Here is a 57671-nt window from a genome sequence, read left to right as displayed (position 1 = left end):
TTCGATCCATTGCAATTGATGCATCGTATCTCTAGCCAGCAAGAAGCCAAGCATGTCACGAACACCTGGATCATCTGTCATATGGTACAGACGTGACACCTGCAGACGACCTTGTGATTCAGCGTTGATATTTGCACGCAAATCTGCTAATAGGTTACCGCTGGAAATAATATAGTTACCGTTCCAAGGGACACCTACAGAGTCTTTAGGTGCTGCACCTAGACCATTAACAATAGCATGTTGCGGATTCATTCCGCCCATAATAGCTGCTACCGCCGGGTCACTCTTATACGCATTCTCTTGAGCATCTACTGGAGCATCGTCTAGTAATTGAGCAATCATAGTAGCGATCATTTCAATATGTCCAATTTCTTCAGTACCCGTGTCTAACAACATATCTTTGAATTTTTCATTTCCGCGTGTGTTCCAGCCTTGGAACAAGTATTGATTCATTACAGACATTTCACCGTATTGTCCGCCCAGAATCTCTTGCAGTTTTTTTGCCATCAATGGATCTGGTTTACTCGGTTTTGCATGGTATTGCAGCTTTTTAGTGTGTGTAAACATAAAAGCTATCTTCCTTTCTTTATTCTTTAGTATTGGGGTGTTTTAAAGTCAAAAAAGTTTATTTTTTTCACCATTCTTGTTGTTGTATGCTGCCTAAACTGTTTATTTCATTTTTCTTTCATCAGGAACTACATTATTTCTCAACAACCATTTATGGAAGAACCATTCTCCTACACCAATCAATAGAGCAGGAATCAGAACTTTCATCCAAAGGTCATTTGTGTAATCCATAGTTGTCAGGTAAATACATAAGACAAGAGCGGCTGCTCCAGAGTCAGCGATTGTAGCCGCTACGTTGCCGATTTTTCTTAAAATCACTAAATCACCTAGTACGTAGATTAATGCTACTATGATTACACCAACGATTGTGGAGTCTAAAAAGGAAACATCATATAGACCAGTTAATACTATCCATACAATTGCCCAAATCATCAGGGCTTTTATAACTAGAGCTTTTACATGTTTGATAGTGAATCACTCCTTATATGGTATTAAAAAAGTTGCCAATGTCCATAGGAGAACTAACGCAATTGAGCAACTAAGTGAAATGTGAACAAAATAAAACTTTTCTCCAACAACGCAAGAATAGCACCATTTATTTTATACTTCAAAAATTTTGTCTTGAAAAAAGAAAAGAGTTGGATGAAATGATAAAAATTCTTTCAATAGCCAATTTTTTTGTGAACAAAGCTGTCAATTAAATAAGGAAAAATGTATTTTAAGCATGAAAAGCAGTAGCTTTTAAAGGTTGCATGTGTTAAAAAATAGAAGGACAAAAAATAGTAACCGAAAAATAAATGGAATAAAATCGTCTGCGAGAACAAAGTGCATCAAAAAAGGTTTCAGCTGCTTTTATGCTATAATTTTTTTTAACGGCACTATTTCTAAGAAGAAAATGGATTAAATTGATCTCTTTTTTATAGATTAATCAGGACTTTAGTCGATTGTAGTTTTAGTTTTTGTATTCACGTAAGAAAGGACAAAGAAAATAAAACATCAAATAAGATTATTTTTATTGAATAAGTACCGACTAAAGGAGTAAGAAAGGAGATGAAATATGTCATCAGTATGTTTGCAACTTTATTATCAGCCTAAAATCGATGTCTTTGCAAATGAAATCGTTGGTTACGAAATTTTATTGCGCAATAAAGATCATCTACCTTACTATCCTGCAGCAAAAATGGAAAAAATTTACCACAACAGAGAAAAACATTCTCATTTTTTAGTGTGGTTAAAAAAAGAATTAACGAGAGTGCTTCAGGAGTATCCTTCAAATTCTTTGTCGGTTAATTTTTCGCCAAGACAGCTGCTATATCCTGAAACGAAACAATTTTTTAGTGAAATGAGAAAGTTTTGCGACCAATTGATCGTGGAGATAACAGAAGATCCCATTCTTTTAGATATAACCGAAGAAATTAGCGGAAAAACTATTGAAGAAAGCGTTATTTCTGCCTTAGCGTTTATCAAGAATCAAGGTTATGAAATCGCGTTAGATGATGTCGGTACAGGCCAAAACTCTTTTGAACGTGCTTTAGAATATGTACCTTATTTGAGCCAAATAAAATTTTCGATCGTTAAATGCTTGAAATACAATGCTTCGTTGGAGATGATTGCTTACTTTCTAAAAGCTTGGCATCAGTTTGCCAGAGAAAATCATTTAGATATTGTTATAGAAGGTATTGAGGATCAAGAGATGAGTATGAAATTAGCCGACAATGGCATGCTGTTACAGCAAGGCTATTATTTTGGGAAGCCCGCTAGTGAAAAAAATTTGCAAAGTAGCTAAAAGTCAATTGTAGTTGTAAAGGATTAAGAGAAAGGGCCAAAAGAGAAAGTTATGCTATCAAGAATTTTATTGAGTGCAGTTGCAAATGTTGCGATATTAACGTTAGTTTCATATATATTTATCAAAATAATTCCTAAAAAGAGAACCTATGCTTTAACGGGGTGGCAAAAAATATTACTTATTTTCATTGCGAGCATAACATCTTTTATCTTAATGTCTTTTTCAGTTGATCTGCCACAACAAGTAAAGATAGATATGCGCTATAATGCAATGATTTTGTTGTTGTATTATATTGGACCTGCTACTTTTATACCTGCTGCTCTTATAACAGCATTTTTAAGACTTAGTTGGGGGATTTCGGATGCAGCTGTTTATACGTTCATTCTTTATATTATATTAAGTGTTTTAATGCCTTTACTCAACAAATGGATTTCTAAACGTTTTAATAGTTACACCGTTGGTTTAACATTAAATTTCTGTTATGTGCTTGGACATGGTGTGGTCTTATATTTTGTTTATCACGACTGGAATTATGTTATTGCTACATCATTTTTTAATTTTTTGTTTTCTAGTTGTTGTTTGTTGTTGAATATAATGTTTATAGAAGATATGCGAATAAATGTCCGCCTCTATTTAGACGAGATAGAACGAGCTAAAAGTGATTATTTAACTGGATTATACAACAAAAGAGAATTCAGTTACTATTGGACGGAAATTGAAAATGATTCAACTATTACCCATACAGCTTTATTAATGTTGGATATTGATCATTTCAAATGTATCAACGATCAATATGGTCATTTGAATGGAGATATAATCTTACGTCAAGTCGCATCACTATTACATGTGGAAGATATTGAACACGAACAGATCTACCGAGTTGGAGGAGAAGAGTTTTGCATTGTATTGAAAAATAAAAGTTTTTCCCAGCAAATGGCCATAGCTGAGAAAATACGTCAAACGGTAGAAAATAATCCTTTTAAACTTGAAAATCATCAAACTATTCATTTAACAGTTTCTGTAGGAATGGCCACTTCTTATAAAGTCAAAGATATGAAAAATCTGTATCGATTAGCTGATCGTGCTTTGTACCAAGCAAAAGAACGAGGCAGAAATCAACTCGTTGTGTTAGATTTGGCAGAACGGGAATTAAAAAGAATCCTATAACCCTCTTTCTAAGAGTTAGTTATAGGATTCTTTTTTACTATGAAAGAGAGTAAGCTTTCATAGTAGAAGGGATGTGCTCGATAATTTGTGTCGGCAAAACAACATACTGTTTTGCGGCTAGTTCGTCACCGATTTTACTGTGCAGAAAGACGGCTGATAGAACAGCTCTTTCTTTATCTTCAAATTGAGCTGTAAATCCGGCTATCATACCTGCTAAAGTATCTCCCATTCCTCCAGTGGCCATCGCCGGATTTCCCACAGTGTTTTTCCATACTGCATCTTCTACATAAACTTCTGTACGATTTGATTTTAATACGATCGTGCCGCCAATTTTCTGCTGTATTTTTGTATTGGCATTAGGTTCTTGCTGCGACACAGCTAGACCGGAAAGTTTTTCCCATTCTCCTAAATGAGGAGTATAAACAGCTTGAGTTTTGGGATAAGGTAAATCATATTCTGCCATCAAGCTGATTGCACTGCCGTCAATAATAGTCTGCTGCTGCTCTGTTACAGTAGAAAATACAGCAGTTAAAAGGATGAATGCTTCTTCTGATAAGCCTAAACCTGGCCCAATAGCAATGACATCCATTTTTTTCACTTGTTCGGTGACTTTTTCTACATCAGCGCTATCTATCGCCATTGCTTCTGGGAGCCTAGAATGTAGAGCAGCATGATTAGTTTTATGAGTAGCTACTGTGACTAGACCTGCGCCGCTGTAAACAGCTGCACTGGCTGTTAAAATTGCAGCGCCTCCCATGTCTGCATCTCCACCGATGACGAGAACTTTGCCATAAGTTCCTTTATAACTATCGTCACTTCTTTTTGCAATAGTGTCTTTTACTAATTCTTCTGTGATAGGTTGCATTTTTTTATCCCCCTTCTATTAGTCTTTTTCATTATAAAAGTTTTCATCTGATTAATCTAAAAGGATACACTAAATAAAAAAACTTCTTTTCCTACAGAATCGTTTGCAGGATAGAAAACAAGCAAGTAAGTGTTGATAGACTTCTATGTATTTCACACGAAAATTTTATCTCTAGATTGGTAAGTCACGCCAAAAGTGATAGAATAGAATTGTTATTGATGAGAGGAGAATGTGATATGGCAATTGATTGGAAAAAAGAAGCAGCAGCTCGCAAAGATGACTTCTTAAATGACTTAGTGGATTTACTAAAAATCGACAGTGTGCGTGATGACAGCAAAGCTACGGAAGATGCACCTGTTGGTCCAGGACCCAAAAAAGCGTTGGAAGCTTTTCTAGCATTAGGAGAAAAGGATGGTTTCGTCACTAAAAATACGGGGAATATAGCTGGACATATAGAGTATGGAGAAGGCGACGAAACTATGGGAGTGCTGGTCCATGTAGATGTAGTGCCTCCTGGCAATGGCTGGGAAACAGATCCTTTTGATCCAGTGATCAAAGATGGCCGTATTTATGCTCGTGGTTCAAGTGACGATAAAGGTCCTGGAATGGCAGCTTACTATGCTATTAAAATGATCAAAGAAATGAACTTGCCGATTTCGAAAAGAATTCGTTTCATTATTGGAACGGATGAAGAAAGCGGTTGGCAATGTATGGATCATTATCTGGCTGTGGAAGAAACACCAGATTTTGGTTTCTCACCAGATGCGAATTTCCCAATCATCAACGGAGAAAAAGGAAACGTATCTTTATACGTGAATACAAAAGGAACAACTACAGGCGGGAAAAATGAGTTGATCAGTTTTGATGCAGGTTTGCGTGAAAATATGGTTCCTCGTGATGCAGTAGCTGTCTTTAATAGTGAAGAAGCAGAAGTCATCGAAAAAGCTTTTTACGACTATGTAGAAGCTGCGCCGATTACTGGAACAGTCAATGTAGAAGGCGAAAAAGTAACGATTGAAGTTGTTGGGAAATCAGCTCACGGGATGGAGCCTCGTGGTGGAGTGAATGGGGGGACTTACTTAGCAACCTTTTTAAGTAATTTCAGCTTTGGCGGAGACGCACAACAGTACCTTCAATTGATCTCAGAATATATCCATGAAGACTCAAGAGCGGAAAGCTTAGGCTTGAATTTCACTGATGAGATCATGGGAGACTTGACTATGAACGCTGGAGTATTCACTTTTACACCAGAAACTGGAGGAGTCATTGCATTAAACTTCCGTTATCCACGTGGAATGAATGTGGAATCTATGGAGATCCAATTAGAAAACAAATTATCTGAGTTTGGCGTAACGATCAGCCGCGGCGGAGTAAAAGAGCCTCACTATGTGCCGGCAGACGATCCATTGGTAAAAACGTTATTGGATGTCTACTCTAAACATACTGGTTTAGAAGCGCACGAGCAATCTATCGGCGGCGGAACTTATGGACGTCTAATGAAACGCGGCGTAGCTTATGGAGCAATGTTCCCGGACAGTATCGATACGATGCACCAAGTGAATGAGTTTATGTCTATCCAAAACTTGATGGACGCTATGGCCATTTACGCTGAAGCAATTTATGAATTAGTAAAATAATCGCATTGAAAAAAAATTTTCGGCAAAAGAACCGCTCATCCAAATTTGGATGAGCGGTTCTTTTGGTGATGAGCTTAGAAAGAAACGGCCTTTTTTTCATCATGTTGCTTTTTATAAATAGTATATAATTGCGCTAATACTAAAGGGTCTTTAATGGTCGTATCTAAAAAATACAGAATAGCATCTATGACTTTAGTGTCTTTGTTCTGTTCGATCATATCTTTCAATACAAAATTATAGACGTATAAATTATCTAACATCCGATGGTAATCTTCAATAAACAGTCTTAAATTAGAGCTGTCTTGCAGCGCTTCTTTTGTAAGAACGTTTTTCTTGTGAAGAGTTAAAAAGTACTCTTCTTTAGTTATTGTTAGTTTTTTCACAATAGTTTCTATCTCACGAGTTTCTTCTGCAGTCAGATTTAAGTTCATTTGAAAGACTCCTATTAATTTTATTTTTTTTGCAGTTAGAAAATGCAACAAAATGAAGGATAGGTAAAGGTGTACGCCACTATCTTAAAAAAATGTTAACAAATTCCAGGTAGGAGATGCAGGTGCAAATTTATTTCTTTTAGCCAATTAATGTTATAATTTACGCAAATGCTTGTTGAAAATAAAATTTGAGGAGGAGAACAATGGATTTAGGGTTAACCAATAAAGTTGTATTAGTAGTAGCTTCTAGTAAAGGATTAGGAAAAGCGGTAGCGAAAGAATTGGCAAAAGAAGGTGCCAACGTCATGCTGACAAGCCGTTCAGCAGAAAGTTTAAAAAAAGCAGCAGAAGAGATCCAAGAGGAAGCTAAAGGGAAAATCGCCTATTTTCCAGCGGATATCACAAAACCTGAAGATATCAAATCATTGGTCAAGGAGACCAGAGAAAAATTAGGCAAAATTGATGTTTTAGTCAATAATGCCGGCGGGCCTCCTTCTGGAAACTTTCTGGATTTTAATGATGAAGATTGGGAAAAAGCTTTTCAATTGAACTTATTTAGTTACATCCGTTTGATCCGAGAAGTACTACCTGATCTGAAACAAGAGGGCGGGAAAATCTTGAATATTGCTTCTTCTTCGGTAAAAGCGGTCTTGCCGAATCTGATTTTGTCTAATACATTTCGTAACGGCATCAATGGCTTAAGCAAGTCGCTAGCTATTGAATTAGCACCGGATAAGATATTAGTGAATACAATCGGACCAGGAAGAATTGCCACAGATAGAATCCAAGAGTTAGACCAAGCAAAAGCAGAAGCTCAAAATCGCTCGTTAGAGGAAGTCACAGAAGAATCAGAAAAGTCGATTCCGGCAGGTCGCTATGGGGAACCGGAAGAATTTGCTAAAGCAGCTGTATTCTTAGTTTCCGGAGCTAATACTTATGTTACAGGCCAGTCTCTTTTAGTGGATGGCGGAATGGTTACAGCTATTTGATGATGTAAAGCCAGCTAAGGGAAATTCTCTTAGCTGGCTTTTTTATAGATGAAAGACTGGTGTAGAGAGTCCACTTCAACTAAGCGGTGAACGAACATTTCTCCTAAAGATAAATTTCATCTTCTTTCTGATTTATTTTTCAATAAAGAAGGACTTTAGCAAATGATTATTTTATAATGAGGATAAGGAAAGAAAAATGTGAATAAGACTAGGGGGAGCATGATGTCTGTAATAGCTGATCTAAAGAAAACGCCATTGTATGAATACTACAGAGAAAATCAAGTGAAATTAGTGGATTTTGGAGGATGGGCGCTTCCAATTCAGTTTACCGGAATTATAGAAGAGCATGCGGCTGTTCGAAACGATGCAGGATTATTTGATGTCTCACATATGGGGGAAATTTGGGTTGAAGGCTCAGAAGCAACAAGCTACTTAAATCGTTTGATGACGAATAATATAGCTGCTATAAAAGAAAATCAAGCTCAGTACAATGCTATATGTAAAGAAAACGGCGGTACCTTGGATGATTTAATCGTATTCAAGTTGTCTCAAGAGAGCTACTTAGTCACTCCAAATGCTGCCAATACGGATAAAGTGTTCGATTGGATGAATCAACATTTAGGAGAAGAGGAAGTTACGATCAAGAATGATTCTGCTGAAATGGGACTGCTGGCATTACAAGGTCCGAAAGCAGCTGTTATTTTAAACAAATTGACTTCTGAAGATTTAGACGATATCAAGCCTTATCATTTTAAAGCGCATGCAACTGTAGCGGATATCGAAAATGTGCTGATTTCCCGAACAGGTTACACAGGAGAAGACGGATTCGAATTGTATCTAGATGTGGATAAAGTGGAAGAATTATGGGAAAAAATATTATCTGTTGGAACAGAGGAAGGCTTGAAACCATGCGGATTAGGGTCGCGTGATACACTGCGTTTAGAAGCAGGGCTCTCCTTATATGGGCACGAGTTGTCTGAAGATATCTCTCCAATAGAAGGCGGAATTGGATTTGCAGTGAAAATTAAAAAATCCGATGCATTTATTGGACAACAGGAACTGAAAAGACAGCGTAGCGAAGGCATTGAAAGATGTATACGTGGTTTTGAATTAGTGGACAAAGGAATAGCTCGGGAGGACTATCCCATCTATTCAGAGGATGGAAAAGAAATCGGGTACGTCACTTCAGGGACCAAATCTCCTACATTGAATAAAAGCATAGGGCTGGCAATGGTCGATTATCCCTACAGTCAATTAGGAACAACGATTTATGTAGGCGTACGAAAGAAAAAAGTTGCAGCCAACATTATAGCCACACCTTTTTACAAACGTTGATAAAATAAAAACAACTTAGAAAGGAAGTTATCAAATGACAACAACTAAAAATATTTATTTTACAAAGAATCACGAGTGGGTTTTACTTTTAGAAGACAATACAGCTCGTATGGGGATTACTCAATACGCAACGGAACAACTAGGAGACATTGTTTTTGTAGAGGTACCTGAGTTAAGTTCAGAAACTGCGATGGAGGAAGAAATCGCTACAGTAGAGTCTGTAAAATCTGCTTCTGAAATTTATGCGCCGCTTTCTGGTACGGTTACAAGTGTTAATGAAGAATTAGAAGACAGCCCCGAATTAGTTAATGAAGCACCATATGAAGCTGGATGGTTAGCTGAAATCCACTATACGGATACAGATGAAATTTCTCAATTGATGAATCAGTCTGCTTATGATGCTTACGTGAAAGAACTAAAAGAGGAAGAAGGTCAATAATGTGATAAATGAATTTCGTTATCTCCCAGATACTGAACAAGATCAAGCAGAAATGATGGAAGCTTTGGAAATTCATTCTATCGATGAGTTGTTCAAAGATATTCCAGAAGAAATCCGGCTTAAAGAAGAATTGGTTTTACCTGATGCTGTTTCTGAATCAGCCTTAACAAAACACTTAAGAAAGTTAGCAGCATTAAATGTCCATTCTCATGAGGTCGCTGTTTTCCTTGGAGCGGGGACCTATGATCATTACATTCCCAGTGTGGTGGATCATGTGATTTCTCGTTCTGAGTTTTATACCGCTTATACACCTTATCAACCTGAAGCCAGCCAAGGAGAATTGCAAGCGATATTCGAGTTCCAAACTATGATCACGGAACTGACCGGAATGGAAGCAGCCAATTCATCTTTATATGATGGATTTACGTCACTTGGAGAAGCAGCCAATTTAGCGGTCGTAACAACTAAACGACCAAAAGTTGTAGTCTCTAAAGGAGTCCACCCTCAAGGCAGAGAAGTTTTGCGATCGGTGTCAAAAGGAAGAGAATTTCAATTAGAAGAGATTCCTTTAGCTGTTGACACAACAGACCTTTCTCAATTGGAATCTGCTGTAGACGAACAGACTGCTGCAGTTATTGTGCAATACCCGAATTTTTTAGGTTCAATAGAAGATTTGCAAAAGGTAAAAGAAATGGCAGTAAATCAAAAAGCATTATTTATTGTGATGGCTAATCCGCTGGCGCTTGGAGTACTAGAATCACCAGGAAAATTCGGAGCAGATATTGTTGTAGGAGATATGCAGCCTCTAGGATTAACTATGTCAGCTGGAGGACCTCATTGCGGTTACTTCACTGTGAACAAAAAACACTTGCGTAAAATACCCGGACGTATCGTCGGTCAAACGACTGATAAAGAAGGCAAGCGCGGCTTTGTTATGACCTTGCAGACTAGAGAACAACATATCAGAAGAGAAAAAGCTACATCGAATATGAGCTCAAATCAAGCTTTGAACGCTCTGGCTTCAGCAGTTTGTATGGCTGCATTGGGAAAAAATGGAATACAAGAAATGGCTCAATTGAATGTAGAAAAAGCAGATTACTTAGCTAATCAGTTGAGAAGTAAAGGCTTTAAAATTGTCAATCAGGCTCCCTTCTTCAATGAATTCGCAGTAGAGTTGAAACATTCAGTAAAAGAAGTGTCTGCTGTTCTTTTAGAGAAAGGAATCATTGGCGGGTACGATCTAGAACCAGAGTATGGGATGAAAAATACGATGCTTTTGTGTGCGACAGATCAACGAACAAAAGAAGAAATGGATACTTTGGTTTCTGTATTGGAGGAAATCGCTTATGAATGAGTATAAAGAATTACTATTTGAAATCAGTCGTTCAAACAGAAGAGCTTGCAGTCTGCCGCAAAGTGATGTGCCGACTGTTTCATTAAAAGAGAAGTTTACAGAAAAATTTGTGCGTGAAGAACCTGCTAATTTACCTGAAGTATCTGAACCTCAGTTGATGAGACATTATACCGCCTTATCCAACAAAAATTTTGGTGTAGACAATGGATTTTATCCACTAGGGTCTTGTACGATGAAATACAATCCAAAAATCAATGAGGATGTTGCCCGCTATGATGGATTCGCACACATCCATCCACTGCAGCCGACGCAAACACTGCAAGGGTCTTTCCAATTGATGTACGAACTGCAAGAAGATTTGAAAGTGGTTTCCGGTATGGACGAAGTTTCCTTGCAGCCAGCTGCTGGTGCGCACGGTGAATGGGCTGGATTAATGATCATCAAAGCTTATCACGAAACCAACAATGAATTAGACGTCCGTCGAAAAATTTTAGTTCCTGATTCTGCTCATGGAACAAATCCAGCAAGTGCAGTCATTGCAGGATTTGATGTAATAGAGATTCCTTCAAATGAAGATGGAACAGTTGATTTAGAGGCTTTGAAAGAACAAGTAGGACCGGATACAGCAGGGTTGATGCTGACGAACCCAAACACGTTAGGTATTTTTGAGAAAGATATTCTAGAAATGGCGGAGATCGTGCACGAAGTCGGCGGGTTATTGTATTATGACGGAGCTAACTTGAATGCGATTATGGGAATCACTACTCCTGGAGCTATGGGGTTTGATATTGTTCATTTAAATTTACACAAATCATTCAGTACACCTCATGGCGGCGGAGGTCCAGGGTCTGGTCCAATAGGGGTTAAAGCTTTCCTAACGCCGTATTTGCCAGTACCTAAAATAGAGAAAAGCGGCGAAGAATTTGTGTTGAATTCTGACTATCCGCTTTCTATCGGAAGAATAAAAGGTTATTTTGGAAACTTCGGAGTAAATGTGCGCGCGTATACTTATATACGTACAATGGGGGGAAGTGGACTGAGAAAAGTATCCGAAAGTGCTGTTCTACATGCCAATTACTTACGTCATAGACTAGAGCCTTACTATGATTCTCCTTATCCTCAAATTTGTAAACACGAATTTGTCTTATCTGGTAACAGACAGAAAAAACTAGGGGTCCGCACAACGGATATTGCTAAACGGTTATTGGACTTTGGATACTATGCTCCGACAATCTATTTCCCATTGATCGTTGAAGAGTGTTTAATGATCGAACCTACCGAAACTGAGTCGAAAGAAACTTTAGATGAGTTTGCAAATGTGATGATTCGAATTGCACAAGAAGTCGAACAGAATCCTGAAATAGTGACACAAGCGCCTCATTACACAAGTGTTAAGAGATTGGATGAAGTGACTGCGGCAAGAAAACCAGTCGTTCGATTTGAATAAAAGTTTTTCTGTAAACTAAGTTTTCTATTTATACAGTTGATTTTTTATTATTTACAGAACAAAAAATGACTACTTATTTGATGAGTAGTCATTTTTTTTGCGTAACTTTATGATGAACCACACTTTAATGAGAATCTGATTAAAATAAACGTTGTAACTTTTGAACACTTTTTGACTAACTTTTAGTTAAACATTTTATAAAATAACCCTTAATATCATAAGCTTTTCTTAATAAATAACTTCTTTAAGGCTGTTAAATCAGGGAAACAAATGTATTTGAAAGCGGTTTTAATGACAAGAACGAAAATGAACAAATTTTGAACTTTCCGCGCCAAATCAGCGTTATTTAAAGCGAAAAATTATGGAAACGCTTTCGGTAATCGTTTCGTAATAATTCGCGAGTTTTGTTACACAACTAAAATCTTTCAACCTTTTTTATGTGCTATATTTTCATTAGCGAAAAAAACACCTAATGATTTACTAAACTTTAAACTATGAGATTTACTAAAAACGAAAAGATTGATGGAGGAAACAAATTGAAAAAGAAATTTATTACCGGTTTACTTGCAGCATCGTTATTTGTTAGCCCTGTAGTGATGTCAACTTCAGTATCTGCAGATTCATTAGAAGAAATGCGTCAAGAAAAACAAAGATTAGAAAACGAAAATCAAAACATTCAAAACAATATTAATGTTCAAGAAGAAACGTTGAAAACTTTGGAAGAAGAAAGAGCTTCATTAGAAGCAGACGTTGTCGGCTTGCAAAAAGAAATCGATAAAGTCGTTCGTGAGCTTGCTGAACAAGAAAAAAAATTAAAAGCGGCTGAAGAAAAAGTTGTTCAATTGCAAAAAGAAATTGAAGAATTAAAAGTGCTTATTGCTCAACGACAAGAAAAAATCGACAACCAAGCTCGAGCAGTTCAAACAGACGGAAACTCAGCTAATTTACTCGATATTGTCATTTCTGCTGAAAGTCTTTCAGATTTATTAGGACGTATTGGTGTAGTGAATGAACTTGTAGATGCTAACCAAGAAATCGTTCTAGCTCAAATCGAAGACCAAAAAACTTTAGAATCTAAAGAAGCAGAAGCAGAAGCAGAACGCGTAGCTATCGAAACATTAAAAGGCGAAATCGAAATGAATCGCGATACTCTTGTAGCTCAAAAAGATGAATTAGACAAAAAAATCATTGAAGTTGCTACTCATTATGAAATGACAGAAGAACAAAAAAATGCGTTTATCAAAGAGCAAGAAGTGATTGCTGCTAAAACAAGTACATTAAGTGCTGAAATGAAAGCTGAGCAAGATCGCATTATTGCTGAACGAAAAGCTCAAGAAGAAAAAGAACGTAAAGAACTTGAAGCATTGGCACGTAAAGCAATGGAAGAAGAAAAAGCAGCTGCAGAAGCGGCTAAAAAAGCTGAAGCAGAAAAAGTTGCAACTAAATCAACTAGTTCATCAAAAGCTTCAAGCTCTTCTAACAATACAAGTAGCTCTAGTAGCTCTAGCAGCTCTAGCAGCTCTAGCAGCTCTAGCAGCTCTAGCAACTCTAATAGCTCTAGTGCTCCTAAGAGTTCGCCGTCAAAAAGCTCAAGTCCTGCTAAATCTAGTTCAGGGTTCATTCGCCCATCTGGCGGATACACAACTTCTCAATTCGGATATCGTTTCCACCCAATCAAACATGCAAACATCTTGCATGCGGGTATGGACTTTGGCGGTGGCGGCCCAATCGTTGCAGCCCAAAGCGGTACAGTAGTTAAGGCTCAATACAACAGCGGCTGGGGATGGTATGTGAAAATCGACCACGGAAATGGCTTAGCAACTCTATATGCACACATGGTACCAGGAAGTTTACGTGTAAGTGTAGGACAAAAAGTTTCTCAAGGTCAACAAATCGGAACTATGGGAACAAGTGGTTCTTCAACAGGAGTTCATTTGCATTTTGAAGTTTACAAAAATGGAGTTCAAACAAATCCAGCACCATATTTAGGCATGTAATTCTTTTCCTAAAAAATAAAATAAAGAAGGAGGGGGACTGTTGTTCCTCTCCTTTTTTTAGTACACTAACGTAGAAGCCAAGCAAGCACCTTGAAGATCAGCAATAAACAGGTAAGCTTTAAAATAAAAGTGAGTAAAAGCATTAAAGAGGAGAAAGCAGTATGGAAAAAATAGTATCTAAAAAAAACGAACGCGTTAAAAAATGGAAGAAGTTGCACACAAAAAAGGAAAGAGATACCTCAGCCAGTTACTTGATTGAAGGTTTTCATCTAGTCTCAGAAGCCCTGCAATATGGAGCCCCTGTCCAAGAAATGATGATCTCTCAAGAAGTAAAAGAGGAATTGTATCCTGATTATCCTCAAGAAAATATGGTACTGATCTCTAAAGAAATTGCGGCTTATCTTAGCGATACAGAATCTCCGCAAGGAATATTCGCAGTAATCAAAAAAGAGGATCAGCTCATACCGGAAGATTTTACGAGGCCGTATTTATTTTTAGATAATGTCCAAGATCCAGGGAATGTTGGAACGATGATTCGAACAGCAGATGCAGCAGGTTATGGTGGAGTAGTCTTAGGCAAAGGAACAGTAGACTTATATAATAGTAAAGTTTTGCGATCTACCCAAGGAGGCCATTTCCATTTCCCCGTCTATCAAGGAGAATTAACGGAATGGTTTGAAAAGTTCAAAGCTGCAGATTTTCCTATTTATGGAACAGAGCTGAACGTAAATGCTGTTTCCTATAGAGAGATTGCTGCACCTGGTGTATATGGTTTGGTAATGGGGAATGAAGGCAAGGGAATGAATCCAGAATTATTGAAGCAAACGACTAAAAATCTCTACATTCCTATTGAAGGTCAGGCAGAATCATTGAATGTGGCAGTGGCAGCAGGTATTTTAATGTTTTCTTTGCGTTGAATGTTTATGTATTCAAATGATGACAGAATATGACAAAATTGAGAATTCTTTGATAAAAATTAGTGAAACTAAAGGAATTCGCTTTAATTTATCTCTTAAAGCATGTATGATAAGAAACAACTAAAATAGTACTACAATAACAGATAAAGGAAGTTCTTGAATGACATATGCTAGTTGGAAATTAGACTCTGAATATATGGCTTTGATTGAAGATTTGCTTCAATGTGAAGAAGTACAAAATTTACAGTCTATTACTCATCATCATTTCTCTACGAGATTAGAACATTCACTTAGCGTCTCTTACACGAGTTATAAAATCGCTAAAAAATTAAATCTGAATGACCGATCAATTGCACGTGCAGGTTTGTTGCATGATTTCTTCCATGAAGACAGAGAATCTTTTGCTGCTGCTTACGAAGGATACTCTCATGCTTCTCATCACCCTCATGTTGCTTTGCAGAACGCAAAATTATTGACTGAATTAACTGAATTGGAATGCGATATCATTGTCAAACATATGTGGTTGGCTTCTCCAGCATGTATTCGTACATTGCCTAAATTTAAGGAGAGTTATATAGTGACAATGGTAGATAAATATTGTGCTACGAAAGAAGTATTGACGCCACTTCCTAAATTAATCAAAACAAATGTCCAATATAAAGCTAAAAATGTATGGAATCGATTAAAATTGGCAAATGCGTCTTCGTAAGAAAGGATACTCCCATTTGCTTGCTGTTAAATGGGGGTATTTAAGATGAAGTACACAGAATTTTTAAGGTGTTTACTTACTATTAATAACTATATGTGATATACTATATGAAAAAGAGGTGAGAAGTATGATTACCGTTAATGAAAAAAATCAACAACAAATCGACTGCGAATCAAGACAAAAAATGATCTGCCCTAAATTTGAACGCACATTTGCATTATTGGGGAAAAAATGGATTGGTCTTATCATCGATGTATTATTAGATGGTCCTCGTCGTTTCAAAGATATTGCTTCTGCTATTCCAGAAGTGAGTGACCGAGTATTAGTGGAGCGTTTGAAAGAATTGGAAAAAGAAGGTATCGTTATGCGTACAGTTGATCCAGATGCAACCATGCGTGTAGCTTATGCATTAACTGACAAAGGGAATGCTTTTAAAGGCGTTATGAACGAAGTCCAATTATGGGCCGACAAATGAGTCTCAGCTGAAGACTGCAATTAATCCTCTAAATACGCTTGACGTAAGTATCAGAGTTCAGTTAAACTAAATAAGAATTGAATATAGATCAGAAACGATGAAGGAAAAGAGTAATTTGAGGAATTTTTTAAGAGAGCAAATGTCCCTGGCTGAAAGCATTTGTATGAATACTCAAATGAAGTTCACTTCCTGAGTTGACTTTGGGATTTACTAAACTTGTAATGAAAAAAGTTCCGGTATGCGCCGTTATGCAGTTGAGTGTAAGTCTTAAAGACTTAAACTAGGGTGGTACCGCGAATATGAGCCTCGTCCCTTTTATAGGGATGGGGCTTTTTGTGTGTTCAAAAAAGAGAAATAGATAGGAGCAGAAAAATGGAAATAAAAACGAAACTTGAATCGTTGCAAACAGAAGCGTTGAATGAAATTCAAGCAGCGAATGATTTAAAAACGTTGGACCATGTTCGTGTGTTATACCTTGGGAAAAAAGGTTCGATCACTGAAGTATTAAGAGGAATGAAAGATCTAGATCCTACTGAGCGTCCCGTAATCGGAGCTTTAGCAAATGTGGTTCGCGATGCTATCCAAGCTGCATTGGATGAACAAAAAGAGACTTTGGAAGCTGAAGCGATACGCCAAGCATTACTAGAAGAAACGATTGATGTTACATTGCCTGGCAAAAAGGTCGCTAAAGGTCAAAGCCATGTGTTGACACAAATTATGGAAGAGATTGAAGATTTATTTATGACGATGGGTTACCAAGTCATCGAAGGACCTGAAGTAGAAGAAGACAATTACAACTTCGAACGCATGAACTTGCCGAAAGATCATCCGGCACGAGACATGCAAGATACGTTCTACATTACAGACGAAGTTTTACTAAGAACTCATACTTCTCCTGTACAAGCTCGTACAATGGATAAGCATGATTTTTCAAAAGGGCCGTTAAAAATGGTGAGTCCTGGTAAAGTTTACCGAAGAGACAGCGATGACGCGACTCATTCTCATCAATTCAACCAAATTGAAGGACTTGTCATTGCTGAAGAAGTGAGCATGGCTGATTTAAAAGGAACGTTGAATGTTTTTGCGAAAAAATTGTTTGGTGCAGACAGAGAAATCCGCTTGCGTCCAAGCTACTTCCCATTTACAGAACCTTCTGTTGAGATCGATGTGAGCTGTTTCAAATGCGGCGGACAAGGCTGTAACGTGTGTAAGCATACTGGCTGGATCGAAATCTTAGGTGGCGGAATGGTTCATCCAAATGTACTGGAAATGTCGGGTATCGACTCTTCACGCTATAGCGGATTTGCTTTTGGTTTAGGACCAGAGAGAGTAGCGATGTTAAAATATGGAATTGATGATATTCGCCATTTCTATCAAAATGATTTGCGATTCTTAAATCAATTCAAGGTAAAGGAGTAGAAACATGAACGTATCCTATAAATGGTTATCAGAATATTTAAACTTAGATTCAATCACTCCGGAAGAATTGGCAGAAAAACTAAGCCGTACCGGTATTGAAGTAGAAGATGTTACGATTCCTCAAGAAGGATTGAAAAAAATCGTGGTAGGTCATGCTTTATCTGTAGTAGACCACCCAGATTCAGACCATTTGCATATTTGCCAAGTAGATATTGGAGAAGAAGAACCTTCTCAAATCGTCTGTGGAGCGCCTAATATTGCGGCTGGGCAAAAAATCATTGTCGCTTTACCGGGTTCACGTATAACAGGAAATAAAAAAATCAAAAAAAGCAAAATGCGTGGAGAAGTATCAAATGGAATGGTCTGTTCATTAGAAGAATTAGGGTACTCAGATAAAGTGATTCCTAAAAAATACGCTGACGGAATCTATGTTCTTCCAGAAGATGCAGTTCCAGGCGAAGAAGTATTCTCTTATTTAGCGATGGATGATGCGATTTTAGATTTATCGGTTACTGCAAATAGAGCAGATGCGTTAAGTATGCGTGGAGTAGCTCATGAAGTAGCTGCTGTATATGATCTTGAACCAAGCTTTAAAGAAGTGGTCCTTACAGAGGACTCAACGGATAAAGTTGAAGACTACATGTCTGTATCCGTTGAAGATACCACAGATGCGCCGATCTATACGATACGTGTAATCAAAGATATCAAAGTAAAAGAAAGCCCAATGTGGCTGCAAACTAAATTAATGAATGCAGGCATTCGTCCTTTAAATAATATTGTAGATATCACAAACTATATTTTATTAGAATACGGTCAACCATTACATGCGTTTGACTATGACCAATTAAATTCAAAAGAAATTTTAGTTCGTCGTGCAAAAGAAAATGAAGAATTGGTTACTTTAGATGAAGAAGAGCGTACATTGACTTCAAACAATATTGTTATCACTGACGGTCAAAAGCCTGTAGCGTTAGCAGGAGTCATGGGCGGATTGGATTCACACATCACAGATGATACGGTAACAGTTGCTCTAGAAGCGGCTTTATTTGAACCGATCTCGGTTCGTAAAACAGCTAAAGAGTTAAACTTGCGCAGTGAGTCTAGTTCTCGTTTTGAAAAAGGGATCAATCTTGCAACATTGCAACAAGCTAGTGAGCATGCTGCAGCATTGATGGCAGAGCTCGGAGAAGGGACGGTTGTTTCCGGCGTTGCTTCTGTAGATACAGCAGAAGTAAAAGATAGTGTAGTCAAGACTACCCTTGGAAAAATAAATCGATCACTAGGAACAGCTATTTCTGCAGAAGAAATCGAAAAGATTTTCCATCAATTAGGTTTCGGCGTGACCATTTCAAATGAAGAGGTAACAGTAGTAGTACCTCCTAGACGTTGGGATATTCATATTGAGGCAGATTTAATTGAGGAAGTTGCTCGTATTTACGGGTACGACCGATTACCTTCAACGCTTCCTACAACAGAATCGCTTCCTGGCGGATTGACAACAAAACAACGTTTGGTACGTCACACAAGACGTTTCTTAGAAGATGCAGGCTTAGCTCAGGCAATCAGCTATGTGTTGACTACACCTGAAAAAGCCAGCCGCTTTATGATGAGAGAAAGTGACATGACTCAATTGGAAATGCCGATGAGTGAAGAACGAAGTACTTTGCGAATGAATCTGATCAGCGGTTTATTGGATGATGTACAATACAATTTGTCACACAATAATCAACATGCAGCTCTTTACGAAACTGGACGAGTATTCTACAAAGACCCAACTCAAACTTTGCCAATCGAAGAAGAACATTTGGCGGGTGTCATAACTGGTTCACTAGGTGAGAAAGACTGGCAAGGTGAAGGAGAAGAAGTTGATTTCTACGTTTTAAAAGGTATTTTAGGAGAATTAATGACCACTTATGGATTGGTTGGAGAAGTTGAGTACCAACAAGATACCAATCGATCAGATATGCACCCTGGACGTACAGCAACTATCTTGTTGAACGGGGAAGAAATTGGATTTATAGGACAAATTCATCCTGTAACCGCAAAAGAGTTGGACATTAATGAAACGTACGCTTTTGAACTGAATTTAGATGCGATTGTCCAAGCAGAAAAAGAAGCTACGGTGTATCGTGGAATTCCTAAGTATCCTGGCATGACACGAGATGTCGCTTTATTGGTAGACGATACAGTGACAAACCAGCAAATCGTAGATGTTATTCTTGAAAAAGGTGGAAAATACTTGAAACATGTCAGATTATTCGACCTTTATCAAGGAGAGCATATTGCTCCTGGCAAAAAATCAATGGCATATACTTTAGCTTATTTAAACCCAGAAGCAACATTGCAAGAGGAAGAAGTTACAAAAGCTTTTGAAGAAGTGAAGGAAGCGATTGTCACTCAACTGAATGCAGAAATTCGTTAAGAGAATCGTAAAAGGTCAAACAGGAATAATTTCCTGTTTGACCTTTTTTAGTTGTACCCTGCTATTTTTTTAGCTTTATCTGTATTTGCAAAATGTAATTTAGCATATTTATTTAATAAGGAGACCCCACCGCGTTTTAATAATTTTGCAGCGACTAGATCTGCAGCAGAACCTGCGCCTGAAGGGATTTTCATCCCAGCTTCTTTTGTCAATTCTTCTAAGCCGGTTAAAAAAGCGTAACGTGCGATAATCGAGGCTGCGGCTACTGCTAGATGATGGCTTTCACCTTTGGTTTGGAAATAAACCTTGTCTTTTACTTGAATGGCTTGATCTTGGATATGTTTATAATAAGTAGACGGTAATTCAAATTGATCAATCAAAATTGCTTCAGGTACTGTTGGACTGATTTTCATCAGTACATGATGTAAAGCTTGGTTATGCAATACGGCTTTCATTTTACCTTGTGACATTTTAGGTTGGATCTGATTGTATTTTTCTGGCATAACATTCAATAAACTGTACGGTAAAAAGGTAATCAAATCTTTTGCTACTCGACAAATTTCTTTATCCGTCATTTCCTTAGAGTCGCGTACTCCCAACTCTTTCAACAGCTCAAATTGAGACCGATCTACATAAGCCGCTACAACAGTTAAAGGACCAAAATAACTGCCTGTTCCCACTTCATCACTTCCCAAAACAGACCATTGACTGAAGCCAGAAGGTAATGTAGTATCCACTTTTTTTGCTGAACTTTTTTTAGGTGCTGTTGTACCTTTAGAAGCCCATAAAGAAAATTCTTCTTGAGATTGATTTCCCTGAAACAACACTTTTCCTGATTTGTAAGCTGTAATGTTGACAGAGCCTTTCTTAGCAGCGAATACACTTCCAGGAGGATTGGTTGGTTTCAAATAGTTTTTATACTGTTCTTTCATTTCGTCCAGTGTCTGACTTGAAACCATCAGGACTTCATTAGACATTAAATCACTCGTTTCATCATTATTTTTATCAGTAGTTACACATGCAGTAGATTCTTTTATATAGTATAACAGTCTGATGGAGAAAGCAAAATGATCCTGGAATGGAGTTGGAACCTTATGCGTGATTTTTCCTAAATGACACAAAAATAAATTTTGAAACAGTATTTTAAAGGATGTCAACTAGTTGCTGTAAAAATAACAGCCAAAATATACTATTCAATATGTACTAAAAGAAAGGAAAGTTGGCTGAGAATTTGCTATTGTTGTTATAAGAAATGAAAAAGGAGTGATGAATTGTACGTTGTTAGGCTGAATTTACTTAATTCATATCACTTGCCTTGTCACTAAGTCATGAGCGTATCCTTTTACGGTTTGTTTACATGGACGTACTTCTCCTTTTTTATTTTAGTTGTCCTATATGACATATTTTATGCATTCTAAATTATCGAATTTTTTCTTTTACTTTTGAGCCGGTCAGGGCCTTTCCATTATCAAAAGACTCTTTATTGATAAAACATGAAGAAATGATCTTGTAAATTAGAATCTACAATCAAAAAGGACAACTAAATCAAAAGAAAAACATTTGCCTGCTTTATTTTCTATATAAAACAGCGCCCAATCCCCGATATGCCGCACTCAAAAAAAGCTATGACGCCTGTCTAGCTTTTTTTTATGTAAGAAAGTAGCGCTTTAAAACTTCTTTCTAACAATTGTTATTATATTCAAAGAAATTCGATTGAATGATTAATTAAGTATGGTAAAATGATTAAAAGATTGCCATTGAAAAGTGCGAGAGTAGGGGTGAGGTAATGCGAGATTTATTAGATTCCAGCAGTTCAAGAAGACTAATGTTTATCGAATGCATGTTGAAGGAAAATCAATGGTGGAAGACAGAAAAGATTGCTGCACAATTGAATTGTTCTGAAAGTACAGTGAAATCAGATATGAATTATTTTCGCCTTTATTTTTCATCTACCTTCAAATTTGAAACATCCAAACAAAAAGGGGTTCGCTTAAATATTTTACATGAATTTCAAATGGATAACTTTTATCAGCAGATTTTGCGTGAATGCTTAAATGTCCAATTTGTTAATTTATTATTTTACGATTCATTGCAGACACTAGAAGAATATGCGGAAGAACTTTATACAAGTGTATCTTCTGTAAAAAGGTGTATTGAATTAGTTAAACCAGTGCTTAAAAAATATGGTTTAACGATTCAACAAAAGCCGATACGGATTCAAGGACAAGAAAAACAAATTATTTTCTTTTACGGAGTCTTGTTCTGGGAAGAGTATGGTACGTCCTGTTTGAAACGTCATTCTCGATACAGCAAAGAAGCTTACACACTAGTTAAAGCCTTTAAAACCGAAAACAAATTAGCGTTTTCTGCTACCTTAATGAACAAAATGACTTTATGGTTAGTACTTATTTTTGAACGCCTTTCTAAAGCGAATCATATAGAATCAAATTACACTCCACTATTGCCTGTTTCGAAAGAGACTGAACAGCTTGTCTCCAGAGAATTAGAAAAACTGCCTTTTAAGATTCACGAAGAAGATAGCCAATTCATCAGTTATTTCTTAGAGAGCAGGTATATTTTTTTTACGAGAGATACTATAGAGCAAAATCAAAGATTTTTACAAGTGTATGATGATATAGAAGTTTTTTTGACGATTTTAACTGAGCGAATGTCAATCTTTTTAGGCAATAAAGAAATGGTGCATAAAAGACTATTCAGTCACTATCTCTATAAAATAGAGTTTCAAGGATTAAGTTATTCACTAGTTGAACGAAACAAAATCACCGTTTATAATCAAGGCGGATTATACGACGATTTTCTGGAAACGGCAGTAGATGTATTAGAGAACTTTTATAGAGGAGAATGGCTGGAAAACGTGCTCGATGATCCAATGGATTTTTTATACATCCTTATCTCAACGTGGGAAAATTTGACCACTGAAATTTTGAAGCATCGAAACAAAATCAATGTGCTGATTGTCTCACAATTCGGATTGTACCATGAAAAGTTTTTAGAAGAACTGATGCAACTTTATTACCCTTATAAGTTAAAAAGCTTTTTGTTGGCGAATGAAGATTATCCAGATTCTATTCAACTCATTGTGACAGATCATGAAGTAACAGAGTATAAATTTCGTTTGGACAACAGCATACCAGTAGTAGGTATCAATTATTCTGCTAACGAGCATAGTTGGGACCAAATAAAAATGATGATCGATCAAATTTACTCTCACCAAAAAGATTTTCGTCCTGAAAAAGAAATCCCTACAGAAAACAGAGAGATGAAAAATGAACCAGGAAGAAGCTGATGCTTCGTTTCCTGGTTTTTTTTTAAAACTCTACAAATTCCAGCAGATTCATGTTAAAATAAAATGAAATGTGTTTAACTAGGAGGGTGTTCAGTGTCTAAGGATAAAATACGGTATAAAGCAACGATAGCAGGAAAAGAGTATACCATTATCGGGGCACGCTCAGTGCAACATCTGCAAGTTGTTGAAAAAACGATTGATGAACAATTAAAACAAATTGAAAAATTGACAAAAGGGCTGGATCCGGAAAGAAGAGCGGTTTTAGCAGCCGTGAACGCCGTATCCGATCAGATTGAAATGCAAATCAAAATGCAGCAAATGGAAAAAGAGTTGGAGCAATTGAGAGAAGAAGTAAAAAACTTGCAACATACAAACCTGAATGAAGAATAAAAGGTGGACTTAACATATGTGGATGACGTTCGGAATCATTGTATTTTTATTGATTGGGATTTATAGTGGGGCTAAAAGAGGATTGGTTTTGCAATTGATTCTTTCCATTGGTTTTTTAGTCTCTTACTACTTTGCAAGCCGGTATTACTTAGAAGTGAGTGAGTATTTACAATTAGTGGTTCCTTACCCTTCCGCTTCTATAGATGATTCATTTGTATTTTACAGCGGGGCTTTGAGTTTCCAATTGGATGAAGCTTTCTACCATGGAATCTCCTTTTTATTGATCATCTTTTTGGGTTGGCTAGTGACTCGTTTTATAGGCGGATTATCACGGGGTGTTAAATTTTTGCCCGTAGTCAAACAAGCCAATTCTATTGGCGGAGCTGTTATTGGCGGAGTCATCTCTTATGTAGAGGTGTTCTTGTTATTGTTCGTTCTCACAATGCTTCCGATAGATTTTGTTCAAGAACAATTTGCCAGCAGTGGATTGGCAAAAATGATTGTCACCAACACTCCGATCTTGTCAGAGCAAATTTATTCCTGGTGGGTAAGCACCATCAGTTAAAGAATCAAACTAGATAAACAAAAGAAATCGTTTCTTCTAATACAGCAGAAACGATTTCTTGTTGTATTGATGAATAGAATATATTTAATATAAGGACCGAGTATAGACGAGGTGAAGATATGAATCAAAAAATATTAAAAACGTTAGAGTTTCAAAAAATCATTCAAGAACTGACATCATTTGCTTCTTCTACTTTAGGAAAAGAAATGATTTCTGACTTGCATCCATCTCAATCAAAAGAGGAAGTGATGCAATGGCAAGAAGAAACAGCTGATGGAGTCCAGATCGAACGATTGCGCGGAGGGATGCCCATTCCAAAATTGGAAAACGTAAGACCGCATTTGAAACGGTTGGATATAGGTGCATCATTGAATGCTACTGAAATCGCACAGATTGGAAAAATATTAACGACCACTACAGAAACACGCCGCTTTTTTGAAGAATTGAAAGAAACTGGAATCGAATTTTACCGCTTATACACGATTACAGATCAATTTGTGACCACGCCGCAGTTGAACCAACGCATTCGTGAAACGGTCAATGAGGATGGTCATATTTTAGACGATGCCAGTCCTGCACTAAGAGGTATTCGAGTGGGAATCAAAAAAGGTGAAAATGCGGTTCGAGAAAAATTGGAATCGGTTATTCGTGGGAAAAGTGCCAAGTATCTAAGCGATGCTTTGATCACGATCAGAAATGACCGCTATGTTGTACCCGTAAAACAAGAATACCGGAATCATTTCGGCGGTGTCGTACATGACCAGAGTTCTACAGGTCAAACGCTGTTTATTGAACCAAAAGCTGTGGTAGACTTGAATAATCGGTTGCGCCAACTGCAAATCGAAGAACGCCACGAAGAAGACCGTATATTGGCTGAGCTTTCAGAAGAAATCGCTCCATACAGTAAAGAAATCCACAACAATATGCTGTTGTTAGCTCAATTAGACTTCATTGGCGCTAAAGCTGCTTATGCGAAAAGTATTCAAGCAGTACGTCCAGAAATAAATGACGACAATGAAGTGAAGTTGTACAGTGCTCGTCATCCTTTATTGGATCAACAAACAGTTGTGCCCAATGACATTTTTATTGGCGGAGAGTATCAAGCTGTTGTGATTACGGGACCCAATACAGGTGGGAAAACGGTCATCTTGAAAACGCTAGGCTTATTGCAGTTGATGGGTCAATCAGGATTGCAGATTCCAGCTGCAGAAGAAAGTCAAATCGGGATTTTTAACGAAGTATTCGCAGATATTGGAGACGAACAGTCGATTGAACAAAGTTTAAGTACTTTTTCATCTCACATGACCAATATCGTTTCGATACTACGAAAAATGGATGAAAAAAGCTTGATTATATTTGATGAGCTAGGTGCAGGAACGGATCCTCAAGAAGGAGCTGCTCTGGCGATTGCTATACTGGATCAAATTGGTTCTGTTGGCAGCTCAGTTATGGTAACCTCACATTATCCTGAATTAAAAGTTTATGGCTATAATCATGCTAAAACGATCAATGCCAGTATGGAGTTTGATGTAGATACGTTAAGTCCAACTTATCGGTTGTTGTTCGGGGTACCGGGTAGAAGTAATGCTTTTGAGATTTCTAAACGCTTGGGTCTAAGTCCAGATATTATCCAAAATGCTCGTCATTTGATTGATGGGGAAACACAAAATCTGAATGAGATGATCGCGGATTTGGAGAATACTCGAAAAATGACCGAAATGGAATACCAAGAAATTCGCGAGCATGTCAATGAAGCGGATCAATTATTGAAAGACTTGAAGACAGCTGTACAAGAGTTCTGGCAAGAACGAGATGACTTGATGAAAAAAGCAAAAGAGAAAGCCAATCAAACAGTCGAACAAGCACAAGAAGATGCAGAAAAAGTGATTGCAGACTTGAGAAACAAACAGTTGGAAAGCGGTATTGACGGAGCAATAAAAGAGCATGAGTTTATAGATGCCAGAACACGGTTAGCAAATCTGCGTCATGAAGAAGCTTTGTCAAAAAACAAAGTCTTGAAAAAAGAAAAAGCCAAACAAAGCTTGAAGCCCGGTGATGATGTGAAAGTTCAATCCTTTGGCCAAAAAGGGATCATTGTGGAAAAAGCAGGAGATAAACAATGGGTAGTTCAAATGGGAATGTTGAAAATGAAGTTGGATGAGAGCGACTTGATATTGACTGCACCAGAAAAAGAACCTGCACGCAGAACGGCCACATTGAAGTCTGCTAGTCAAAGTCATGTTTCTCCGCAATTGGATCTTCGTGGAGAAAGGTATGAAAATGCCTTGGCCAGAATGGATCAATATTTGGATGCCGCATTGCTGGCTAATTACCCTCAAGTAACAATCGTGCATGGTAAAGGAACAGGAGCTTTACGCAAAGGAGTAACTGAAGCCTTGAAGCGTCATCCTTCTGTTAAATCATTTGGATATGCCCCAGCAAACCAAGGTGGTAATGGAGCAACGATAGTCGAATTTAAAAATTAAGCGCAAAGAGTAGAAATCTTATACAGAGTTTGTTATAATAAAAATAATAAAGGCTTACTAATTATAAGTTAAGCACCTAAAGTAAGCAATTCTATAGGAGGAATAACATTATGGTACAAGCAGTAACAGATGCTACATTTGAAACAGAAACAAAAGACGGCTTAACAGTAACGGATTTTTGGGCAACTTGGTGCGGACCATGTCGTATGCAATCACCAGTTTTGGATGAATTGGATGAAGAAATCGGCGACGAAGTAAAATTTGTTAAAATGGACGTAGATGCAAACCCTCAAGTACCAGCTTCATTTGGTATTATGAGTATCCCTACACTGTTAGTGAAAAAAGACGGCGAAGTAGTAGAAAAATTAATCGGCTACCACAGCAAAGAACAAATTGAAGATGTATTAAGCAAACACAAATAAAAAATAATCAAAAGGAGCTAAGGTCTATTGATCTTAGCTCCTTTTTTATGGATTTTTTTGCTGTTAGAAGTGTTATACTGATGGAAAATCTGCTTGAAAAGAAAAGGAGTGCAACTAAATGCAACGTAAAAAACGCAGGAATATTTTGGTCATTTTAGGGGTGTTAATTCTAGTCATAGGTATAGCCATTATTGGATATCTATCTGATGCTTATGAACCTCACCAATCGGCAATCGAAGCTTTACAATCGACACATGATGTCATTGTCACTGAAGGTGAGGAATATATCCGCTTTGAACCGAAAGAAAATAAGCATCAGGCTGGACTGATTTTTTATCAAGGCGGTAAAGTAGAAGAAGAGGCTTATGCTCTTTTAATGAGAAGTCTGGCTGAAAAAGGCATCTCCGTATATCTAGTGAGAATGCCGTTTAATCTGGCAGTTTTTGACAGTGATGCAGCAGAAAAAGTTATCAGTGATCAGGCAGAAATCAATAATTGGTATCTTTCTGGACATTCATTAGGCGGAGTGATGGCTGCTTCGTTTGCAGAAAAAAATCCTGAGCAGTTAGAAGGGGTTATCTTCTTAGCTTCCTATCCTGCAGATGACTTCTCTGATGCTGGTTTAGACACACTTTCGATGTATGGGACGAACGATGAGGTATTGAATACAGAAGCGTATTTTGAAGCGTTCGAGTCTCTACCAAAAGGAAAAGCAGAAGTTATTGAAGGCGGAAATCATACCCAATTTGGTAACTATGGACCCCAAGAAGGTGACGGAACGGCTACAATATCTGTTGAGGAACAACAAAAAAACACAGTAAATGGGATAATAGAATTTATAGAAGAAACAGCAGAAAATTAAAGTTGAGACCTCCATAGTCCCCATATATAAAGTTAGAAAAAATTTGTTCATATGTTTGTGACAAAAAAGATACGGCTATAAAAAAGTATGTACTTTACATATGTTTTTTTCTATAATTGGTTCATAAAAATGAAAAAGAACTGAACAGTTTTCTGCTAAATTGTACATACTCGTATAAAACAAATTCAATCGAAACTTGTTTTATGGCTTCTCAGTACAAAAATAAACGCTTCAATATATCCTAATCGAGTAAGAAGACAACAGTTGGACGGGTACAATTCACATTTCTTATTTGTTAGAAATATAGGAGGTAAAAATATGAGCAATCAATTAATGGATAAAACAGCAGAAAAGTACGAAATGATTTTTGAAGGAACAGAAGATAAGTGGATATTGACAGTTTGTCCGGAAGACTTAATCGAAAATGCTGATGGAGAATTGGATTGTCCATTAGAATATGTTTTGCGCAGAAATGATTATTCACTGAAAGACTTAAATGAATTATCTCCGATACGCGCAATTTTTGTGCAAAAGAAAAATGGAGATTCTATCGTATTGAATGAAATTTCTTTAAACGTTAATTTTTAAAAAAAGCCAACTTGGAGCTGGGAAATAACTCCCAGCTCCTTCTTTTTTTACGAATATTGGTTTCGTAAACGCGCTCAAGTTTTTTTGTATACTAGAGAAAAGTGAAGGAGGAGAAAGATGGAATCTGTTTATATACCCGTCAAAGGTGGATCGCTGCATTGTAGAATAGGCGGAACGGGGGAACCGCTATTGCTGCTGCATGGAAATGGAGAAGACTATACGATTTTCCAACATCAAATCGACTACTTTAAAGCTTTTTATACGGTTATCGCTTTAGACACGAGAGGGCATGGAAAATCGATTAAGAAGCAGGATACATTAATATTTGAAGCATTTGTCAACGATATTGAGACTGTACTAGATTATTTACATATCGAAAAAACAGCCATTATAGGATTTAGTGATGGAGGGAATACGGCATTATTGTTTGCCCAATATTTTCCTGAAAAAGTATCTAAACTCGTTATTGTAGGAGCTAACACTGAGCCTGAAGGAATGAAAAAGGTAGAGTTGTTAAAAGTAGAAGCGACACTCGCAGCCTTAAAAGGAATTGAAATTTTTAATCCAAAGTTTTGGTGGAAAAGAGCTGTTTATGAGTTGATGACTACCCAATTGAGAAGTGCGAGCTTCGAGCTAACGAAAATTCTTTCTCCTACTTTAGTTATGGCCGGGGAAAATGATGTGATCAAACTTTCCCATACTCAATGGATCGCTCAACAAATAAAGAACAGTCAATTAGTGATCATACCAAAAGCAGATCACTTTTTTCTGGTGAAAAATCCAAACGAATTTAATAAGATTATAGAATCTTTTTTAAAAAACCATTGAATACTCAGCAAAAGAATCTATAATAGATATGTGCGATTAAAATAATGGTTTGCGAATAGTATAAAAGAGTGACATGTTAGAGCTGATGAATGAGGCTCTATTTTTATTTTTTTAAGAGTGTAACCAGAACCGTTGATAAAGTTAACAGGAACTGGGTTAATTTTGGTAGAAAGCTTGGAGGGTTTTGATGAAAAAACTAGGATTTGATCCGCAAAAATATATCGAAGAACAAACAAAATACATTTTAGAACGCGTGAATAATTACGATAAGCTTTACTTAGAGTTTGGCGGGAAGTTGATTGGGGACAAACATGCTAAGCGTGTTTTACCAGGATTTGATGAAGATGCCAAAATCAAATTATTGCAAAAATTAAAAGATAAATCTGAGATTATCATTTGCGTTTATGCAGGAGATATTGAACGCAATAAAATTCGTGGAGATTATGGAATTACCTATGATATGGATGTCTTTCGTCTAATCGATGAATTGAGAGAGTACGAATTGGAAGTCAATAGTGTCGTGATCACTCGTTATCATGGACAGCCTTCTACTAAATTATTCATTAATAAATTAGAAAAAAGAGATATCAAAGTTTACACTCACGGTTCAATCGAGGGGTATCCTTCTAATTTAGATGTGATCGTTAGTGAAGACGGTTTTGGAAAAAATGAGTTTATCCCTACTACAAAACCGATCGTAGTTGTAACAGCTCCAGGACCAGGCAGCGGAAAATTGGCAACCAGTTTAAATCAATTGTATCATGAGCGTCGTCACGGCAAAGTGGCTGGGTATTCAAAATTTGAAACTTTCCCAGTGTGGAATGTCCCGATAAAACATCCATTGAATATTGCTTATGAAGCAGCAACAGTAGATTTAAAAGACGTCAATATGATCGATAATTTCCATTATGAAAAATACAATGAGATTGCTGTGAATTATAACCGGGATATAGAAACTTTCCCAGTAATCAAACGAATCATTGAAAAAATTACGGGAAAAGAATCTGTCTTCCAATCCCCAACTGATATGGGTGTAAACCGCGTTGGTTTTGGAATCACTGATGATGAAGTGGTACAAGAAGCTTCAAAACAAGAAATCATCCGCAGAAGTTTTGCGATTGAAACTGATTTTAAAAAAGGTCTTGTAGATGAAGAAGTGTTGAACCGCATGAAACTGATCATGGAAGAAGTCGAATTAAGTCAAGTTGATCGGGTACCCGTTCAACCCGCTCGCGACTATGCTGAAAAAGTAAAAAACCTTTCTGAGACAAAAGATATCCAAGCTGTGATCGCTTTTGAGTTGGGGAATGATCAAATCATTACTGGAAGAACTACTCCGTTGATGGATTCTTGTTCTGCTGGAGTATTGAATTCTATTAAGGCCTTGGCAAACATTTCCGATGAGATTCATTTATTATCGCCAATGGTATTGGAAACGATCCAAAATATGAAAAAGAACGACTTGCACAGTAAACTTCCGGCCTTAAATGTGAATGAAATCCTGATTGCTTTAGCCATCAGTGCCGTTACTAATCCTACTGCGCAATTAGCGTATAACAAGCTTTCTGAACTGAATGGAGTACAAGCTCATTCTACTGTCATGCTGAATAGAGACGATGAACAAGTATTGCGCAAACTAGGTATTGATGTAACTTGTGATCCGATCTATCCTTCCGAGAATTTGTATTACTTATAAAAAGATTGATCCGTATGATATCTTTCTATAACAAAAAAAACGAACAGGAATTTCCTGTTCGTTTTTTTGTTTTGTTATCTTCTTTTTCCGAATATGCGTAGTAAACTTAAGAATAGATTGATAAAATCCAGATAAAGTTCTAAAGCACAACCGATAGCTATACTGCTGATAGCTGCCGTACCACCGAATTGTTGGTAAATCGTTTTACACTTTTGCGTATCATAAGCTGTTAAACCAACAAAAATGATCACTGTAATGATAGATAAAACAAAGTCTGCAGTACCGCTTTGCAAGAAGAACACGTTGACTAAAGAAGCTATGATCAATCCTAGTAACATGCTAAGTAAAATCCCGCCTAATGATGACAAGTCTTTTTTAGTGACAAAACCAATCAAGCTCATAACGGCAAACAAAGCAAACGCTGAAATAAATGCATTGAAGATGCTTGCTGTTGTGTAAGCCAGTAAGACTACAGATATCGTGATTCCATTTACAATAGAATAAGTAATAAATTTCAGGGCATAATTGACTGGCGACTTCATCTTTTCAGGATTAAAGCGGAAACTGAAAACCAGCACGAGTTCTAAAATAATAAATCCATAAATAGCCATCCCATCTGTAGAAATAATGAGATTCCAAAAAGCATTTGCAATAGGTGTATATGTGTAAAGCAAAAGATAAACGACGCTGGCGCTTAACAATACTCCAATTGCCATCCAAGCATAAACATTGGCCATGAATTTGGAAAATCCACGTTTCGCATCAATAAAGTGCTCTTGATTATTCATTTTTTTCGTCCTCCAAAGTAGTGATAAAGTGATAGTTGATTTTCTATAGTTTACCCAACTTTAAAGGGGAGGTCAAAACAATTTGCTGAATCTTTGTGAAAAAATAAATGGGCAATGAATAGAAATTGCACAGGAATGATTTCGACTTCTTCTGAAGGTATGCTACTATAAATGGGTACATAATATTATTTAAGTTGCAGGAGGGGTAACATGTTAGAAGCGAAGAATCTAAAGAAAAGCTTTGGTGATTTGACTGCGGTAAATGATGTCAGTTTTACCATTAAACAAGGCGAAATATTAGGGATGATCGGACAAAACGGTGCTGGGAAAACCACGACATTCCGCTTGATTTTGGATTTTTTAACAGCTGATTCAGGAGAAGTTTTATGGAATGGCAAGCCGCTGACTAAAGAAGATTACAACATTATCGGTTACTTGCCGGAAGAAAGAGGATTGTATCCTAAAGTAACGATAGAAGATCAATTGATTTATTTTGCTCGTTTACGAGGGAAAACTAAGAAAGAAGTCAAACCTTTGATCGATATGTGGATGGAAAAGTTTCAAGTCAAAGGTAAAAAGACCGATAAAGTAAAAGCTTTGTCTAAAGGAAATCAACAAAAAGTTCAGCTGATTGCTACATTATTACATGATCCAAAGTTAGTGATTCTTGATGAGCCGTTCAGTGGATTGGATCCTGTAAATGCTGGATTATTAGAAGCAGGGATCAAAGAATTGAAAGACAGAGGTGCGTGTGTGATTTTCTCTAGTCACAACATGAATAATGTGGAAGAAATTTGCGATCATTTATTGATGTTGCGAGACGGTTCTGCAGTTTTAAAAGGAACAGTAAAAGAAATCCGTGAACAATTCGGACGGACGAAACTATTTTTAGAAACAACTATGAGTAAAAAAGAATTAAGCGAGCTGCCTGGGGTAAAAAATATTCAACTGTCTAAAGATGGAGTGTATATGATTGATTTAGAAGACGCCTCTTATGGAGAGAGTATTTTCAATACGGTCACTCAAAATGGATACATTCCTACATTCAGTCAACAACCGCCTACCCTAGAAGAAATATTTAAAAAGAAAGCGGGTGAACCGCATGAATAAATTTTGGGTTGTAGTTGGACAAGTCTACAAAAAGAATGTCCAATCATTAGGTTTTCTGTCCATGGTCTTTGCACCAATTATTATTTTGGTTGTTATCGGGGCTATTATTTATTTTGTATCTGATTCAGAAAGCGGCGTTCCTGAAATTGCTGTCTTAACGGATAACCAACAAGTGGTCTCTATCTTGCAATCTGAAACCGAAGAGTTTGAAGTGAATTCAGACATCACTACAGCTGCCGAAGCAGAATCTGCTATGGAAGCTGAAGAACTAGATGGTTATTTGGTGGTTGAAGAAGAGAATGGACTATACACGGGGAATTATACCTATTCTCCAGACAGCAAGGAATTGGATACTTTGTATTTGAACAGTTTGTTGTCGACGATTCAACAAAGTCAGCAAGCAGCAGAGTTAGACTTGGAACAAGAAGATATTGCCAATCTTTTAACTCCTGCAACATTAGAAGAAACCAGAATTGAATTTGAAGGTGGTGGAATCACGACTACTGAAAGTGCTGAGGATGCGATTCGAATGGCTGGTGCTTATGTAGTTGGGATTGCGGTGTTTATGTTTATCATGACTTATTCAAGTATCATAGGAGAAGAGATTGCTTCTGAAAAAGGTACTCGGATCATGGAAGTTATTTTATCCAGTGTTTCTTCGACAACACATTTCTTTGGGAAATTAGTGGCAATTGTGTTGATCTGTTTCACTCAAATCGCTATTTATGCAGTCTTAGGAGTAATAGCTTTACAAATTGGTTTTGTAAAAGACTTACTTGAAGGATTTGATATTTCTTCCATCCTGCAAGGATTTGTCGGAACATCTTTGATTTATTTTGTATTAGGAATCGTATTGTACGCTGTATTAGCTGCATTCTTAGGATCTCTGGTTTCAAAAGTAGAAGACGTTTCAAAAGCGGTCACGCCTATTGTGTTCTTATCTCTGGCCGGATTTTATGCTGGTTTGTTTGCCTTCTACAATCCAACTCATATGGTCATCAAGATCGGATCTTACATCCCCCTCTTTACGTCTTTTATCATGCCGTTTAGAGTAGCGAGCGATACGGTTACTGCAACGGGTATAACTGTATCAATTGCAGTGTTAATTGTATTTGTTTTACTGACCACTTGGCTGTCGCTCTTGCTATACCGTTCAAGTGTGCTTATTTACTCTGATGCAGGAATGTTTAAAACAATGCAAATATCTTTAAAAGCGATGAAGAAAAAGTAGCTCAAAGAGACAAAGAGTATTACCGATAATGCTAAAAAAAACAACAAAAAACCGTCAGGAAAGGAAATCATCCTTTTCTGACGGTTTTAGTTATTTTGATTCATCTCAACCAAATCTTTATTGTCCCACTTTAAAGTGATTAGAACAGTTTTGTTTTTAATGACTTCAGCATATGCTTCTGCATAAACGCCATTGATCTGCTGCATTTGTTCCGCTAAAAATCCAGCTTCCAAAGAAAAAACAGGCTCTTTTTGAGATAGACGCAAGTCAATCAATTTTCCATAAAGACTGTATGTAGAAGAAGAGCGTTTTTCTTTCGTACGATCGAGAGTTCCAAAAGAAGCTTGTTCGAAAAACTGAACGACTTCTTCGTAACTTGTCAACGGATGATTGCGGGCCAACTCTTTCCCGGCCCAATATAAAATGGCTTCAGCGTCTTTGCCTAATAAGTTTGTTAATAATTCTGTTCGGATCAATTCGTGCCCAAATAAATTTACGGGGGTATCAATTAATGCTGAATTAAATTCTTCAGGTTTTAGTTTCTTTTTCAATGATTTCACCTCAATAGTTTCCTATATTATTATACATTGATTAATAGAAGAAACCTACTATTTTTTATACAATGACTAGTGGAAAAAGGTCTTTGACAAAATAAATTCACTGTTTTATGAGGAAGAAATAAATAAGTCTGCAAACAATGGTATCTAGACTTGAATTTTTAGGTCAAAACAGCGACAATAAATACTAGAGCAGTATAATTTTTATAATAAAGGTTGTTAAAAATATGAAAAAACAAGCAATAGGTTTTATAGATTCAGGAGTCGGCGGATTGACAGTCGTAAAAGAAGCTATGCGTCAATTGCCAAATGAATCCATTTATTATGTTGGCGATACAGCTCGTTGCCCTTATGGACCAAGACCCCAAGAGCAAGTACTGCAATTCACGTGGGAAATGACTCAATTTTTGTTAAGCAAAGACATTAAAATGTTGGTCATTGCTTGTAATACTGCTACAGCCGTAGCATTGGAAGATATTAAAAAGAAATTAGCTATCCCTGTAATAGGCGTTATTATGCCAGGAAGCAGAGCGGCAATTAAATCCACTTCTAATAATCGAGTAGGCATCATTGGAACAGAAGGTACTGTTAAAAGCAAAATGTATGAACAATTGATTCACGACAAAGATAATCAAGTGGAAGTCATTAGTCTAGCATGTCCTAAATTCGTACCTTTAGTAGAAAGCAATGAATATCGAAGTGCAATAGCAAAAAAAGTAGTCGCTGAGACAATGAAACCGTTAAAGAATAAACAATTGGATACTTTGATTTTAGGTTGTACTCACTATCCGTTATTGCGTCCGATCATTCAAAATGTGATTGGGGAAAACGTTACGTTGATCGATTCTGGAGCTGAAACGATTAGTGAAGTAAGCACTATTCTAGATTATTATGACCTAGCTGAAAAAAGTCAAAAGAAACCTTCGAGTGAGCGTAAGTTTTATACTACAGGTTCTAAACAAATGTTTCATGATATAGCTTCACAGTGGTTAGGGTTGAAAGAACTAGAAGTAGAACAGATTCACCTAGGAACTGCAGAATAATAAGTGTCAGTACTAAAGTTGTGAAGAAGGAGTCCGGTTATGCGTAACGATAATAGAAAAATAACGGAATTAAGAAAAATCACTATTGAACCAAATTACTTGCTTCACCCTGAAGGATCTGTTTTAATTTCAATCGGCAACACAAAAGTGATTTGTACAGCGACAGTTGAAGACCAAGTACCTCGATTTTTGAGAGGGCAAAACAGCGGCTGGATTCATGCTGAATACAACATGCTGCCTCGAGCGACACAACAGCGAAAACAACGCGATGCTGTCCGCGGCCAAATAAACGGCAGAACGATGGAAATTCAACGGATGATCGCTCGTTCTCTTCGGTCAATCGTCGATTTAAAAAAGCTGGGAGAAAGAACGATGGTGGTAGATTGTGACGTAATTCAGGCTGATGGAGGAACAAGAACAGCCAGTATTACAGGCGGTTTTGTGGCGTTGAGTTTGGCTGTCCAAAAACTGGTCAATCAGCAGTTGGTGAAAGAAACGCCGATTTTAGATAATATTGCTGCTATCAGTGTAGGAATGACGTCAGAAGAAGATATCTTATTGGATTTAGATTTCAGTGAAGATAGCACAGCAGCTGTAGATATGAATCTAGTCATGACTTCCAGCGGAAAATTCGTGGAGATTCAAGGTGCTGGAGAAAAAGCGCCTTTTTCTAAAGAGCAAATGAATGAGATGATGGAAGTAGGAGAAGCAGGTATTCTTCAATTATTTGATGTACAAAACAAGGCTATCAGGGAAGGGAACCGCATGAATCAAAATTTAGCGCCTCTTGACTTGAGTAAGAGCAAAAAAGAAATCTTGATCGCTACTCGTAATAAAGGAAAAGCTGCTGAGTTTGAAAGTTTATTTGGTAAAAAAGGGTTTGCAGTTAAAACGTTGTTAGACTATCCGGATATTCCAGACGTAGAAGAAACAGGGACTACATTTGCTGAGAATGCTCTGTTAAAAGCTGAAACAATCGCAGATAAACTAAATATGCTTGTTTTGGCTGATGATTCTGGATTGAAAGTCGATTATTTGGATGGCAATCCTGGAGTCTATTCGGCAAGATATGCAGGAGAACGAAAAAGTGATGCAGCGAATAATGCAAAATTGCTTCATGAATTAACCAACGTGCCTCCAGAAAAAAGAACAGCTCAATTCCATTGTACATTGGCTTTAGCTGCGCCTGGAAAAGATAGTTTAGTGGTTGAAGGAGAAGTGGACGGACGGATTTTGTCTATTCCGCACGGAGAAAATGGATTTGGTTACGACCCCTTATTTTTTGTAGCAGAAAAAAATAAGACGATGGCTGAAATGACGGAAGAGGAAAAGAATGCAATCAGTCATCGAGCAAAAGCTCTGATCAATTTGGAGAAAGTTTGGGATGAATGGATTTCAATGTTGGACAAATAAGGAGAAGCCGATAATGAAAATACTTGTTGTTAGTGACAGTCATGGAGATAGAGATATTTTAGTGGAACTTCGAGACAAATACAAAGAGAGTATGGATCAATTATTCCATTGCGGGGATTCAGAACTGGAAGCATCCGATGATATTTGGAAAGCTTTCATCACAGTGAGAGGAAATATGGATTTCGACCAGCGCTACGAATTGGAACAAACCGTAGATGTAGGGAGTAATCGTGTTTTTATGGCTCATGGGCATTATCTAGATGTAAAATCTTCGATGGTACCTCTTTTGGAAGCCGCAAAAAGGAATAAAGCAAATTTCGCCTTTTTTGGCCATTCGCATGAGTTGGGTGTAGAAAAAAGAGATGGGATTCTCTTATTGAATCCTGGCAGTATATTACAACCTAGAGGGAAATACCACGTTCAAACCTATGCTATTGTTGAAATGGATGAGAGAGGCATCACGGTTTCTTACTATGACCGCAGTCATCAACCCGTTGAAGGACTTGTTGTTCGGTTCAGCAAAATGTAGAAAAGCCTAATGCTTCGGTGAAATTCGATTTATTTTAAGATGTTTGCTAAAAGATAGGATTATTCGTCTGCGTACTGTAAAATACCAATAGTAATGAAGATAATATTAGGAGGAAACCATCCATGATTGGAGATAAAATCCAAGAGATGTTTTTAGAAAATCAAGAAAATTTCTTGATTCCTGCCAGAGAAGTGGCACATGTCCAAGCAGAAAATAATTTAAACCATGCTCTACTAGTCTTAACCAAGATCGGATTTAATGTTATCGTTGTTTTAGACAAAGAAGCCCGTGTCAGCGGACTGATTTCGATTCCATTGATTATAGAAGCTATCACAGGTGTTACGGAAATCCACTTTGACCGTTTAGATTCATTAACGGTAGGAGAAGTGATGCGAACGGATTTTGCTGTTTTAAATGATGATTATGAACTGGAAGATTTGTTGCATTTGCTGGTCGATAATGCGTTTATTTGTATTGTAGACAACGAAAAGAAATTCCAAGGCATTGTTACAAGAAGAGAAATTCTAAAATCAGTAAACCATGTAGCACATGAATTTGAGCACCGTTACGATGTTCAATTGCATCAAGAATCTATTTTTCAGTAAAGGGTTGACTGATCAGTTAAAGATCATCATCAAACTGAAGAAGCGATTAAAAACAAATAAGCCAAAAAAATCAACTCATCAATAACCAGAAACAGAATGTCTGGTTTATTTGTATGTTAGATAAACGTAAGGAGCAAGACCATGGTAGAAAAAATAGACCCATTTATAAAAATAAGAAGAGATTTGCATTTGATACCTGAAGTAGGGCTGGAAGAATACAAAACACGAGATTATTTGTTGAAAATCATTCAGCAATTGCCTCAAGAACACTTAGAAATCAAAGTAGATGAAACAGCTATTTTAGTGAGGGTAAAAGGGACTGAAGGAAACCGTACGATTGGATGGAGAACAGATATTGATGGTTTGCCTGTCGTAGAAAAAACGGATTTGACTTTTGAGTCTACTCATGAAGGAAGAATGCACGCTTGTGGGCATGATGTACATATGGCCATCACCCTAGGGATATTGACTCATTTTAGTGAGCATCCTGCTAAAGATCACCTTGTGTTCTTTTTTCAGCCGGCAGAAGAAACGGTCAGTGGAGCAAAAATCTATTATGATAAAGGATTCCTAAATGAATGGATGCCGGATGAATTTTATGCGCTGCATGTTGATCCAAATAGACCTGTAGGAACTATCGCAACCAAAGAAGGGACTTTATTTGCATCCACATGTGATTTGACGGTGGACTTCCATGGAATCGGAGGACACGCAGCTTATCCTCAAGAATCAAATGACATGGTTGTAGCAGCCAGCCAGTTTGTAAACCAAGTGCAAACGATCGTCAGCAGAAATGTAAATCCTGTTGAAGGAGCGGTTGTGACGTTAGGTTCATTCCATGCTGGAACGACCGGAAATGTCATCAGTGATCATGCTCGTATTGAAGGGACTATACGTGCATTGACTAAAGACATGAGTTATCGGGTCCAAAAACGATTTAAAGAAATCGCTCAAGGGATTGAAATGACTTATCAATGTAAAGTTGATGTAGATTTGAACATGTACGGCTATTTGCCGGTTATCAATACGCCAAAAGAAACAGAAGCATTTGTTCAGTTTATGAAACATCGTGCTGATGTTCATTATGAAGAAGCTGGGACTGCCATGACTGGAGAAGACTTTGGATACTTATTGGACAAGGTACCTGGAACGATGTTTTGGCTAGGTGTCGATACTCCATATGGATTGCACCATCCTCAAATGTCTCCTAAAGAAGAGGCCATTCCTTTTGCTATAAAAACTGTTTGCGACTTCTTAGAAGCAAAGGCAAACCATGTTTTAGAACAAGAAAAGGTAGCTTTGAGTTAAAAATAAAAAGAAGCCGAATCGGTAGTTTGCTCCGATTCGGCTTCTTTTTTGTATAGACAAGATTGATGAATTTGCGTGTACCATGATTACTATTTTGGAAAGCTAGACTATTGGATATTTTGTTAAAGGAATTTTTATACCTGCTTCTGTTAGACTGCTGACATACTCTTGGAAAAAACGATGCTGAATGTCAAATTGCTGACCATTTAAAGTATACATGGTTATCCGAATTCCAGTCTGACCTTCTCCTATATCGATCATTCCAGTATAAGAAGGTTCTTCTGTAATCTCAGGAAACTGAGGAACAAGTCGCTCATTCACTTCAGAAATAACCTTGGAGACTTTTTGAATGTCAGCGTCAGGATAAAGACGAATTTTGATCATTACTTGCATGTCTTCACGAGATTTATTGCTGACTATTGTAATGTAACGGTTAGGGACAAAATTCAATGTGCCATCAAAACTTTTAACCAACGTCGTTTTAAGGTTCACATCAACGACTGTTCCAGATACCGTATCCAACTCTACCACGTCACCGACATCCATTTGCTTTTCAAGCAAGAGGAAAAAACCATTTACAATGTCGCTGACAAAACCTTGAGCACCTAAAGATAAAGCCAAACCAATTACACCGGCACCAGTTAGTAAAGAAGCCACAGGCACGCCAATTACATTCAGTATAGAATAAGCTAACAGAAAACCTATGACAGCGTGAAAAATATTTTGCGATAGGCTGTTCAATGTATTCAATCGATTGATAGATATGTTTTCTTTTCTTCTATAGCTTGAAAAAGCCTTAGTGATCAAAACATTCCCGATTTTTTTTAGGATATAAAACAGGATCAAGAAAAATAAGATTTGCAGACTAGTGGTCAAGATAGTGCTGATGATTTCATTCCAATTAATGGAATTCCAATATCGGCTGAATAAATTTGTTTTTTCAACCACATCATTCACTACAGACTCTGTAACATTTGATTCATTCATTTTATCACCTCATGAGAAATAATCGCTGCTAAATGACATCTTAACAAAATAACGACTTAAATAAAACCAAAGAGGTGTTAAACTTCTGTGACCATTGTTATAAGCCGGTTTAATGTGTGCAAATACTCATAATAAAGCTAAAAGCGAACTTTTTTTCCTGTTCTATTTCGTATTGTTTGAACTCCTTTTTTTTAAATGGTATTCTATACACGAATAGAAAACGTTTTTTAAATGTTGCCATGTTTGATCTTTATTGATTTGAACGAAACATTTAAAGAATAAATTGAAAAATTTAAGGAAGTGAGGGATTCATATGACAGGTGGAGAAATTGCTGCGTTGATTGCAGCGGTTGCATTTGCAGTACTAGTAGTCTTTTTAGTGATTGTCTTGCTTAAAGTTTCAAAAATCATGGGAGAAGTTTCCGATACAGTCAAGGAAGCTAACTCGAGTCTACGAGTGATCACTAAAGACGCGGACAATTTATTGATTGAAGTAGAGGGGTTATTGAACAAATCCAATACAACATTGGATGATGTAAACGGCAAGTTAGGTAAAACCGATCCTTTATTCCAAGCTATTGGAGATCTAGGGGTATCTGTTTCAAATCTAAACTCTTCTACACGCAACTTAACTGACCGTGTTACAGGAGTAACAAAACGTACTGCTCAAACAGGCGTTGTGACAAAAGTAGGTAAGACAGCTATGAACATGAACCGCAAAAGAAAAAATAAAAAAGATTCAGAATAATCAAGAGTCATACAATCTACAACTTTTATAGAGAGAAAGGAAGATTGAATTATGAGTAAAAAAGGCGGATTTTTATTAGGAGCAATTTTAGGAGCAACTGCAGCTGCAGCAACAACACTTTTATTAGCACCTAAATCAGGAAAAGAATTGAGATCAGACCTTTCTGATCAAGCAGATAAAGCTAAAGGAACTGCAAAAGACTATTCGCAAATAGCAAAAGATAAAGGCACTGAGATGAGAGATGTTGCTATGAGTGCAACAGAAGACATCAAAATCAGCTTAAAAGATACTGCTAATAAAATGAAGAGTCAAATGTCTTCTAATTCGCAAGGATTAAAAGACAACTTGGACGACATTAAATCTGAAGTAAAAGATGCAGCCGAACAAGTGAAAGAAAAAGGAACTGAAGTCAAAGAAGAGTTCCAATCGGAACAAGAGAAAAAAGTTTCTGAAGCAGAAAAATCTCGTGAAATGCCTCAGTATACTGCTGGCAATATGAAAAAAGATGTGGAAAGAGCTACAATGGATTTTGATTATGACCAAGAAAAAGCTGATGAAGATCCTCAATACACTACTACAAATGTCAGCACAGAACAAACAACTGAAGAAAGCGATGGAGAAAGAACGACTAATACAAATGTCGGAATCTAAGCTGTCTTACAGTAAATCGAGTACAAAAAAAAGACATAGAAAACAACTTGTTTACCTATGTTGCACAAAAGAGAGACCGGAATCTTCCGGTCTCTCTTTTTGTGCAACAGTAAATTATCAGATGGTTTTTAAGAGACAACAGTCAGTGATTTAGGTGTGTGAGTGAGAACTTCACATCCATCTGCTGTCACATAGACACAGTCTTCTATACGCACCCCAGCTACACCGGGCACATAAATGCCGGGCTCGATGGAAAAACACATACCTTCTTCGATCACTAAATCATTCCCTCCCATGATCGAAGGAAACTCATGAACATTGCTTCCTAATCCATGACCTAGTCGATGGTTGAAATATTTTCCATACCCAGCCTCTGAGATAACGTCTCGGGCTATTCTGTCTAACTCTCCTGCAGTTATCCCAGGCTTGACAGCTGCAATAGCCGCTTCATTAGCTTCGAGGACTAGATTATAGATGTCTTTAGCTTGTTGGGAAGGTTCTCCGAAAGCTACTGTGCGCGTAACGTCACTGGTATATCCTTCGTAGACTACGCCTAGATCAAATAATATGAGATCATTTTTCTCAATTTTTCTATCACCAGGTGTGCCGTGTGGGCTAGCGGCATTGTCACCGGTCAAGACCATGGTTTCAAAACTCATATTTTTAATGCCCATTTTTTTCAATTCATATTCAATAACCGCAACGATTTCTTGTTCTTCAAGACCTTCACCTATAGCGTTGAATCCAATTTCTAAAGCTTTATCTGCCCATTTACCGGCTTCAATCATTTTTTGGATTTCGTCTGGCGTTTTAATAACTTTCATTTGTTGAATAATAGGGCTTATGTCTTTAATGGATGAAGGAGAAAGCGCAAGATTCAGTTGTTCGAATTTAGAGACTGTTAAGAAATCTTTTTCAACAGCTATAGTCGCTAAATGATCTGCTCGTTGCAGGATTGTCTGTTGGATGATATTCCAAGGATTTTCATGGTCTAAGTAAGAAGCTACATCAAATGTCCATGGACTAGACAATGCATCTTCTTTCTCTAGAGCAGGGACGAAAAGAAACGGAGCAGCTTGTTTAAAGACAAGAAGAGCTAAAATTCTTTCATGCGGTTCACTGTGATAACCGCTAAAGTAAGCGACGTGGTTAGGATCATTGATAAAAACAGCGTCTACGTCATTTTCTTGTAACCAATTTTGCAGAAAAGTTAATTGTTTGAACATTCTATTCCTTCTTTCTAGATAGCTTTATTGCATTCTATTTTATTGTATCATTAAGCAACCGCAGAAGATAAAATTATTTTTTGGAAGCGTTATCTGAAAAAGTAAGTGAAAATTTCATGAAAATAAATATAAACCGCTTGCAATATTGAATTAGATTTGGTAGATTAGATTTATTGAAAAATAGGTTAAAAATGAACGACATGACTTTAAAGGAGCTATTAAAAAATGGAAAAACAGACTATTACGATTTATGATGTTGCACGTGAAGCAAACGTTTCAATGGCTACAGTATCTCGTGTTGTAAACGGCAATCCTAATGTAAAACCAACTACTCGTAAAAAAGTGTTGGACGTTATTGATCGTTTAGATTACCGTCCAAACGCAGTAGCACGTGGATTGGCAAGTAAAAAAACGACTACAGTGGGAGTTATCATCCCAGATGTAACCAACTTATACTTTGCATCTTTAGCAAGAGGGATCGATGATATTGCAAGTATGTACAAATACAATATCATTTTAGCCAACTCTGATCAAAACGATGTAAAAGAAATCCAAGTATTAAATACATTACTTGCAAAACAAGTAGACGGTATTATTTACATGGGGCATAAAATCACAGATGATATGAGAGCTGAATTTTCTCGTTCTAAAACTCCAGTAGTTTTAGCAGGAACTGTAGATCCTGATGAACAAGTAGGCAGTGTAAATGTGGATTATAGAAATGCAGCAGAAGAAGTGGTTGCTGAGTTGATTAAATCTGGAAATGAAAGAATCGCTTTTGTATCAGGACCGCAAGCGGATCCTATCAATGGGATTTACCGTTTAGCTGGTTATAAAGATGCTTTAGAAAAAGCTTCGATGGAATTTGATGAAAGCTTGATTTTTGAATCAGAATATAGTTTCACAAGTGGAGAAGAGTTGTTCACTAAATTAGCAGAATCTGGAGCTACAGCAGCATTTGTTGGTGATGATGAATTAGCAGTAGGCATCCTAAACGGAGCGGTAGACAGAGGTGTCAAAGTTCCTGAAGAGTTCGAAATCGTGACAACCAATAACTCTAAATTAACTGAAATGACTCGTCCTAAATTAAGTACGATCACTCAACCTTTATATGATATCGGTGCGGTAGCGATGAGATTGTTGACTAAGTTGATGAATAAAGAAGAAACAGACGAAAAAACGATTATCTTGCCTTATCATGTTGCGCATAGAGGAACAACACGGTCAGAAGATTAATCTAAACTAAAGAATCCTTGTCTACTCATCAATAAGAGTAGGCAAGGATTCTTTTTTATTTCAATCTAAAGGAGTTGGGATTGTTTAAAAATAAAATAGACACAAAAAAGGTTCATTAGGTACAGAACCCAATGAACCTTTTTTTGCTAAGAGAAGTTGTTTAGTCCTCGTCAGCATTTTCTTCTTCTTTGTTTTCATTGTTCTCTTTTGCCTTAGCACTAGCGCCAGATCCAGCCTTCGATTTCCAAAAACTATTTTGAATGTGAGGAGGGCTTCCGATCAAGAAATCGTAAACGGTAGTTCCAGGAACTTTATCTTTTGCAAAAATCTCTTTTTTCATATCACCTGAAATAGAAACTTTAGCACCATCAGGCAACCATCTAGAAGGAGAAACGTTTGGTTTTCTTTCTTCAAAATCAGCATATTGCAACTCAGATTCTTTAGCTTTTTCTACAGCATCTGAAGGCACGGTGATTTCACCAGGTTTCATACCTGTTTCAGCCAAAACTTCTTCTTCGACGATTCCTTCTGGTCGGGTAAAGTTTTTATCAGACCCTACTAAAGTGGGGTTTTTCTCATAAACAGCGTTCATCAATCTTGCCCAAAAATTCAAATTTCTCTTACTAGGGTGAACGCCGTTTTCTGTGTCTATAGAAATTTGGTCTACATCATATCCTATCCATGAGCTTAACGTAATAGTAGGCGTCATACCAATAAACCAGATATCTTCTTGAGCGTTCGTTGTACCTGTTTTACCAGCAATATCTGCTGAAAAGTTCAATTGATCTGTAGTTCCCCCAACAGTGCTGTTTTCCATGACATCTCTTAAGATATCGACTGTCATATAAGCTGTTTCAGGAGTAAAGACTTTAGTTGTCTCAGATTCATGTTGGTAGATGACTTCGCCATCACTGTTTTCAATGCGTTCAATCATGAAAGGATCAGCATGAACACCTTGATTTGCCAACATCGTGTACGCACTCGTCATTTCTAAAACAGTTGGACCATAGATCATGCCCACAACTTCGCCTTCTTCGTTAACTTCTTGATGACCAGTACCGCCTAAAGCTAAGGCAGCATTTTTATATTCATCAGGATGTACAGCATCCGCTCCAATACCCATTAAAGGTAAGAAGTTACCAGGAGTAGATCCATTTTCCATCATTTGTAAATAAATACGAGAGGTAGGGATATTCATTGAATTGACTAACGATTCTCGAGCAGATACATTTTTATCTGAATAAACATTTCCTACGTTCGTAACTTCATGTCCTTCAATTCTCCCATTCACCCAGTTCGGTACGAACAAACGAGAGTCAGATACCATACTGGCTGGTGTGATCAATCCTTCTTCCAAAGCTGGAGCATAGACTAAAACGGGTTTTATCGTTGAACCAGGCTGTCTTTCTACATACAAACCGTGATTCAGCATATTGTCTTGGTAATTCGTACCGCCGACAAATGCAATGATCCGGCCGCTCGCGTTATCAACCAATGAAGAACCGACTTGGATTTCAACCATTTTAGGAACAGATTCACCTGTTTCAGGGTCTTCTTCCATAGGTTGGATGTATTCCCCGGTTGAAGGGTCGTAAACCGCAGGCGCCTTCTTCGTTCGTCCCATGCCAGGACCATATTCGGATGCTACTTGTTCTAAAGCATTGTGAATGGTTTTATCTATAGTAGAGTAGACTTTATAACCATTTAACCGCAAATCGTCATCTGCTCTTTCGTAATAACGAGTATAGAGATTAGGATCAGCGTCAATATCTTCTTTGGTTAATCCGTCTGCTTCATATAATAACTTCATTAAAATCAAACGTGCTTCCGTTTCAACAGCATCATACGCAAAGGAATTTGTATCTTGTTCATTTTCTTGTCGCAAAATAAAATCTTGTGTCAAATCATAATCTCGAGCTGATGCATATTCTTCTTCAGTGATATAGCCTTCTCGGAACATACGGAACAACACTTCATTTTTTCTACTTAATCCGCTTGTCTGGTCTTCTTTTACCTGACCTGATCCTGTATAAGGGCTATAAGTAATCGGGTTTTGAGGAAGACCTGCAATGAAAGCAGCTTGAGGAAGAGTCAAATCTTTTGCATTTACGCCAAAAATCCCTGTTGCAGCTTCTTGTACCCCAGCGATATTTTGTCCTAAACTATTTCTTCCAAAAGGAGAAACATTTAAATAAGCTTGCAAGATTTCTTCTTTAGAGAAGTAATTTTCGACTCTAAAAGCAATCAATATTTCATTTACTTTACGTTCAAAAGTTACTTCAGGAGACAAGATTTGCTGTTTGATCAGTTGTTGAGTCAACGTGGATCCACCTGAAGTTTGAACAGATCCTGTTAGTTGTTGAACAACTGCGCGAAGGACTGCTTTAGGGACAACTCCTGGATGTTCCCAGAAGTATTCATCTTCTGTCGCAATAACCCCATTAATAACATATTCTGATATGTCATCTAAAGAAATCGTTGTTCGTTTTAAATCTGAACGAAAATCACTGATGGTTTCTCCATTTGCGTAATACATTGTAGAGGTTTGCTCCACGTTTCCGATCGCGACTTGCATATCTTCATAAGAAGGAGGGGTTTGACCAGAGACTAAAGAAGCAAACAAACCAACACCTGCACCTCCTGCAAATGCTCCACCGATCAATAGGATAAGAGAAAAGATAATGACTAAATTCTTGATCACATTATAAGCAACATTAAACCCGAAGAGGAATTTGCTGAAACCTGTTCTGGGTTCTTTATTTTCGTCGATATTATCAGAAGAAAGTTCAGTTGCTTCATCCACTTCATGATTGCCTGAAGTTTCGGCTGCAAGGGCATCCTCTTCTGCACGATTTTTACCAGCTATTTTTTCTCGACTTGAATCTATAAAACTCATACTGTTCTGATAGACAGATTTACCATACTGTGAGATCTTTTCCCACAGTGAACGTCCGTCCTTGTTGTCTGAATCGTTCAAATTTAAATCACCTCATAATCTTTAAAGTATAGTTTTTATCACAAATAATAAAAAAATGGAAATACACATCCGTTAATGAGGAGTTAATCGTATCTTCCATAGGGCTTTGCTAATTATACCAAATAAAGAAATAAAAGAACATTTTTATTAGGAGCAGAATGAAAGTGTTGATAAAAAAGATTTATTTTTGAAAAGAAACGTTCAAATTTAAATGATTCTGTGAATCTTAATGTACAAAAAAGAATAATATGAAATTATTTTAATCTTGCTGTTGACATTCTCATCATATTTACATTATACTAGCAATATCAAATTTAGATAGTGAGTGATTCTTAATGAAAACAGGAATAAGACAAGAACCCACAAATTTGAATAACTTTTACTTTAGCTACTTTAGACGGTGTTTGTAGACATATCAACATTATGGATGCAAACAATAACCAAGTTTGCGTCTATGATGGCTAAAGTACTTTGTACTGTTTTCAACCAGCCGCGTAGATGAAAAAATCTAAGCGGCTGCTAAAATCAATCAATAATCAATAAGATTCGCGCCTCATTAGATTTTTATCATCTAATGAGGCGCTTTTTATTATCTAGCTATAGAAGGAGGCTCTTAGATTAGGTCGATAAGGTATTCAATTTATGAACAAAAAATGAGGAGGAAATGAAAATGGCGACTAAAAATCAATTGAAAAAAATGGCTTTAGGTGGAATAGCTTTACTATCAGGAATGGTGTTGGCGGCTTGCGGTTCAGCAGAGTCTTCAGAAGACGGATCTATCAATGTGGGAGTATTACAATTCATGGAACACGAATCTCTGACTTCAGCTCGTGAAGGGTTCCTAGCAGAATTAGAGGATGCCGGTTACGTAGATGGAGAAAATCTGACGGTAGATTATCAAAATGCTCAAGGCGATCAAGCAAATCTTCAAAGCATGAGCCAACAATTAGCAGGTGAAAACGACGTTATCTTATCAATCGCAACGCCAGCTGCACAATCTTTGGCCAATGAAACCAAAGAAGATCCTATCCTCTTTACAGCAGTAACGGATGCAGAAGATGCAGGTTTGGTGGAAAGCAACGAATCTCCAGGTGGGAACGTCACTGGAACAAGTGATATGGTACCGATCGAAGAACAAATTGCACTTTTATTGTCTTTAGTACCAGATGCAGAAAAAATTGGCCTTATTTATAACGCGGGAGAACCTAACTCTGAAATACAAGCAAACTTAGCCATCGAAGCTCTTGAAGCGAGCGGTGTGACGGTAGAAGCCTTAACGGTTTCTTCTACCAATGATGTCCAGCAAGTTCTGACTACTTTAGCCCAAGACGTTGATGGATTATATATTCCAACAGACAATACTTTAGCCAGTACAGCAGCAACAGTGGGTAAGATAGCTATGGAATACCAATTGCCTGTTGTAGCAGGTTCTGCTGAACAAGTAGAAGCAGGAGGCTTAGCAACTTACGGAATCAATTATGAAGACTTAGGCCGCCAAACAGCCAAAATGGCTCTTCAAATCATTGAAGAAAACAAAAAACCAGAAAATATCTCAGTTGAGACATCTGACAGCTTGGAACTAGTCATCAATGAAGAAATGGCTGAAGCTTTAGGAATCGACCCAGACGATATCGTATTGCCAGAATAAACAAAAAAGCAACACTATGAAATAAAGGAGAGGTAAAAATGGATATTTTATTATCAAGCACATCTCAAGGATTATTGTGGTCAGTAATGGCAATTGGAGTCTATTTAAACTTCCGTATCCTGAAAATAACAGATTTGACAGCAGAAGGAAGTTTTCCTTTAGGAGCAGCCATTGCGGCTACTTTGATCGTGAACGGTGTCTCTCCTTGGATCGCAACAATAGCAGCATTAGTAAGCGGTATGGCTGCTGGAATGATTTCTGCACTGCTGCATACGAAATTGAAGATCCCTTCTCTTATTTCTGGGATCATCACCATGACCGGACTGTATTCCATTAATCTAAGAATTATGGGGAAAGCGAACGTCAATTTATTAGGGGAACGCACCTTGATGGAGACTGCAGAATCATGGGGCATTGAATCGAACCTTTCTACTTTGCTTGTTGGAGCTCTCATTGTTTCTTTAGTGATCATGAGCTTGAAATTGTTCTACAATACAGAGACTGGACTAGCTATTCGGTCTGCTGGAGACAATCCAGAGATGAGTGAAGCCAATGGGATCAACACCGACAAAATGGAAATCATTTCTTATATGTTGTGTAATGGATTGATTGCTATGTCTGGCGGATTGATTGCTCAAGATAATGGTTTTGCGGATATCAGCAGTGGTATTGGTACCATAGTGATCGCTTTAGCTTCTATTGTCATAGGCGAGGTTATTTTCCGTCATTTGACATTTGCAAAGCGCTTGATGACGATTGTGGTTGGAGCTGTTTTATACCGATTGATGTTGTCTCTAGTATTAGAACTAAATGTCGATCCACAAGACCTAAAAGTCTTTTCTGCCATCTTATTAACAGTTGCGCTAGCTTCTCCATTAGTCAAACTGCCTAACAAGCGCAAAAAGAAACTCAACCAAACAAACGAGAAAGGAGCCACATTGATATGAAACCAGTATTAGAAATGAAGCAAATCCATAAAAGTTTTGAAATCGGAACGGTGAATGAAAATCATGTGTTGAAAGGTTTGGATTTAACAATTTATGAAGGAGACTTCATCACGATCATTGGTGGAAATGGGGCTGGCAAGTCAACCTTGATGAACAGTATTGCAGGCAGCTTTGCTGTAGATGAGGGAGAAATCTTGCTGGAAGGGAAAAATATTACTAAACTGCCTACTGTAAAAAGAGCTAAAGACATTGGTCGTGTCTTTCAAGATCCGCGTATGGGAACGGCATCCAGACTAACTATCGAAGAAAATTTAGCAGTAGCCTTAAAACGCGGGAAAAAACGCGGATTGACATCTGGAGTGAAAGATGATCAACGTAAGATTTTCAAAGAATCCTTAAAGAGGTTAGGTTTAGGATTAGAAGATAGAATGAAGATGGAAATCGGGTTATTATCTGGAGGACAAAGACAAGCTGTGACGCTTTTAATGGCTTCATTAGTAACACCTAAATTATTGTTGTTGGATGAACACACTGCTGCTCTAGATCCAAAAACCAGTCAGATGGTTTTAGATTTGACAGAAAAAATCGTTCAAGAAGAAAACTTAACTGCCATGATGATCACTCATAATATGGAACAAGCCATTCAATATGGGAACAGACTCATTATGTTGAGTGAAGGGAATATCGTAGTCGATATTTCAGGGGAAGAAAAAGAGCAACTGACGATACCTGAACTGTTGGAACTCTTTCATAAAAATAGCGGAACAATGTTGAACGATGATGCTTTGATTTTAAGCTGACGGTGAATTCGATCTATTAAATATCCTTTGTTTAAGACATGTCGTCTGAACAAAGGGTATTTTTTATTTTCATAATCGTGTGATGTGTTTTTTTTGTTGAAACATTCTACAATGAAAAGAGAAGGTAAGAAATCATTATCAGTTGCAAGGAACAAGAGGAGGAATGACATGTTTCTTACAATCGGCCTGAATTATTTGTTGGATTGATCGGATTGCTATTGGTCATGAGAGTATTGGGTAAAAAGACGATGGCTGAAGTAACGCCATATGACTTGATTTACACATTAATCTTAGGTGGAATCGTAGAAGGCGCGATTTATGATCAAGCTATCCACGTAGGGCATATAATCTTTGCGTTAGGTTTCTGGGGAATCTTGATCTACATCATCGAATTAGTTGTTCAAAAGCAGCATCGTTCCAGTCAGGTATTAAAAGGGATTCCGAGTATATTGGTTCAGGACGGGCAGTTGAACACGAAAGAGCTAGCTAAAAATCATATAGAATTAGAACAACTTCGATCACTATTGAGAGCGCAAAATTGTTTTTCTTTAAAAGAAGCAAAATACGTCATATTAGAAACCAGTGGAGAAGTCAGTGTAATGAAGAATGAAGAAGTAAACTCCACCCTGGCTGTTTTATTGATTGATGAGGGCAGAGTAGAGGTGAAAGCTTTAGAAAGTATTGGAAAAACAGAAGAATGGTTATTAGAAGAAATCAGGAAAAAAGGGTATGAGAAGCCAACAGACCTTGTTTATGCTGAATGGTCTAAGAAAAAAGGGTTGTATATAGTTCCTTATTCAAAGGAAATAAACGTTCAACTTCGTATTGATGGATAGATTTATTATTAGCTACTGACAGGTTTTGGACCAAATAAAAGTTTTTACTGGAGGAATTTTATGAAAGCAATTATTCCACATTTATGGTTTGATAAAGAAGCTGTTGAAGCAGCTGAATTTTACACTTCGGTGTTTGAACAATCCAGAATCCAATCTATTGCCCAGATACACGATACACCAAGCGGGACAGCTGATGTTGTGGCCATAACGTTAAAAGGACAAGAATTTAGGTTTATCTCGGCCGGTCCTGACTTTCAAATGACCCCAGCAATTTCACTGAGGGTTTATTGTTCGTCAAAAGAAGAAGTCTTGTATTTGTGGGAAATCTTAAAGGTTGATGGAAGTATCTTGATGGAAGTAGGGGAATATCCTTTCAGCGGACAATATGGATGGTTAAATGATCGATATGGTGTATCTTGGCAGTTGCTTTGGACAGAAGAGGAGACAACTGCAGGGAAAATCGTTCCGCAATTATTATTTTCGGGTCAGCAAGTGGGTAAAGCAAAAGAAGCGATAGAATTTTATACACTGCTTTTTGAAAATAGTCAGGTGGATAAAGTAGTTTATTATGAAGAAGAGTCGGATCCTAATTCACCTGATATGCTGCAATATGCTCTATTTACTTTGAATGGTCAACTATTTTCAGCAATGGACAGCAACATAGACTATGGATTTGTCTTCAACGAAGCATTTTCGTTCTTGGTTCAATGTGATACTCGAGAAGAAATCGATTTTTTATGGAAAAAACTGTCTGCTGTCCCAGAAGCTGAGGAGTGTGGGTGGTTGAAAGACTATTACGGTGTTTCATGGCAAATTACTCCGGTTGTGTTGGATGATTTGTTAGCAACCGATGATGAAAAGAGGAAAGAGCGTGTAACAAAAGCTTTCCTTAAAATGAAAAAATTGGACATAGCTGCATTGCGTGCAGCTTATGAAAAAGATTGAAATAATAAAAAAACAGCAAGCCCTTTATTGAACGGCTCTCTGTCTACTTGACAGGGGCAGTTCAATAGAGGATCTGCTGTTTTTATTGTTGTCTTAAACTGTTTGAGGCATTTCTTCGCCAATAACCGCTAAACGTTCTGCAACTTCTTCACGGCTTAAATGATGTTGTTTTACATAACGATTTTCTGGTGAGACACGACATTCATGAGAACAGCCGCGTAAATACTTGTGTTCATTTTCTGGTGATGTCAAAATTTGACGGTTGCATTTAGGGTCTCCACAGTTCACATAACGTTCGCAAGGAGTACCGTCGAACCAGTCTTTTCCAATGACAACATGCTCTTTACGATTGATTGGAACACTGATACGTTCATCAAAAACATACATTTTTCCGTCCCATAATTCGCCTTGTACTTCAGGGTCTGTTCCATAAGTATGGATACCGCCATGAAGTTGAGCAACGTCTTCAAATCCTTCTTTTAATAACCAACCTGAAAACTTCTCACAACGAATTCCACCTGTACAATAGGTGACAACTTTTTTGTCCATGAATTTCTCTTTGTTTTCGCGGATCCATTCAGGCAACTCGCGGAAATTTTTGATTTCTGGACGTACAGCCCCTCTAAAATGTCCTAAATCGTATTCGTAATCGTTACGAGCATCGATGACAACAGTGTTCTCATCTAATAATGCTTCGCGGAATTCTTTAGGATCTAAATATTTACCTGTAGTTTCATTCGGGTCAACATCGTCTTCAAGGTTCAACGAAACGATTTCCGGGCGGTAGCGAACGAACATTTTTTTGAACGCATGACCTTCTGCGGGGTCAATTTTAAAAATCATATCTGAGAAACGTTCATCAGCATGCATTGCATCCATGTATTTCTGTGTAGCTTCGATTGTTCCTGAAACGGTTCCGTTCATGCCTTCTTCAGAAACCAAGATTCTGCCTTTTAAGCCAAGATCTTTGCAAAAACCTAAGTGTTGACGTCTAAATTCTTCTGGTTCTTCTATAGTAGTATATTTGTAGTACAATAATACTCGATAATCCATAGTCATCTTTTTATAACCTCCAAAATGTTCACTAAACAGCAGGCAAATACGTTTGTGCCTACTTAAGATTGCTATACTAACAATGTATTATACACCAAGCGGTAAAACAAAATCAAGATTCTTAAAAAATTGACCTATAATAGACAAACTAAAAGGAGAGGATAAAATGAAGCGATGTTCTTGGGCAAAAACAGATTTGTTAAAAGACTATCATGATAAAGAATGGGGGAAACCACTATTTGATGATAAAAAATTATTTGAATTACTGATCCTTGAAACTATGCAAGCAGGATTGAGTTGGGAGACAGTTCTGAAAAAAAGAGAAAACTATCGCGAAGCGTTAGATGGATTTGATGCAGAAAAAATAAAATATTACACTCTTGAGAAGCAAGAAGAACTAATGAAAAATCCAGGTATCATCAGAAATCGGCTCAAGATTAAGTCAATTGTTACAAATGCGTCAGCGTTTATTGAAATACAAAAAGAATTTGGTTCTTTCGCCGATTATTTGTGGTCGTTTACTAAAAAGACACCAATTGTTCACAATATAATAAATGAAAAAGATGTTCCTTCACAAAATGAATCATCACAAAAACTATCTAAAGAATTAAAGAAAAGAGGCTTTTCCTTTGTGGGACCAACAGTTTGCTACGCCTACATGCAAGCTGCAGGTTTAATCAATGATCATCATAATGATTGTTCGTTCAAATAAGTCAAAGAAAAAGCAACTAAAAAGTTAAATAAGTGATTAATTTAAAAGTAGTTTGTGAACGAAAATCAACAAGTGTTCTGTTAATCATTCTGTAATATTACCGATACCTTTTTGATATATTCCGTATGCTATACTTCATCTGTCGTTAAGAGAAAAACTGACTTTTGAAAGTAAAACTATTGTTGGAGGGAAAGATTCCGTGAAAAAGAAATTTGTAGCTATCGCCTTATTAGGAACCATGACATTCAGTTCCCTTATATTACCTACTCAAGTATCTGCAGAAGATTACACTACGCAAATTGAAGAAGCTCAACAACAAGCCGAAAGTACTCAAACATTGATCGACGAAAAAAGCAATCAACTAAATCAAATTGAATCTCAAGTATCTACAACTGAAACTGAGTTAAAAACTATTTCAAATGAAATCAAAAATAATGAAGAAAAAACAGCAGCTTTAGCTAAAGAAATTGAAAAAGCTCAAGCAGACATGAAACAATTGCAAGAGGAAATCAAAGTATTAGAAGAAAAAATAGCTGAACGAAATGAGCAATTAAAAGAGCAAGCTCGTACAGTTCAGACAAGCGGTTTTAGTCAAAATTACATAGATTTTATCTTGGAATCAGAATCAGTAGCTGATGTGATTGGAAGAATCGATGTTGTAACAGACTTAGTGAAAGCCAATAAAACGTTAGTTCAAGAACAAGTGGCAGATCAAAATGCTGTTGTTGAAAAATCAGAACAAACAGAACAAAAAATCAATCAACAAAATGCTATTGCTATGGAATTAGAACAAACTCGTACTGAAATGGACAAACAATTACTGGAAAAAGAAGTCATTGTAGCCCAGTTAGCAATTGAAAAAGCAACTACAGAAGAAGATATTTCAACTTTCTTAGCTCAAAAAGCAGAAGCTGAACAACAGGTTGCTGAATACACAAGTGTTCAAGCCGAAGCAGAAGCTGAAGCTGAAGCAGAATTATTAGAGCAAGCTCAAATTGCTGCAGAAACTGAAGAAGAAACTCAAATTTCCACTGTAACAGAGAGTTCTCAAGAAAGCAGTGAAGAAAGTATTGAAGTTGCTTCAGTTCAAGAAGAGTCCGATTCAGTTGCTGCAACACCAGCACCTGAATCTTCTGAACCGGCACAGACAACAGCACCTTCAGCTCCGACTGAAACGCCTGCACCAACTAATAACAACGCTGGTTCTAATAACAGTTCGAACGCTGCTAAAGAAAAAGCAGCTAAAGAACAAAAAGCTAAAGAACAAAAAGCTAAAGAAGCAAAAGCAGCGGCAGAAAAAGCTGCAGCTAAAAAGGCAGCTGCTAAAAAAGCAGCAGAAGCAGCGAAGAAAAATGAATCAAAACCAGTCGTTTCTAGCGGAAGTGTCTTGCAAGTGGCTAATAGTTTAACTGGAAAAGGTATTCCATATAAATTTGGAGGAAATACTACCAGCGGATTTGACTGCTCAGGTTTCACAAGATATGTCTTTGAAAAAGCTGGAAAATCACTTGCTCGTAATTCATATGCTCAATACGCTGGTTCAACTAAAGTAACTAACCCTCAACCAGGAGACTTAGTGTTCTTCAGTAAAAGCGGAAGCCCAAGTGGAATCTTCCACGTAGCTATCTACACAGGTAATGGCGGTATGGTTGGATCTCAATCAAGTACTGGTCCAGGACATGTCAGCAACTTTAAATCTAACCCATACTGGGGCAACTTCTCAGTATACTACGGTAGATATTAATTTAGATTAGTGAATCAATGTAAAGACCCTAAAGCAGTTTCTAAATCTGCTTTAGGGTCTTTTGTATATAAAGGTGTTTCAGTAGGAATAACGGGTGAAATTCAGTAAACTATAGAAAGAAGAGAAGCATAATACATACCGACGAGGTGAAGAGAATGAGAGAAGCACTATTGATCGTTAACCCATCTTCCGGCACTGAACAGGCAGGAGCTCTATCCAGTGTCGCAGAAGAAAAATTAGCTGAAATATATGACAAGGTGACTATTAAATATACTGAAAAAGGCGGAGACGCTACCGCGTTTGCTAAAGCAGCTGCTGAACAAGGAATAGCTGCCGTGTTTGCAATGGGAGGAGATGGAACAGTAAACGAAACTATCAGCGGTTTAGCTGAACAAGAATACCGTCCAGATTTTAGTTTCGTTCCACTAGGAACAGTGAACGATTTAGCGCGTTCGTTAGGTATTCCAATGGATCCTAAAGAGGCGATAGCTCATTTAGACTCTTTGGAAGAAAAAAAATTGGATATTGGAAAAGTAAATGATCATTACTTTGCAAATGTCGTTGCACTCGGAACGATTCCTACAGCTGTCCAAGAAGTAGATGTAGAACAAAAAACAAAACTAGGACCTTTAGCGTATTTTTTAGAAGGAACGAAAGCTTTAGCTAATTATGAGTCACATACTTTTGACATTGTAGTAGATGGCGAGAAAATCACACAAGATTCTATATTGGTGCTGATCGCATTGACCAGTTCCGTGGGTGGCTTCGAAAAGTTGCTGCCAAAAGCTGAAATAGACGATGGTTATTTGCATTTGATTGCGTTAAAAGGTTCAGCAATCATGGATAAATTAAATATTATTCCAAAAATATTTACTGGAAAAGCACCAGAAGACGATAAAATTCTGTACCGGAAATTCACTCTTGGATCTATTGAAGCTCAAGAGGTTGAAGAAATGACAGCAAATGTGGACGGCGATGAAGGAGATAAACTACCGTTAACCTTAAAGGTACTGCCTCAACATTTGACTGTATTGGTTCCTAAAAAAGCAGATAATGAATAAATAAAACAAAACACCCTTATTAAAGAAGCACCAAAAGGCGTTTAGCCTGGCTCTTTAGATAAGGGTGTTTTACTGTTTTATTTAGTGATATATTCTTCTGTCAGTTTAAGGAATGCTTCTACATCTTTTCTCACAAGGGAGATTCCGGCTTCCCAGAAGTCAGGCTGAGTCAAGTCAACATTCAAATGCTTCTGTGCCAGATCTTCGGTTGTCATACGACCTGTATCTTGAAGCAACTCGATGTATTTGTCTTCAAAACCTGCACCTTCTTCTAGAGAGCGGTTGTAAATACCCAAACTGAACAAGTAGCCAAAAGTATACGGGAAGTTGTAGAAAGAGACATCTGAAATGTAAAAATGCAATTTGCTGGCCCAGAAAGTAGGATGGTTGTTGCTCAGTGTACCTTGGAAGGCTTC

General features: G+C 37.3%; 53 protein-coding genes, 1 pseudogene and 1 other annotated feature (2 of these 55 only partly in view). Of the genes and pseudogenes, 42 read left to right on the top strand and 12 right to left on the bottom strand.

What is annotated here, in order from left to right; translation table 11 throughout:
- Both BM137_RS03995 and BM137_RS03990 read right to left on the bottom strand, forming a co-directional pair.
- On the bottom strand, positions 1 to 567 hold the 5' portion of the coding sequence (locus BM137_RS03995) for a manganese catalase (protein WP_092479864.1). It extends 258 nt beyond the left edge of the window; 567 of the gene's 825 nt are visible here — the first part of the coding sequence; its start codon is at positions 565 to 567; the stop codon falls past the left edge of the window.
- 102 nt (positions 568 to 669) lie between these two features.
- On the bottom strand, positions 670 to 1035 hold the full coding sequence (locus BM137_RS03990; protein ID WP_092479863.1) for a DUF2512 family protein: 366 nt from the start codon (positions 1033 to 1035) through the stop codon (positions 670 to 672).
- Between the two features lie 589 nt (positions 1036 to 1624).
- On the opposite strand from BM137_RS03990, the gene BM137_RS03985 reads away from it, so the two are divergent.
- Positions 1625 to 2353 carry an EAL domain-containing protein gene (locus BM137_RS03985; RefSeq protein ID WP_092479862.1) on the top strand — a complete coding sequence of 243 codons (729 nt, stop codon included), beginning with the start codon at positions 1625 to 1627 and terminating at the stop codon, positions 2351 to 2353.
- A gap of 51 nt (positions 2354 to 2404) precedes the next feature.
- Positions 2405 to 3520 carry a GGDEF domain-containing protein gene (locus BM137_RS03980; protein ID WP_092479861.1) on the top strand — a complete coding sequence of 372 codons (1116 nt, stop codon included), beginning with the start codon at positions 2405 to 2407 and terminating at the stop codon, positions 3518 to 3520.
- 37 nt (positions 3521 to 3557) lie between these two features.
- On the opposite strand, the gene BM137_RS03975 is transcribed toward BM137_RS03980, so the two are convergent.
- On the bottom strand, positions 3558 to 4385 hold the full coding sequence (locus BM137_RS03975) for an NAD(P)H-hydrate dehydratase (RefSeq protein ID WP_092479860.1): 828 nt from the start codon (positions 4383 to 4385) through the stop codon (positions 3558 to 3560).
- 236 nt (positions 4386 to 4621) lie between these two features.
- On the opposite strand from BM137_RS03975, the gene pepV reads away from it, so the two are divergent.
- On the top strand, positions 4622 to 6022 hold the full coding sequence (pepV, locus tag BM137_RS03970; RefSeq protein WP_092479859.1) for a dipeptidase PepV: 1401 nt from the start codon (positions 4622 to 4624) through the stop codon (positions 6020 to 6022).
- Between the two features lie 74 nt (positions 6023 to 6096).
- Here the strand turns inward: pepV and BM137_RS03965 are convergent, their stop codons facing one another.
- On the bottom strand, positions 6097 to 6453 hold the full coding sequence (locus BM137_RS03965) for a hypothetical protein (protein ID WP_092479858.1): 357 nt from the start codon (positions 6451 to 6453) through the stop codon (positions 6097 to 6099).
- Between the two features lie 203 nt (positions 6454 to 6656).
- Between BM137_RS03965 and BM137_RS03960 the strand changes: the two genes are divergently transcribed.
- The 11 genes from BM137_RS03960 (at position 6657) to pheT (ending at position 19956) form a co-directional block, all read left to right on the top strand.
- Positions 6657 to 7442: an SDR family oxidoreductase gene (locus BM137_RS03960; protein WP_092479857.1), complete on the top strand. Its 786-nt coding sequence runs from the start codon at positions 6657 to 6659 to the stop codon at positions 7440 to 7442.
- Between the two features lie 222 nt (positions 7443 to 7664).
- On the top strand, positions 7665 to 8777 hold the full coding sequence (gene gcvT, locus BM137_RS03955; RefSeq protein ID WP_092479856.1) for a glycine cleavage system aminomethyltransferase GcvT: 1113 nt from the start codon (positions 7665 to 7667) through the stop codon (positions 8775 to 8777).
- Positions 8778 to 8811: 34 nt separating this feature from the next.
- Complete coding sequence (gcvH, locus tag BM137_RS03950) at positions 8812 to 9216, top strand: glycine cleavage system protein GcvH (RefSeq protein WP_092479855.1); 405 nt, start codon at positions 8812 to 8814, stop codon at positions 9214 to 9216.
- Position 9217: 1 nt separating this feature from the next.
- Entirely contained in the window at positions 9218 to 10570 is a 1353-nt protein-coding gene (gcvPA, locus tag BM137_RS03945; RefSeq protein ID WP_341849603.1) for an aminomethyl-transferring glycine dehydrogenase subunit GcvPA, read from the top strand.
- Positions 10563 to 12017 (top strand): aminomethyl-transferring glycine dehydrogenase subunit GcvPB, encoded by a 1455-nt coding sequence (gene gcvPB, locus BM137_RS03940; protein ID WP_092479854.1) that lies wholly within the window; start codon positions 10563 to 10565, stop codon positions 12015 to 12017. Before gcvPA ends, gcvPB begins: the two co-directional genes overlap by 8 nt.
- Positions 12018 to 12553: 536 nt before the next feature.
- Complete coding sequence (locus BM137_RS03935; RefSeq protein WP_092479853.1) at positions 12554 to 14014, top strand: M23 family metallopeptidase; 1461 nt, start codon at positions 12554 to 12556, stop codon at positions 14012 to 14014.
- Positions 14015 to 14175: 161 nt separating this feature from the next.
- Entirely contained in the window at positions 14176 to 14931 is a 756-nt protein-coding gene (locus tag BM137_RS03930; RefSeq protein ID WP_092479852.1) for a TrmH family RNA methyltransferase, read from the top strand.
- A gap of 160 nt (positions 14932 to 15091) precedes the next feature.
- Positions 15092 to 15640: an HD domain-containing protein gene (locus tag BM137_RS03925; protein ID WP_092479851.1), complete on the top strand. Its 549-nt coding sequence runs from the start codon at positions 15092 to 15094 to the stop codon at positions 15638 to 15640.
- Positions 15641 to 15767: 127 nt separating this feature from the next.
- Entirely contained in the window at positions 15768 to 16115 is a 348-nt protein-coding gene (locus tag BM137_RS03920; protein ID WP_092479850.1) for a winged helix-turn-helix transcriptional regulator, read from the top strand.
- Positions 16116 to 16203: 88 nt separating this feature from the next.
- Positions 16204 to 16432, top strand: a binding site (T-box leader).
- Between the two features lie 55 nt (positions 16433 to 16487).
- Positions 16488 to 17534 (top strand): phenylalanine--tRNA ligase subunit alpha, encoded by a 1047-nt coding sequence (gene pheS / locus BM137_RS03915; protein ID WP_092479849.1) that lies wholly within the window; start codon positions 16488 to 16490, stop codon positions 17532 to 17534.
- Positions 17535 to 17538: 4 nt separating this feature from the next.
- Complete coding sequence (gene pheT, locus BM137_RS03910) at positions 17539 to 19956, top strand: phenylalanine--tRNA ligase subunit beta (RefSeq protein WP_092479848.1); 2418 nt, start codon at positions 17539 to 17541, stop codon at positions 19954 to 19956.
- A gap of 47 nt (positions 19957 to 20003) precedes the next feature.
- Here pheT and rnhC read toward each other — a convergent pair whose 3' ends face one another.
- Positions 20004 to 20933, bottom strand: a complete 930-nt coding sequence (gene rnhC, locus BM137_RS03905) for a ribonuclease HIII (RefSeq protein ID WP_092479847.1) — start codon at positions 20931 to 20933, stop codon at positions 20004 to 20006.
- Positions 20934 to 21742: 809 nt separating this feature from the next.
- On the opposite strand from rnhC, the gene BM137_RS03900 reads away from it, so the two are divergent.
- The 9 genes from BM137_RS03900 to BM137_RS03860 all read left to right on the top strand — a co-directional run bounded on the left by BM137_RS03900 (position 21743) and on the right by BM137_RS03860 (position 31100).
- Positions 21743 to 23263, top strand: a complete 1521-nt coding sequence (locus tag BM137_RS03900; protein ID WP_092479846.1) for an AcpB/EbpR/MafR family transcriptional regulator — start codon at positions 21743 to 21745, stop codon at positions 23261 to 23263.
- A 93-nt stretch (positions 23264 to 23356) separates the two neighbouring features.
- On the top strand, positions 23357 to 23653 hold the full coding sequence (locus tag BM137_RS03895) for a cell division protein ZapA (protein WP_092479845.1): 297 nt from the start codon (positions 23357 to 23359) through the stop codon (positions 23651 to 23653).
- 16 nt (positions 23654 to 23669) lie between these two features.
- Complete coding sequence (locus BM137_RS03890; RefSeq protein ID WP_092479844.1) at positions 23670 to 24218, top strand: CvpA family protein; 549 nt, start codon at positions 23670 to 23672, stop codon at positions 24216 to 24218.
- A gap of 119 nt (positions 24219 to 24337) precedes the next feature.
- Positions 24338 to 26704, top strand: a complete 2367-nt coding sequence (locus tag BM137_RS03885; RefSeq protein WP_092479843.1) for an endonuclease MutS2 — start codon at positions 24338 to 24340, stop codon at positions 26702 to 26704.
- A 110-nt stretch (positions 26705 to 26814) separates the two neighbouring features.
- Positions 26815 to 27126, top strand: a complete 312-nt coding sequence (gene trxA, locus BM137_RS03880) for a thioredoxin (protein WP_092479842.1) — start codon at positions 26815 to 26817, stop codon at positions 27124 to 27126.
- Positions 27127 to 27244: 118 nt separating this feature from the next.
- Positions 27245 to 27988: an alpha/beta hydrolase gene (locus BM137_RS03875; protein ID WP_092479841.1), complete on the top strand. Its 744-nt coding sequence runs from the start codon at positions 27245 to 27247 to the stop codon at positions 27986 to 27988.
- Positions 27989 to 28306: 318 nt separating this feature from the next.
- The gene (locus BM137_RS03870; RefSeq protein WP_092479840.1) at positions 28307 to 28576 is read left to right on the top strand and encodes a hypothetical protein; all 270 of its coding nucleotides are present in this window, start codon (positions 28307 to 28309) and stop codon (positions 28574 to 28576) included.
- A 117-nt stretch (positions 28577 to 28693) separates the two neighbouring features.
- Positions 28694 to 29404, top strand: coding sequence for an alpha/beta fold hydrolase (locus tag BM137_RS03865; protein ID WP_092479839.1), 711 nt, complete (start codon positions 28694 to 28696; stop codon positions 29402 to 29404).
- A 187-nt stretch (positions 29405 to 29591) separates the two neighbouring features.
- The gene (locus BM137_RS03860) at positions 29592 to 31100 is read left to right on the top strand and encodes a DUF1846 domain-containing protein (protein ID WP_092479838.1); all 1509 of its coding nucleotides are present in this window, start codon (positions 29592 to 29594) and stop codon (positions 31098 to 31100) included.
- A 74-nt stretch (positions 31101 to 31174) separates the two neighbouring features.
- Here BM137_RS03860 and BM137_RS03855 read toward each other — a convergent pair whose 3' ends face one another.
- Positions 31175 to 31888: a Bax inhibitor-1/YccA family protein gene (locus BM137_RS03855; RefSeq protein ID WP_092479837.1), complete on the bottom strand. Its 714-nt coding sequence runs from the start codon at positions 31886 to 31888 to the stop codon at positions 31175 to 31177.
- 210 nt (positions 31889 to 32098) lie between these two features.
- Here BM137_RS03855 and BM137_RS03850 point away from each other — a divergent pair, with 210 nt between their 5' ends.
- Both BM137_RS03850 and BM137_RS03845 read left to right on the top strand, forming a co-directional pair.
- Positions 32099 to 32998, top strand: coding sequence for an ABC transporter ATP-binding protein (locus BM137_RS03850; RefSeq protein WP_092479836.1), 900 nt, complete (start codon positions 32099 to 32101; stop codon positions 32996 to 32998).
- Positions 32991 to 34229 carry an ABC transporter permease gene (locus BM137_RS03845; protein WP_092479835.1) on the top strand — a complete coding sequence of 413 codons (1239 nt, stop codon included), beginning with the start codon at positions 32991 to 32993 and terminating at the stop codon, positions 34227 to 34229. Before BM137_RS03850 ends, BM137_RS03845 begins: the two co-directional genes overlap by 8 nt.
- A gap of 86 nt (positions 34230 to 34315) precedes the next feature.
- Here BM137_RS03845 and BM137_RS03840 read toward each other — a convergent pair whose 3' ends face one another.
- On the bottom strand, positions 34316 to 34780 hold the full coding sequence (locus tag BM137_RS03840; protein WP_218147492.1) for a YslB family protein: 465 nt from the start codon (positions 34778 to 34780) through the stop codon (positions 34316 to 34318).
- Between the two features lie 233 nt (positions 34781 to 35013).
- Here BM137_RS03840 and racE point away from each other — a divergent pair, with 233 nt between their 5' ends.
- The 5 genes from racE (at position 35014) to BM137_RS03815 (ending at position 39684) form a co-directional block, all read left to right on the top strand.
- Positions 35014 to 35829, top strand: coding sequence for a glutamate racemase (gene racE / locus BM137_RS03835; protein ID WP_092479833.1), 816 nt, complete (start codon positions 35014 to 35016; stop codon positions 35827 to 35829).
- A gap of 39 nt (positions 35830 to 35868) precedes the next feature.
- Positions 35869 to 37242: a ribonuclease PH gene (gene rph, locus BM137_RS03830; RefSeq protein ID WP_092479832.1), complete on the top strand. Its 1374-nt coding sequence runs from the start codon at positions 35869 to 35871 to the stop codon at positions 37240 to 37242.
- A 13-nt stretch (positions 37243 to 37255) separates the two neighbouring features.
- Entirely contained in the window at positions 37256 to 37771 is a 516-nt protein-coding gene (locus tag BM137_RS03825; protein ID WP_092479906.1) for a metallophosphoesterase, read from the top strand.
- A gap of 122 nt (positions 37772 to 37893) precedes the next feature.
- Entirely contained in the window at positions 37894 to 38376 is a 483-nt protein-coding gene (cbpB, locus tag BM137_RS03820; RefSeq protein ID WP_092479831.1) for a cyclic-di-AMP-binding protein CbpB, read from the top strand.
- 141 nt (positions 38377 to 38517) lie between these two features.
- Positions 38518 to 39684 carry an N-acetyldiaminopimelate deacetylase gene (locus BM137_RS03815; RefSeq protein WP_092479830.1) on the top strand — a complete coding sequence of 389 codons (1167 nt, stop codon included), beginning with the start codon at positions 38518 to 38520 and terminating at the stop codon, positions 39682 to 39684.
- Positions 39685 to 39786: 102 nt separating this feature from the next.
- On the opposite strand, the gene BM137_RS03810 is transcribed toward BM137_RS03815, so the two are convergent.
- Entirely contained in the window at positions 39787 to 40671 is an 885-nt protein-coding gene (locus BM137_RS03810; protein WP_092479829.1) for a mechanosensitive ion channel family protein, read from the bottom strand.
- A 313-nt stretch (positions 40672 to 40984) separates the two neighbouring features.
- On the opposite strand from BM137_RS03810, the gene BM137_RS03805 reads away from it, so the two are divergent.
- Both BM137_RS03805 and BM137_RS03800 read left to right on the top strand, forming a co-directional pair.
- Complete coding sequence (locus BM137_RS03805) at positions 40985 to 41419, top strand: DUF948 domain-containing protein (protein ID WP_092479828.1); 435 nt, start codon at positions 40985 to 40987, stop codon at positions 41417 to 41419.
- 51 nt (positions 41420 to 41470) lie between these two features.
- On the top strand, positions 41471 to 42070 hold the full coding sequence (locus tag BM137_RS03800; RefSeq protein ID WP_092479827.1) for a YtxH domain-containing protein: 600 nt from the start codon (positions 41471 to 41473) through the stop codon (positions 42068 to 42070).
- Positions 42071 to 42198: 128 nt separating this feature from the next.
- Here the strand turns inward: BM137_RS03800 and BM137_RS03795 are convergent, their stop codons facing one another.
- Positions 42199 to 43296 carry a M24 family metallopeptidase gene (locus BM137_RS03795; RefSeq protein WP_092479826.1) on the bottom strand — a complete coding sequence of 366 codons (1098 nt, stop codon included), beginning with the start codon at positions 43294 to 43296 and terminating at the stop codon, positions 42199 to 42201.
- A 225-nt stretch (positions 43297 to 43521) separates the two neighbouring features.
- On the opposite strand from BM137_RS03795, the gene ccpA reads away from it, so the two are divergent.
- Positions 43522 to 44532, top strand: a complete 1011-nt coding sequence (gene ccpA, locus BM137_RS03790; protein WP_092479825.1) for a catabolite control protein A — start codon at positions 43522 to 43524, stop codon at positions 44530 to 44532.
- 160 nt (positions 44533 to 44692) lie between these two features.
- Here the strand turns inward: ccpA and BM137_RS03785 are convergent, their stop codons facing one another.
- The gene (locus BM137_RS03785; protein ID WP_092479824.1) at positions 44693 to 47509 is read right to left on the bottom strand and encodes a transglycosylase domain-containing protein; all 2817 of its coding nucleotides are present in this window, start codon (positions 47507 to 47509) and stop codon (positions 44693 to 44695) included.
- A gap of 670 nt (positions 47510 to 48179) precedes the next feature.
- On the opposite strand from BM137_RS03785, the gene BM137_RS03780 reads away from it, so the two are divergent.
- The 6 genes and pseudogenes from BM137_RS03780 (at position 48180) to BM137_RS03760 (ending at position 52685) form a co-directional block, all read left to right on the top strand.
- Complete coding sequence (locus BM137_RS03780; RefSeq protein WP_177192490.1) at positions 48180 to 49157, top strand: ABC transporter substrate-binding protein; 978 nt, start codon at positions 48180 to 48182, stop codon at positions 49155 to 49157.
- A 38-nt stretch (positions 49158 to 49195) separates the two neighbouring features.
- Positions 49196 to 50104, top strand: a complete 909-nt coding sequence (locus BM137_RS03775) for an ABC transporter permease (protein WP_092479822.1) — start codon at positions 49196 to 49198, stop codon at positions 50102 to 50104.
- Positions 50101 to 50904, top strand: a complete 804-nt coding sequence (locus BM137_RS03770) for an ABC transporter ATP-binding protein (protein ID WP_092479821.1) — start codon at positions 50101 to 50103, stop codon at positions 50902 to 50904. The genes BM137_RS03775 and BM137_RS03770 overlap by 4 nt, the downstream gene beginning before the upstream one ends.
- 200 nt (positions 50905 to 51104) lie before the next feature.
- A pseudogene (locus BM137_RS11450) lies at positions 51105 to 51287 on the top strand (DUF421 domain-containing protein); the annotation flags it as partial.
- On the top strand, positions 51279 to 51740 hold the full coding sequence (locus tag BM137_RS03765; RefSeq protein WP_341849604.1) for a DUF421 domain-containing protein: 462 nt from the start codon (positions 51279 to 51281) through the stop codon (positions 51738 to 51740). The pseudogene BM137_RS11450 and the gene BM137_RS03765, both read left to right, overlap by 9 nt.
- A gap of 60 nt (positions 51741 to 51800) precedes the next feature.
- Positions 51801 to 52685, top strand: coding sequence for a VOC family protein (locus BM137_RS03760; protein WP_092479820.1), 885 nt, complete (start codon positions 51801 to 51803; stop codon positions 52683 to 52685).
- 93 nt (positions 52686 to 52778) lie between these two features.
- Here the strand turns inward: BM137_RS03760 and trhO are convergent, their stop codons facing one another.
- Positions 52779 to 53738: an oxygen-dependent tRNA uridine(34) hydroxylase TrhO gene (gene trhO, locus BM137_RS03755; protein WP_092479904.1), complete on the bottom strand. Its 960-nt coding sequence runs from the start codon at positions 53736 to 53738 to the stop codon at positions 52779 to 52781.
- A gap of 166 nt (positions 53739 to 53904) precedes the next feature.
- On the opposite strand from trhO, the gene BM137_RS03750 reads away from it, so the two are divergent.
- The 3 genes from BM137_RS03750 to BM137_RS03740 all read left to right on the top strand — a co-directional run bounded on the left by BM137_RS03750 (position 53905) and on the right by BM137_RS03740 (position 57255).
- Complete coding sequence (locus BM137_RS03750) at positions 53905 to 54450, top strand: DNA-3-methyladenine glycosylase I (protein ID WP_092479819.1); 546 nt, start codon at positions 53905 to 53907, stop codon at positions 54448 to 54450.
- A gap of 199 nt (positions 54451 to 54649) precedes the next feature.
- Positions 54650 to 56194 (top strand): C40 family peptidase, encoded by a 1545-nt coding sequence (locus BM137_RS03745; protein ID WP_092479818.1) that lies wholly within the window; start codon positions 54650 to 54652, stop codon positions 56192 to 56194.
- A gap of 155 nt (positions 56195 to 56349) precedes the next feature.
- Positions 56350 to 57255 carry a diacylglycerol/lipid kinase family protein gene (locus tag BM137_RS03740; protein WP_092479817.1) on the top strand — a complete coding sequence of 302 codons (906 nt, stop codon included), beginning with the start codon at positions 56350 to 56352 and terminating at the stop codon, positions 57253 to 57255.
- Between the two features lie 77 nt (positions 57256 to 57332).
- On the opposite strand, the gene BM137_RS03735 is transcribed toward BM137_RS03740, so the two are convergent.
- Positions 57333 to 57671 carry the final stretch of a M3 family oligoendopeptidase gene (locus BM137_RS03735; RefSeq protein WP_092479816.1) on the bottom strand. The gene runs 1476 nt beyond the window's last position, so only the last 339 of its 1815 coding nucleotides appear in the window; its start codon lies off the right edge, out of view — the gene reads right to left on this strand; it ends in the stop codon at positions 57333 to 57335.

This window comes from Desemzia incerta (assembly GCF_900115825.1).
GTDB classification, from domain to species: domain Bacteria; phylum Bacillota; class Bacilli; order Lactobacillales; family Carnobacteriaceae; genus Desemzia; species Desemzia incerta.
This window is presented reverse-complemented; position numbering and strand designations above follow the sequence as displayed.

Coding starts and splice junctions, on each gene's coding strand:
- BM137_RS03985 (WP_092479862.1), top strand. CDS start 1,625: ATGTCATCAGTATGTTTGCAACTTTATTATCAGCCTAAAATCGATGTC.
- BM137_RS03980 (WP_092479861.1), top strand. CDS start 2,405: ATGCTATCAAGAATTTTATTGAGTGCAGTTGCAAATGTTGCGATATTA.
- BM137_RS03975 (WP_092479860.1), bottom strand. CDS start 4,385: ATGCAACCTATCACAGAAGAATTAGTAAAAGACACTATTGCAAAAAGA.
- pepV (WP_092479859.1), top strand. CDS start 4,622: ATGGCAATTGATTGGAAAAAAGAAGCAGCAGCTCGCAAAGATGACTTC.
- BM137_RS03965 (WP_092479858.1), bottom strand. CDS start 6,453: ATGAACTTAAATCTGACTGCAGAAGAAACTCGTGAGATAGAAACTATT.
- BM137_RS03960 (WP_092479857.1), top strand. CDS start 6,657: ATGGATTTAGGGTTAACCAATAAAGTTGTATTAGTAGTAGCTTCTAGT.
- gcvT (WP_092479856.1), top strand. CDS start 7,665: ATGTCTGTAATAGCTGATCTAAAGAAAACGCCATTGTATGAATACTAC.
- gcvH (WP_092479855.1), top strand. CDS start 8,812: ATGACAACAACTAAAAATATTTATTTTACAAAGAATCACGAGTGGGTT.
- gcvPB (WP_092479854.1), top strand. CDS start 10,563: ATGAATGAGTATAAAGAATTACTATTTGAAATCAGTCGTTCAAACAGA.
- BM137_RS03930 (WP_092479852.1), top strand. CDS start 14,176: ATGGAAAAAATAGTATCTAAAAAAAACGAACGCGTTAAAAAATGGAAG.
- BM137_RS03925 (WP_092479851.1), top strand. CDS start 15,092: ATGACATATGCTAGTTGGAAATTAGACTCTGAATATATGGCTTTGATT.
- BM137_RS03920 (WP_092479850.1), top strand. CDS start 15,768: ATGATTACCGTTAATGAAAAAAATCAACAACAAATCGACTGCGAATCA.
- pheS (WP_092479849.1), top strand. CDS start 16,488: ATGGAAATAAAAACGAAACTTGAATCGTTGCAAACAGAAGCGTTGAAT.
- pheT (WP_092479848.1), top strand. CDS start 17,539: ATGAACGTATCCTATAAATGGTTATCAGAATATTTAAACTTAGATTCA.
- rnhC (WP_092479847.1), bottom strand. CDS start 20,933: ATGTCTAATGAAGTCCTGATGGTTTCAAGTCAGACACTGGACGAAATG.
- BM137_RS03900 (WP_092479846.1), top strand. CDS start 21,743: ATGCGAGATTTATTAGATTCCAGCAGTTCAAGAAGACTAATGTTTATC.
- BM137_RS03890 (WP_092479844.1), top strand. CDS start 23,670: ATGTGGATGACGTTCGGAATCATTGTATTTTTATTGATTGGGATTTAT.
- BM137_RS03885 (WP_092479843.1), top strand. CDS start 24,338: ATGAATCAAAAAATATTAAAAACGTTAGAGTTTCAAAAAATCATTCAA.
- trxA (WP_092479842.1), top strand. CDS start 26,815: ATGGTACAAGCAGTAACAGATGCTACATTTGAAACAGAAACAAAAGAC.
- BM137_RS03875 (WP_092479841.1), top strand. CDS start 27,245: ATGCAACGTAAAAAACGCAGGAATATTTTGGTCATTTTAGGGGTGTTA.
- BM137_RS03870 (WP_092479840.1), top strand. CDS start 28,307: ATGAGCAATCAATTAATGGATAAAACAGCAGAAAAGTACGAAATGATT.
- BM137_RS03865 (WP_092479839.1), top strand. CDS start 28,694: ATGGAATCTGTTTATATACCCGTCAAAGGTGGATCGCTGCATTGTAGA.
- BM137_RS03860 (WP_092479838.1), top strand. CDS start 29,592: ATGAAAAAACTAGGATTTGATCCGCAAAAATATATCGAAGAACAAACA.
- BM137_RS03855 (WP_092479837.1), bottom strand. CDS start 31,888: ATGAATAATCAAGAGCACTTTATTGATGCGAAACGTGGATTTTCCAAA.
- BM137_RS03850 (WP_092479836.1), top strand. CDS start 32,099: ATGTTAGAAGCGAAGAATCTAAAGAAAAGCTTTGGTGATTTGACTGCG.
- BM137_RS03845 (WP_092479835.1), top strand. CDS start 32,991: ATGAATAAATTTTGGGTTGTAGTTGGACAAGTCTACAAAAAGAATGTC.
- racE (WP_092479833.1), top strand. CDS start 35,014: ATGAAAAAACAAGCAATAGGTTTTATAGATTCAGGAGTCGGCGGATTG.
- rph (WP_092479832.1), top strand. CDS start 35,869: ATGCGTAACGATAATAGAAAAATAACGGAATTAAGAAAAATCACTATT.
- BM137_RS03825 (WP_092479906.1), top strand. CDS start 37,256: ATGAAAATACTTGTTGTTAGTGACAGTCATGGAGATAGAGATATTTTA.
- cbpB (WP_092479831.1), top strand. CDS start 37,894: ATGATTGGAGATAAAATCCAAGAGATGTTTTTAGAAAATCAAGAAAAT.
- BM137_RS03815 (WP_092479830.1), top strand. CDS start 38,518: ATGGTAGAAAAAATAGACCCATTTATAAAAATAAGAAGAGATTTGCAT.
- BM137_RS03810 (WP_092479829.1), bottom strand. CDS start 40,671: ATGAATGAATCAAATGTTACAGAGTCTGTAGTGAATGATGTGGTTGAA.
- BM137_RS03805 (WP_092479828.1), top strand. CDS start 40,985: ATGACAGGTGGAGAAATTGCTGCGTTGATTGCAGCGGTTGCATTTGCA.
- BM137_RS03800 (WP_092479827.1), top strand. CDS start 41,471: ATGAGTAAAAAAGGCGGATTTTTATTAGGAGCAATTTTAGGAGCAACT.
- BM137_RS03795 (WP_092479826.1), bottom strand. CDS start 43,296: ATGTTCAAACAATTAACTTTTCTGCAAAATTGGTTACAAGAAAATGAC.
- ccpA (WP_092479825.1), top strand. CDS start 43,522: ATGGAAAAACAGACTATTACGATTTATGATGTTGCACGTGAAGCAAAC.
- BM137_RS03780 (WP_177192490.1), top strand. CDS start 48,180: ATGGCGACTAAAAATCAATTGAAAAAAATGGCTTTAGGTGGAATAGCT.
- BM137_RS03775 (WP_092479822.1), top strand. CDS start 49,196: ATGGATATTTTATTATCAAGCACATCTCAAGGATTATTGTGGTCAGTA.
- BM137_RS03770 (WP_092479821.1), top strand. CDS start 50,101: ATGAAACCAGTATTAGAAATGAAGCAAATCCATAAAAGTTTTGAAATC.
- BM137_RS03760 (WP_092479820.1), top strand. CDS start 51,801: ATGAAAGCAATTATTCCACATTTATGGTTTGATAAAGAAGCTGTTGAA.
- trhO (WP_092479904.1), bottom strand. CDS start 53,738: ATGGATTATCGAGTATTATTGTACTACAAATATACTACTATAGAAGAA.
- BM137_RS03750 (WP_092479819.1), top strand. CDS start 53,905: ATGAAGCGATGTTCTTGGGCAAAAACAGATTTGTTAAAAGACTATCAT.
- BM137_RS03740 (WP_092479817.1), top strand. CDS start 56,350: ATGAGAGAAGCACTATTGATCGTTAACCCATCTTCCGGCACTGAACAG.